70 protein-coding genes and 2 other annotated features (2 of these 72 running past the window's edge) are annotated in these 55570 nt (G+C 43.0%); of the genes, 1 reads left to right on the forward strand and 69 read right to left on the reverse strand.

Going from position 1 to position 55570, the window contains the following annotated elements:
* Positions 1-563, reverse strand: partial view of a KinB-signaling pathway activation protein gene (locus ACSQ2E_RS22075; RefSeq protein ID WP_435994177.1) — the 5' portion only. 73 nt of this gene lie to the left of the window's left edge; only the first 563 of its 636 coding nucleotides appear in the window; its start codon is at positions 561-563; its stop codon lies beyond the left edge, outside the window.
* A 148-nt stretch (positions 564-711) separates the two neighbouring features.
* On the opposite strand from ACSQ2E_RS22075, the gene gerD reads away from it, so the two are divergent.
* Positions 712-1356, forward strand: a complete 645-nt coding sequence (gene gerD / locus ACSQ2E_RS22080; protein ID WP_435994179.1) for a spore germination lipoprotein GerD — start codon at positions 712-714, stop codon at positions 1354-1356.
* 79 nt (positions 1357-1435) lie between these two features.
* Here gerD and ACSQ2E_RS22085 read toward each other — a convergent pair whose 3' ends face one another.
* The 68 genes from ACSQ2E_RS22085 to clpC all read right to left on the reverse strand — a co-directional run.
* Entirely contained in the window at positions 1436-2485 is a 1050-nt protein-coding gene (locus ACSQ2E_RS22085; protein WP_435994181.1) for a P-loop NTPase, read from the reverse strand.
* A gap of 123 nt (positions 2486-2608) precedes the next feature.
* Positions 2609-3331 carry an N-acetylmuramoyl-L-alanine amidase CwlD gene (cwlD, locus tag ACSQ2E_RS22090; RefSeq protein WP_435994183.1) on the reverse strand — a complete coding sequence of 241 codons (723 nt, stop codon included), beginning with the start codon at positions 3329-3331 and terminating at the stop codon, positions 2609-2611.
* A gap of 91 nt (positions 3332-3422) precedes the next feature.
* Positions 3423-3869: a DUF2521 family protein gene (locus tag ACSQ2E_RS22095; protein WP_435994185.1), complete on the reverse strand. Its 447-nt coding sequence runs from the start codon at positions 3867-3869 to the stop codon at positions 3423-3425.
* 236 nt (positions 3870-4105) lie between these two features.
* Positions 4106-4498: a 30S ribosomal protein S9 gene (gene rpsI, locus ACSQ2E_RS22100; RefSeq protein ID WP_060674087.1), complete on the reverse strand. Its 393-nt coding sequence runs from the start codon at positions 4496-4498 to the stop codon at positions 4106-4108.
* Between the two features lie 22 nt (positions 4499-4520).
* Positions 4521-4958 (reverse strand): 50S ribosomal protein L13, encoded by a 438-nt coding sequence (rplM, locus tag ACSQ2E_RS22105; RefSeq protein WP_098438503.1) that lies wholly within the window; start codon positions 4956-4958, stop codon positions 4521-4523.
* Positions 4959-5408: 450 nt separating this feature from the next.
* The gene (gene truA / locus ACSQ2E_RS22110; RefSeq protein WP_435994188.1) at positions 5409-6161 is read right to left on the reverse strand and encodes a tRNA pseudouridine(38-40) synthase TruA; all 753 of its coding nucleotides are present in this window, start codon (positions 6159-6161) and stop codon (positions 5409-5411) included.
* Between the two features lie 14 nt (positions 6162-6175).
* Entirely contained in the window at positions 6176-6973 is a 798-nt protein-coding gene (locus tag ACSQ2E_RS22115; protein ID WP_435994190.1) for an energy-coupling factor transporter transmembrane component T family protein, read from the reverse strand.
* Positions 6970-7839 carry an energy-coupling factor ABC transporter ATP-binding protein gene (locus ACSQ2E_RS22120; protein WP_435994192.1) on the reverse strand — a complete coding sequence of 290 codons (870 nt, stop codon included), beginning with the start codon at positions 7837-7839 and terminating at the stop codon, positions 6970-6972. Before ACSQ2E_RS22120 ends, ACSQ2E_RS22115 begins: the two co-directional genes overlap by 4 nt.
* Entirely contained in the window at positions 7815-8651 is an 837-nt protein-coding gene (locus tag ACSQ2E_RS22125) for an energy-coupling factor ABC transporter ATP-binding protein (RefSeq protein WP_435994194.1), read from the reverse strand. The genes ACSQ2E_RS22120 and ACSQ2E_RS22125 overlap by 25 nt, the downstream gene beginning before the upstream one ends.
* A gap of 280 nt (positions 8652-8931) precedes the next feature.
* A complete protein-coding gene (gene rplQ / locus ACSQ2E_RS22130) occupies positions 8932-9294 on the reverse strand; it encodes a 50S ribosomal protein L17 (protein ID WP_064091234.1) in 363 nt (120 codons plus the stop codon).
* A gap of 46 nt (positions 9295-9340) precedes the next feature.
* Positions 9341-10285: a DNA-directed RNA polymerase subunit alpha gene (locus ACSQ2E_RS22135; protein ID WP_034765941.1), complete on the reverse strand. Its 945-nt coding sequence runs from the start codon at positions 10283-10285 to the stop codon at positions 9341-9343.
* Between the two features lie 170 nt (positions 10286-10455).
* The gene (gene rpsK, locus ACSQ2E_RS22140; RefSeq protein ID WP_032085294.1) at positions 10456-10845 is read right to left on the reverse strand and encodes a 30S ribosomal protein S11; all 390 of its coding nucleotides are present in this window, start codon (positions 10843-10845) and stop codon (positions 10456-10458) included.
* Between the two features lie 25 nt (positions 10846-10870).
* Positions 10871-11236 carry a 30S ribosomal protein S13 gene (gene rpsM, locus ACSQ2E_RS22145; protein ID WP_034765943.1) on the reverse strand — a complete coding sequence of 122 codons (366 nt, stop codon included), beginning with the start codon at positions 11234-11236 and terminating at the stop codon, positions 10871-10873.
* Positions 11237-11260: 24 nt separating this feature from the next.
* Complete coding sequence (gene rpmJ / locus ACSQ2E_RS22150) at positions 11261-11374, reverse strand: 50S ribosomal protein L36 (protein WP_435994197.1); 114 nt, start codon at positions 11372-11374, stop codon at positions 11261-11263.
* A 38-nt stretch (positions 11375-11412) separates the two neighbouring features.
* Positions 11413-11631 (reverse strand): translation initiation factor IF-1, encoded by a 219-nt coding sequence (gene infA / locus ACSQ2E_RS22155; protein WP_034765945.1) that lies wholly within the window; start codon positions 11629-11631, stop codon positions 11413-11415.
* Entirely contained in the window at positions 11624-11947 is a 324-nt protein-coding gene (locus tag ACSQ2E_RS22160; RefSeq protein ID WP_034765947.1) for a KOW domain-containing RNA-binding protein, read from the reverse strand. The genes infA and ACSQ2E_RS22160 overlap by 8 nt, the downstream gene beginning before the upstream one ends.
* A 15-nt stretch (positions 11948-11962) precedes the next feature.
* A complete protein-coding gene (map, locus tag ACSQ2E_RS22165) occupies positions 11963-12709 on the reverse strand; it encodes a type I methionyl aminopeptidase (protein ID WP_034765949.1) in 747 nt (248 codons plus the stop codon).
* Entirely contained in the window at positions 12706-13359 is a 654-nt protein-coding gene (locus ACSQ2E_RS22170) for an adenylate kinase (protein ID WP_435994200.1), read from the reverse strand. Before ACSQ2E_RS22170 ends, map begins: the two co-directional genes overlap by 4 nt.
* A gap of 61 nt (positions 13360-13420) precedes the next feature.
* Positions 13421-14713, reverse strand: a complete 1293-nt coding sequence (secY, locus tag ACSQ2E_RS22175) for a preprotein translocase subunit SecY (RefSeq protein ID WP_435994202.1) — start codon at positions 14711-14713, stop codon at positions 13421-13423.
* Positions 14713-15153, reverse strand: coding sequence for a 50S ribosomal protein L15 (gene rplO, locus ACSQ2E_RS22180; RefSeq protein ID WP_060674101.1), 441 nt, complete (start codon positions 15151-15153; stop codon positions 14713-14715). Before rplO ends, secY begins: the two co-directional genes overlap by 1 nt.
* 32 nt (positions 15154-15185) lie before the next feature.
* Positions 15186-15368 carry a 50S ribosomal protein L30 gene (rpmD, locus tag ACSQ2E_RS22185; RefSeq protein WP_044340532.1) on the reverse strand — a complete coding sequence of 61 codons (183 nt, stop codon included), beginning with the start codon at positions 15366-15368 and terminating at the stop codon, positions 15186-15188.
* A 13-nt stretch (positions 15369-15381) separates the two neighbouring features.
* Positions 15382-15882, reverse strand: a complete 501-nt coding sequence (rpsE, locus tag ACSQ2E_RS22190; RefSeq protein WP_060674103.1) for a 30S ribosomal protein S5 — start codon at positions 15880-15882, stop codon at positions 15382-15384.
* A 23-nt stretch (positions 15883-15905) separates the two neighbouring features.
* Positions 15906-16268 (reverse strand): 50S ribosomal protein L18, encoded by a 363-nt coding sequence (rplR, locus tag ACSQ2E_RS22195; protein ID WP_201716422.1) that lies wholly within the window; start codon positions 16266-16268, stop codon positions 15906-15908.
* A 33-nt stretch (positions 16269-16301) separates the two neighbouring features.
* Positions 16302-16841, reverse strand: a complete 540-nt coding sequence (gene rplF, locus ACSQ2E_RS22200; RefSeq protein WP_435994206.1) for a 50S ribosomal protein L6 — start codon at positions 16839-16841, stop codon at positions 16302-16304.
* Between the two features lie 30 nt (positions 16842-16871).
* Positions 16872-17270, reverse strand: coding sequence for a 30S ribosomal protein S8 (gene rpsH / locus ACSQ2E_RS22205; RefSeq protein WP_060674108.1), 399 nt, complete (start codon positions 17268-17270; stop codon positions 16872-16874).
* Between the two features lie 30 nt (positions 17271-17300).
* The gene (locus ACSQ2E_RS22210) at positions 17301-17486 is read right to left on the reverse strand and encodes a type Z 30S ribosomal protein S14 (protein WP_010191505.1); all 186 of its coding nucleotides are present in this window, start codon (positions 17484-17486) and stop codon (positions 17301-17303) included.
* Positions 17487-17510: 24 nt separating this feature from the next.
* Complete coding sequence (gene rplE / locus ACSQ2E_RS22215) at positions 17511-18050, reverse strand: 50S ribosomal protein L5 (protein ID WP_060674110.1); 540 nt, start codon at positions 18048-18050, stop codon at positions 17511-17513.
* 26 nt (positions 18051-18076) lie between these two features.
* Positions 18077-18388, reverse strand: a complete 312-nt coding sequence (rplX, locus tag ACSQ2E_RS22220; RefSeq protein WP_034765969.1) for a 50S ribosomal protein L24 — start codon at positions 18386-18388, stop codon at positions 18077-18079.
* Between the two features lie 39 nt (positions 18389-18427).
* Positions 18428-18796, reverse strand: a complete 369-nt coding sequence (rplN, locus tag ACSQ2E_RS22225) for a 50S ribosomal protein L14 (RefSeq protein ID WP_060674112.1) — start codon at positions 18794-18796, stop codon at positions 18428-18430.
* Between the two features lie 44 nt (positions 18797-18840).
* On the reverse strand, positions 18841-19104 hold the full coding sequence (gene rpsQ / locus ACSQ2E_RS22230; RefSeq protein ID WP_032085279.1) for a 30S ribosomal protein S17: 264 nt from the start codon (positions 19102-19104) through the stop codon (positions 18841-18843).
* 20 nt (positions 19105-19124) lie between these two features.
* The gene (gene rpmC, locus ACSQ2E_RS22235) at positions 19125-19328 is read right to left on the reverse strand and encodes a 50S ribosomal protein L29 (RefSeq protein WP_060674114.1); all 204 of its coding nucleotides are present in this window, start codon (positions 19326-19328) and stop codon (positions 19125-19127) included.
* Positions 19318-19752, reverse strand: a complete 435-nt coding sequence (gene rplP, locus ACSQ2E_RS22240) for a 50S ribosomal protein L16 (protein WP_060674116.1) — start codon at positions 19750-19752, stop codon at positions 19318-19320. Before rplP ends, rpmC begins: the two co-directional genes overlap by 11 nt.
* Positions 19753-19754: 2 nt before the next feature.
* Positions 19755-20411: a 30S ribosomal protein S3 gene (gene rpsC / locus ACSQ2E_RS22245; protein ID WP_060674118.1), complete on the reverse strand. Its 657-nt coding sequence runs from the start codon at positions 20409-20411 to the stop codon at positions 19755-19757.
* Positions 20412-20414: 3 nt separating this feature from the next.
* A complete protein-coding gene (gene rplV, locus ACSQ2E_RS22250) occupies positions 20415-20756 on the reverse strand; it encodes a 50S ribosomal protein L22 (RefSeq protein WP_034765976.1) in 342 nt (113 codons plus the stop codon).
* Between the two features lie 19 nt (positions 20757-20775).
* Complete coding sequence (rpsS, locus tag ACSQ2E_RS22255) at positions 20776-21054, reverse strand: 30S ribosomal protein S19 (RefSeq protein ID WP_060674120.1); 279 nt, start codon at positions 21052-21054, stop codon at positions 20776-20778.
* 60 nt (positions 21055-21114) lie between these two features.
* Entirely contained in the window at positions 21115-21945 is an 831-nt protein-coding gene (rplB, locus tag ACSQ2E_RS22260; RefSeq protein ID WP_060674122.1) for a 50S ribosomal protein L2, read from the reverse strand.
* Positions 21946-21976: 31 nt separating this feature from the next.
* On the reverse strand, positions 21977-22261 hold the full coding sequence (rplW, locus tag ACSQ2E_RS22265; protein ID WP_034765982.1) for a 50S ribosomal protein L23: 285 nt from the start codon (positions 22259-22261) through the stop codon (positions 21977-21979).
* Positions 22261-22884 carry a 50S ribosomal protein L4 gene (rplD, locus tag ACSQ2E_RS22270; RefSeq protein WP_034765984.1) on the reverse strand — a complete coding sequence of 208 codons (624 nt, stop codon included), beginning with the start codon at positions 22882-22884 and terminating at the stop codon, positions 22261-22263. Before rplD ends, rplW begins: the two co-directional genes overlap by 1 nt.
* A gap of 30 nt (positions 22885-22914) precedes the next feature.
* The gene (gene rplC / locus ACSQ2E_RS22275) at positions 22915-23544 is read right to left on the reverse strand and encodes a 50S ribosomal protein L3 (RefSeq protein WP_060674124.1); all 630 of its coding nucleotides are present in this window, start codon (positions 23542-23544) and stop codon (positions 22915-22917) included.
* Positions 23545-23579: 35 nt separating this feature from the next.
* Positions 23580-23888, reverse strand: coding sequence for a 30S ribosomal protein S10 (gene rpsJ, locus ACSQ2E_RS22280; RefSeq protein WP_034676072.1), 309 nt, complete (start codon positions 23886-23888; stop codon positions 23580-23582).
* 1097 nt (positions 23889-24985) lie between these two features.
* Positions 24986-26176, reverse strand: a complete 1191-nt coding sequence (gene tuf / locus ACSQ2E_RS22285) for an elongation factor Tu (protein WP_034765989.1) — start codon at positions 26174-26176, stop codon at positions 24986-24988.
* Between the two features lie 127 nt (positions 26177-26303).
* Positions 26304-28382, reverse strand: a complete 2079-nt coding sequence (fusA, locus tag ACSQ2E_RS22290; protein WP_435994213.1) for an elongation factor G — start codon at positions 28380-28382, stop codon at positions 26304-26306.
* A gap of 51 nt (positions 28383-28433) precedes the next feature.
* A complete protein-coding gene (rpsG, locus tag ACSQ2E_RS22295; RefSeq protein ID WP_034765993.1) occupies positions 28434-28904 on the reverse strand; it encodes a 30S ribosomal protein S7 in 471 nt (156 codons plus the stop codon).
* A gap of 44 nt (positions 28905-28948) precedes the next feature.
* Positions 28949-29371, reverse strand: a complete 423-nt coding sequence (gene rpsL / locus ACSQ2E_RS22300; RefSeq protein ID WP_034765995.1) for a 30S ribosomal protein S12 — start codon at positions 29369-29371, stop codon at positions 28949-28951.
* Between the two features lie 98 nt (positions 29372-29469).
* Entirely contained in the window at positions 29470-29718 is a 249-nt protein-coding gene (locus ACSQ2E_RS22305; protein ID WP_034765997.1) for a 50S ribosomal protein L7ae-like protein, read from the reverse strand.
* A 160-nt stretch (positions 29719-29878) separates the two neighbouring features.
* Positions 29879-33478, reverse strand: a complete 3600-nt coding sequence (rpoC, locus tag ACSQ2E_RS22310; RefSeq protein ID WP_435994216.1) for a DNA-directed RNA polymerase subunit beta' — start codon at positions 33476-33478, stop codon at positions 29879-29881.
* Between the two features lie 51 nt (positions 33479-33529).
* Positions 33530-37087, reverse strand: a complete 3558-nt coding sequence (gene rpoB, locus ACSQ2E_RS22315; RefSeq protein WP_435994218.1) for a DNA-directed RNA polymerase subunit beta — start codon at positions 37085-37087, stop codon at positions 33530-33532.
* A gap of 232 nt (positions 37088-37319) precedes the next feature.
* Complete coding sequence (locus ACSQ2E_RS22320; protein ID WP_435994220.1) at positions 37320-37928, reverse strand: class I SAM-dependent methyltransferase; 609 nt, start codon at positions 37926-37928, stop codon at positions 37320-37322.
* Between the two features lie 122 nt (positions 37929-38050).
* Positions 38051-38410 (reverse strand): 50S ribosomal protein L7/L12, encoded by a 360-nt coding sequence (rplL, locus tag ACSQ2E_RS22325; RefSeq protein WP_060674138.1) that lies wholly within the window; start codon positions 38408-38410, stop codon positions 38051-38053.
* Positions 38411-38469: 59 nt separating this feature from the next.
* Positions 38470-38970, reverse strand: coding sequence for a 50S ribosomal protein L10 (gene rplJ, locus ACSQ2E_RS22330; RefSeq protein WP_060674140.1), 501 nt, complete (start codon positions 38968-38970; stop codon positions 38470-38472).
* Between the two features lie 42 nt (positions 38971-39012).
* Positions 39013-39157 (reverse strand) — a sequence feature (ribosomal protein L10 leader region).
* 50 nt (positions 39158-39207) lie between these two features.
* Complete coding sequence (rplA, locus tag ACSQ2E_RS22335; protein WP_435994222.1) at positions 39208-39909, reverse strand: 50S ribosomal protein L1; 702 nt, start codon at positions 39907-39909, stop codon at positions 39208-39210.
* A gap of 125 nt (positions 39910-40034) precedes the next feature.
* The gene (gene rplK, locus ACSQ2E_RS22340) at positions 40035-40460 is read right to left on the reverse strand and encodes a 50S ribosomal protein L11 (RefSeq protein WP_032085258.1); all 426 of its coding nucleotides are present in this window, start codon (positions 40458-40460) and stop codon (positions 40035-40037) included.
* A 177-nt stretch (positions 40461-40637) separates the two neighbouring features.
* Complete coding sequence (nusG, locus tag ACSQ2E_RS22345) at positions 40638-41171, reverse strand: transcription termination/antitermination protein NusG (protein ID WP_435994225.1); 534 nt, start codon at positions 41169-41171, stop codon at positions 40638-40640.
* Between the two features lie 170 nt (positions 41172-41341).
* Positions 41342-41521 (reverse strand): preprotein translocase subunit SecE, encoded by a 180-nt coding sequence (secE, locus tag ACSQ2E_RS22350; protein ID WP_044340513.1) that lies wholly within the window; start codon positions 41519-41521, stop codon positions 41342-41344.
* Positions 41522-41565: 44 nt separating this feature from the next.
* The gene (gene rpmG, locus ACSQ2E_RS22355) at positions 41566-41712 is read right to left on the reverse strand and encodes a 50S ribosomal protein L33 (protein WP_079534455.1); all 147 of its coding nucleotides are present in this window, start codon (positions 41710-41712) and stop codon (positions 41566-41568) included.
* Between the two features lie 72 nt (positions 41713-41784).
* A complete protein-coding gene (sigH, locus tag ACSQ2E_RS22360) occupies positions 41785-42444 on the reverse strand; it encodes an RNA polymerase sporulation sigma factor SigH (RefSeq protein ID WP_397545354.1) in 660 nt (219 codons plus the stop codon).
* A 62-nt stretch (positions 42445-42506) separates the two neighbouring features.
* Positions 42507-43016: an NYN domain-containing protein gene (locus ACSQ2E_RS22365; RefSeq protein ID WP_435994228.1), complete on the reverse strand. Its 510-nt coding sequence runs from the start codon at positions 43014-43016 to the stop codon at positions 42507-42509.
* Between the two features lie 5 nt (positions 43017-43021).
* Complete coding sequence (gene rlmB, locus ACSQ2E_RS22370; RefSeq protein ID WP_435994230.1) at positions 43022-43765, reverse strand: 23S rRNA (guanosine(2251)-2'-O)-methyltransferase RlmB; 744 nt, start codon at positions 43763-43765, stop codon at positions 43022-43024.
* Positions 43762-44187, reverse strand: coding sequence for a Mini-ribonuclease 3 (locus ACSQ2E_RS22375; protein WP_435994232.1), 426 nt, complete (start codon positions 44185-44187; stop codon positions 43762-43764). Before ACSQ2E_RS22375 ends, rlmB begins: the two co-directional genes overlap by 4 nt.
* Complete coding sequence (gene cysS, locus ACSQ2E_RS22380; protein WP_435994233.1) at positions 44187-45587, reverse strand: cysteine--tRNA ligase; 1401 nt, start codon at positions 45585-45587, stop codon at positions 44187-44189. Before cysS ends, ACSQ2E_RS22375 begins: the two co-directional genes overlap by 1 nt.
* Positions 45584-46234 (reverse strand): serine O-acetyltransferase, encoded by a 651-nt coding sequence (cysE, locus tag ACSQ2E_RS22385; RefSeq protein WP_435994235.1) that lies wholly within the window; start codon positions 46232-46234, stop codon positions 45584-45586. Before cysE ends, cysS begins: the two co-directional genes overlap by 4 nt.
* 71 nt (positions 46235-46305) lie before the next feature.
* Positions 46306-46525: a binding site (T-box leader), on the reverse strand.
* Positions 46526-46568: 43 nt separating this feature from the next.
* Positions 46569-48026 carry a glutamate--tRNA ligase gene (gene gltX, locus ACSQ2E_RS22390; RefSeq protein ID WP_435994237.1) on the reverse strand — a complete coding sequence of 486 codons (1458 nt, stop codon included), beginning with the start codon at positions 48024-48026 and terminating at the stop codon, positions 46569-46571.
* Between the two features lie 85 nt (positions 48027-48111).
* The gene (gene ispF, locus ACSQ2E_RS22395; protein WP_435994239.1) at positions 48112-48588 is read right to left on the reverse strand and encodes a 2-C-methyl-D-erythritol 2,4-cyclodiphosphate synthase; all 477 of its coding nucleotides are present in this window, start codon (positions 48586-48588) and stop codon (positions 48112-48114) included.
* Positions 48581-49285 carry a 2-C-methyl-D-erythritol 4-phosphate cytidylyltransferase gene (ispD, locus tag ACSQ2E_RS22400; RefSeq protein WP_435994241.1) on the reverse strand — a complete coding sequence of 235 codons (705 nt, stop codon included), beginning with the start codon at positions 49283-49285 and terminating at the stop codon, positions 48581-48583. The genes ispF and ispD overlap by 8 nt, the downstream gene beginning before the upstream one ends.
* 80 nt (positions 49286-49365) lie before the next feature.
* On the reverse strand, positions 49366-50457 hold the full coding sequence (locus tag ACSQ2E_RS22405) for a PIN/TRAM domain-containing protein (protein WP_435994243.1): 1092 nt from the start codon (positions 50455-50457) through the stop codon (positions 49366-49368).
* 213 nt (positions 50458-50670) lie between these two features.
* Complete coding sequence (disA, locus tag ACSQ2E_RS22410) at positions 50671-51744, reverse strand: DNA integrity scanning diadenylate cyclase DisA (RefSeq protein WP_435994245.1); 1074 nt, start codon at positions 51742-51744, stop codon at positions 50671-50673.
* A gap of 3 nt (positions 51745-51747) precedes the next feature.
* A complete protein-coding gene (gene radA, locus ACSQ2E_RS22415) occupies positions 51748-53124 on the reverse strand; it encodes a DNA repair protein RadA (RefSeq protein ID WP_435994247.1) in 1377 nt (458 codons plus the stop codon).
* 194 nt (positions 53125-53318) lie between these two features.
* A protein-coding gene (gene clpC / locus ACSQ2E_RS22420) for an ATP-dependent protease ATP-binding subunit ClpC (protein ID WP_435994249.1) crosses the window boundary here: on the reverse strand, positions 53319-55570 show its 3' portion. 196 nt of this gene lie beyond the right edge of the window; the window shows 2252 of its 2448 coding nt (coding positions 197-2448); its start codon lies off the right edge, out of view; it ends in the stop codon at positions 53319-53321.

Genomic DNA, 55570 nt, shown 5'->3' on the forward strand with positions numbered 1-55570 from the left:
TGGAATGCGTTACAGGCAAGAAGGGCGAGCAGCATAAGATACAGCCATTTCACTGAATTCACCAGTAATACTGGAAGCCATTCAAGTGTCGTCACGACGATCATAAAGAATAGGGCTGATACAAATGTGTTGGTTTTTGCTTCTGATTGTTGATTCTTGATATAAGCAACCACAAGACCCACCACAAAGATCCCGATCCCGAGTAGTATATAAGGCGTATACGACTCTCCTTCTACAGCGAAGGCTCTGAATCGGAAGTAAATCAAATCGAACAGGACTAGGGCGATCAGCACCAGTTGAACTGGGTTCCATAAGCTCTTGAACATACCCATCCCGAATTGATGGATGGTTAAGTAAGCGAAATAGCCCATTTGACTGATGACACTAAAAGTAAACCCTACAAATATGAACCAAAGTAAACTCGATAATATCCCAATCACGTTACCGTCCTGAAAGTATGGTCCGAACTGATCCCATCTTATGATAAGGGCGGCCACACCTGTTACGGCTCCACCAATTACTAACGTATGAATAAATAAACGAATCCAATTTCGGATGGTCACTTCTATTTTCCTCCAAATAAAAAATATACACTCACTTGATTGTACCAACGCATGTTTAAAAAATCCAGGTTCCAATTTTACCTGTGCATATTTTTTTCGATATTTCTCATATTAAGGGTAAGGGAATTTGTATGGAAGGAGCCTACCCATGAAAAGATATTCCTTTCTTTTTCTATTGCCCCTTCTTCTTCTATCCGCTTGTGGCGGTGGCGGGGATACAGGCAGTGGCAAAATGGATTATGAAGAAACCAAGAAGATGGTTGTTGATATATTAAAGACTGATGATGGTAAAAAAGCCATCCAACAAGTCATGTCTGATGAAAAAATGAAGGCTGAGCTTATTATGGATCAGGGTGTTGTAACCGATACGATATCCAAAACCCTCACATCCGAAAAGGGAACAGAATTCTGGAAGAAATCCTTTGAAGATCCGAAGTTTGCTGAAGCCATGGCAAAAAGCATGAAGGATGGCAATGAAAAACTGCTCAAGGACCTCATGAAGGACCCTGAGTACCAAGGAATGATGATGGACCTCTTAAAGGATCCGGAATTTAAGAAAGAGCTCACAGAAGTATTAAAGAGCCAGGAATACAAAGAGCATCTGCAAAAGGTGATTACGGAGACCTTCCAAAGCCCATTATTCAAGGCGAAGCTGCAGGACGTTTTATTGAAGGCTGCAGGGGAAATCAAAGATGGCGGAAAAAGTGAAGGCAACAGCAGTGAATCCTCCGGTGGTAACCAGGGTGGTTCCGGTGACTCGGGTGGTACAGGCAGCGGAGGCGGAGGCCAATAGTTCTGTTTTTAAAGTTAGTCTTGCCTAATGATATCAAAATGGACCAATGCATATTTCAGCATTGGTCCATTTTGTTTATTTAAGATAACTTCTCAATTACTTTGTGAGCGATCTCTCCATATATCTGACCCAGTCGATGATCCTCTGCATAAATGGAAGGGGCAAAATCCGCTTCATTCCAGTCCGGTTGCTGAAGTGGAAGCTTGCCAAGTAAATCGGTACGGAGCTCTTCTGTAAGCTTCTCTCCACCGCCCTGACCGAATACGAATTCCTTTTCACCTGTCAGTTTGCTTTCAAAGTAAGACATGTTTTCTACCACACCAAGGATGTCATGGTCAGTTTGAAGGGCCATGGCTCCTGCACGGGCTGCTACGAAAGCTGCTGTCGGATGAGGTGTCGTCACGATGATTTCTTTACAATGCGGAAGCATCGTATGAAGATCAAGAGCAACGTCCCCTGTCCCCGGCGGCAGGTCCAGCAGTAAATAATCCAATTCGCCCCACTCGACTTCTGAGAAGAAGTTATTCAGCATCTTACCAAGCATCGGCCCTCTCCAAATAACAGGGGCATTATCCTCTACGAAGAATCCCATGGAGATGACCTTCACGCCGAATCGTTCTACTGGAATAATTCTTTCCCCGCGTACGACCGGCCTCTTCACGATCCCCATCATATCGGGAACGCTGAATCCGTAAATATCGGCATCCACAAGCCCCACCTTTTTGCCTTGTCGGGCAAGTGAGACGGCAAGGTTAACCGAAACCGTTGACTTTCCTACGCCGCCTTTTCCGCTGGCAATTGCAATAAAGGTCGTCTTACTTGCAGGGGATAACAGGTCCGTTCCTTCTCCACCTGCACCTCTATGCTTTTCAAGCTCCTCTTCCGGAAGCTCTGTGAAACGGATCCCGACAGATTCCGCTCCATTCTCCTTTAATACTTGTACAATCTGCTGTTGAAATTGCATTTGCTCCCCTGTACCCGTTTTGGCGATGGCAATTTTCACACTGACATGGTTTTTTTCTTCTTTAACGGAGATCTCTACAACACCATTTGTTTCTTGTAAGGTTTTATTTAAAAAAGGATCTTTTAATCCAAATAAAAGTTCGCGTGTTTGTTGTTCCGATAACATGAATAACCACCCTTTTCTATGTATTCGTTTTCAATCATCTGTTTTCAGTATAACATATTCTCAGTTGAATGAATGCTCTAAAGGTTTTGAATGCTTTTGTTGAATAATAAAAAAGCTGAGAGGTTATTCCTCGTCAGCTTTTTCTTTGTCATCCATGGTCAGATAGTTCAGTACCCCCTGGTAGACGGAAGCAGCAATCTTTTGCTGGTAATCCTCTTTAAGGAGGTTGGCACGTTCTCCAGGGTTTGAGAGGAAACCGATTTCCACGAGGGCTCCGGACTTTTTAGCATGTTTCAGGATATAGACATTTTGCAGACCCTTTGCTTCCCGGGTCGTGTTTTCCAAGTTTCGTGTCAGTTCTGCTTGGATCGCTTTGGCGAGTGCTTTGTTTTCTTCATACTTTGGATTGTAGAAGGTTTGGGCACCGCTCCATTTCGCAGATGGAATGGAATTCAAGTGGATGCTAAGAAACATGTCCACTTGGGATTCATTGATCAAGCTGAGTCTTTTCTTAAGATCTTCCACTTTTCTTCGGCTGTATCCTCTCGTGTCTTCATCGGCAAGATCTTCATCCTTCTCACGCGTCAGAATCACTAGGGCACCTTGTTCCTGAAGATAATCCCTTATCATCAGCGAGACATTTAATGCGATGTCCTTCTCAAGTGCATTCTGATCTCCCGCCCCGCCGTCCGGTCCACCATGTCCCGGATCTATATAGATGATTTTTCCTGATAAGGGGAGATTCCACGAATCCCATGTATCTTTGTCTAATATTTTATATTGGATGATGAATAATAAAATAGCCAGTGCAGAAATTATCCCGATAACCTTCAGTTTCTGAACCATCCCAGTCCTCCTATTTCAAGTCTTGGCGACGGAAGAAGCCCCGCTGCCTTTACTAAAAAATATGGGACAAGAATGGGTTTTAGAACTGAAATTAATGCAACCGTAATTTGTGACGCTTAATGCCTTTTTCGTATCCTTCTGACCACCATGTTTCCACAAAGTGTTCACAGCAGAAATAAAAGGACTCATCTACTTCATTCGACACACCCATCTCAGACCAGTACAGCCAAAAATTATATAGGGTATCAATAAAATGCTTCAATTCTTCCTCACAACGCTTTTTCACTAATTCGGTATCTTCACCTGAGTACCCGAATTTGCTGATCTTCCCCCCAAGGAGATAAGCTTCTATGGCTACATCAAAACAAGCTTCATCAAATCCCTGTTGCATAAATACGCCGCCTTGAATCTTTATATATCCAAAATGCCGCCGGACACTCTCCTGCAGCATCTTAATTGAAATTTCTTTCAGTAACGTTCTTTCCGTCTTGATCTGCTTCTCTCTTCTCTTTGTATTGAAAGTTGTAATAACGTTCAACAATCATTCACCCCTTTGAACGTATTTTCCTACTTAACCCACCACTTCATTCGAGTAACTGTTACCAATTTTCTTTGAGGGACGGACCTCCATATCCACTCTATAACAAAGAGAAATTCCTTGGTATAAAGGGATTCAGTTTGAAAATTGAAGTGAAATTGGAGGTCCGTCCCTAAAAACCCAAATAAAAAAAGCCCAGCCGACAGAATCGGCTGGGCTTTTGTGTGAAATAATAATTAACGCTTAGAGAATTGTGGCGCGCGACGTGCACCTTTAAGACCGTATTTTTTACGCTCTTTCATACGAGAGTCACGAGTTAATAATCCAGCGCGTTTTAGAGATCCACGGTATTCAGGGTCTGCTTGTAGTAAAGCACGAGCGATTCCGTGACGGATCGCACCAGCTTGACCAGCATAGCCTCCACCATTAACGTTTACTAAAACGTCATAGTTACCAAGAGTTTCAGTTGCAACTAGTGGTTGCTTAATTACTTCTCTTAGTGCTGCGAATGGGATATAAACTTCTACTTCACGATCATTGATAACAATGTTTCCGTTACCTGGTACTAAACGTACACGAGCTACTGAGCTCTTACGACGACCAGTTCCGTAATATTGAACTTGAGCCAAGATAATAACCTCCTCTTATTAATTATCCACGAAGTTCGTAAACTTCAGGTTGTTGTGCTTGATGCTTATGCTCTGCTCCAGCATATACATGTAATTTCTTGAACATTTGACGACCTAGAGAACCTTTTGGAAGCATACCTTTGATAGTAAGCTCAAGCATTTTCTCTGAGTAGTTTGTACGCATTTCTAATGCTGTACGTTGTTTTAAACCACCAGGGTGATTAGTGTGACGGTAGTAGATCTTGTCCGTTAACTTCTTCCCAGTAAGTTCAATTTTTGAAGCATTAAGAATGATTACATGATCACCAGTGTCAACATGTGGTGTGAATGTTGGTTTGTGTTTTCCGCGTAGAATTGAAGCAACTTCACTGGATAGACGTCCAAGAGTTTTACCTTCAGCATCTACAACGAACCATTTACGATCGATTTGATTGGCTTTTGCCATATACGTTGTACGCATGATTTAACCTCCTATTTAATGAATCCGTAGTATTTATTTTCTAATCACAATAAGTTTCCGGGGCTTATCGTGGGGTTAATAACATACCATATGCTATATTATCTTGTTCCCAGTCTATTGTCAAGAGAATGTTACACCAGGATTAGTTGTTTTAGTATTTTTTTTGAATCATGATTATCATTTATAATACATGTTCAAGCTTTTCATTGGAAAAACTGTTATTCCTCAGGTAGATAGTCGTCGTTGATTTCCGCTGCAGGTGCTCGCTTTCCGCGGGGCTGGCGGTGATCCTCCTCGGGCTAAAGCCCTGTGGGGTCTCACCTGTCCAGCTACGGCGGCAAGCCCCTCGAGGTCGTACTGTCCAGCGTTTCCCGCAGGAGTCGAGCACCTTCCGCTCCAATCAACAAAAGGGTGCTTTACTATACCCTCTTTCAAAATGCTAAACGCCCTCTAAATTTCATCAGATCCATAATACACTTTCCACAGATATAACCCATGGGGCGGGGCGGTCTTTCCTGCACGGTTACGATCCCGCGCTTCCAGTATTCCAGGTATCTCATCCACAGGAACATCCCCAGTACCCACCTCTAACAAAGTACCGACCAATATCCTCACCATATTGTATAGAAATCCGTTCCCCACAAAAGAGAAAATGATTTCTTCTTCGTGTTCCTGAATTTCAATACGGTGAATGGTTCTTACTTTGTCTTCGACTTCCGTTTTCGCTGAGCAAAAGCTTGTGAAGTCGTGCTCCCCGATCAGGTGCCGGGCAGCACGCTCCATATCAAGTACAGAAAGCGTATGGGGATAGTGAAGGGCAAAATGTCGGTTGAACGGACTTCTGGATTCCCCTGTATAGATTCTGTAACGGTATTCTTTCTGCTCCACGGAAAACCGCGAATGAAAGTCTGTTGATACAAACACGGCTTCTTTCACGGTCACTTCATCCGGTAACCTTGTATTCAACACGATCGGCCATTTCTCTTCTGGAATGGTTAAAGGGGTGTCAAAATGAAAGACCTGACCGTTTGCATGGACGCCTGCGTCGGTCCGGCCAGACCCGCTGATCCGGACAGAACCACCTTTATGGATAGTGGACAAGATGCTTTCTATCAGTCCCTGGACAGTACGTTGATTCGGTTGGACCTGGTAACCATGAAAATACGTTCCATCATAGGCGATGGTACACTTCACTCTCTGCATACGTGACACTCCCGTTATCCTCTGAAAATAATTAATACCGTTGTGAGGAGGGCTAGAACGATTAACGCTCCCGTATCCTTCTTATGCCAGGATAACAGGCGGTATTTCGTCCTGCCCTCCCCTCCTTGATACCCTCTTGCTTCCATGGCTGTTGCCAGGTCTTCGGCACGTTTAAATGCACTGACGAAGAGAGGGATCAACAGTGGGATGATGGCTTTGATCCGATCTTTGATAGGACCTGATGAAAACTCTGCCCCCCTTGCAATCTGTGCCTTCATGATTTTATCGGTTTCCTCCATCAGGGTTGGAATAAACCGCAGGGAAATCGACATCATGAGTGCCAGTTCATGTACAGGGAATTTAACTTTCTTCAATGGGTTCAAAAGTGTTTCAAGCCCGTCCGTGATCGTTATGGGAGAGGTCGTGAGCGTTAATAATGAAGTAACAAGGATTAGATAAAAGAATCGTAATGATATAAAAATCCCCTGTCTTAGCCCTTCTTCGTGAACCGACAAGATACCCAGGTCCAAAATGACGGTACCTTCCTTTGTAAAAAACACATGTAAGAAAAACGTAAACAAAATCAGCCATAGAATCGGCTTCAATCCTCCGATGATAAAACGGATGGAAAGGTTGGATAGTATGAGTGCGCTAAACGTAAAAAGACCGAGCAGTGCGTATGTTATAGCATTATTGGCCAGAAAGACGACACATATAAATCCGAAAATAAATAAAAGTTTTGCCCTGGGGTCCATTTGGTGGAGAATGGATTTGGCCGGTACATAGCGGCCGAAGATCATTTTTTCCATCATAGTCCTTCACCTCCGTCTCGGATTGCACGGATGGCTGAAGCCAATTCGTCTATTGTCAGACACGTCTTCGGAAGTTTCTTTCCGGTCTTTTTTTCAAATTGATATTGGAACCGGACCACATCCGGTACGTCCAATCCCATCTCAAACAGTTCGTCCGTCTGTGAGAAGATTTCTGCAGGGGTTCCTTTTTGTTTTAAACGGCCCTTTTGCATGATGACGATCTCTTCTGCATAGTGAGCAGCGTCTTCCATGCTATGAGTGACGAGAATGGTGGTCAATCCTTTTTCCTTATGAAGGGCATAGAACATGTCCATGATCTCCCTCTGCCCTCTTGGGTCGAGTCCTGCTGTAGGCTCGTCCAGGACAATGACCTCTGGATTCATCGCCAACACACCCGCAATGGCGACACGTCTCATTTGTCCGCCTGAAAGATCAAATGGGGATTTCTGCAGTACATCCAGAGGCAAACCAACCTTTACAATCAACTCTTTCGCTCTTTGTATCGCCTCTTCCTCGGATACACCAAAGTTCATCGGACCATAACAAATATCTTTAAGGACGGTTTCTTCAAACAGTTGATGCTCAGGAAATTGAAAGACGATCCCTACCTTCTGTCTGACAGGCTTTAAATTCTTTGCCTTTTCCTTTGCCTTGATTTCGTGCTCGCCTACTTGCACAAGTCCTTCTGTAGGCTTCAATAATCCATTGAGATGCTGCAACAATGTAGACTTGCCTGAACCGGTGTGACCGATCACCGCGAGAAACTGACCCGTTGGAATCGAAAGGTTAATATCTTGAAGGGCAAGTTTTTCGAATGGAGTGTTGAATGAATATCGGTATTCTACCTGTTGAAATGTGATCTGCATAATTCATCCACCAACTCTTCTTCTGTAAAGTATGTTTTAGACAGGGGAATCCCTGCTTCCTTCAGTGCCCCGGCAAGCTTGATGGTAAAAGGGGAATCCAAGCCAAGCTTTATGAGTTCATCCTCTAATAGGAAAATATCTTCCGGCATCCCTTCCTTAAAGACACTGCCTTGATTCAAGACAATCATACGATCTGCCTTCGTTGCTTCTTCCAGGTCATGGGTGATGGAGATCACCGTCAGGTTCTCTTCTTCTTTTAGCTTTCTGACTGTTTCAAGAACTTCCTGTCTTCCCTTTGGGTCAAGCATGGATGTCGCCTCATCCAAGATGATGATAGATGGCTGCAGGGCTACAACCCCTGCAATCGCTACACGCTGCTTTTGACCCCCTGATAAATGGTGCGGCTCTTGATCAAGAAAATCTTCCATATGGACACTTTTTAAAGCATCATTGACTCTCTGTACCATCGATTCATAAGGTACCCCATGGTTTTCTAACCCAAAAGCCACATCATCCTCTACTGTAGCACCAACAAATTGATTATCGGGATTCTGAAAAACCATACCCAGCTTTGAACGGATGTCCCAGATGGACCTTTCCTCAAGAGTGATCCCATCCACCGTCACTAGTCCCTTCTCGGGGAAATGAAGCCCATTCAACATCTTGGCAAGGGTGGATTTACCGGATCCGTTATGTCCGACGATCGCGAGCCATTCACCTTGATTGACCGTCAGGCTGATGCCTTTAAGGGCATAAGTATTCTGATCAGGGTATCTGAAGTGCACATCGTCCACTTTAATGATTTCCTTCAATGCTGTAACCTCCTCTACGCTATCCTTACTAAAGCTCTGCTAAAACCTTTACATATAAAAAAAAGCCTGCACCCCGACCAAAGAAAAGAACATCTTTTCTTGTTCATCCATTGAACAGCTTCTATGAACATAGAAGTTGGAAGGGGTGCACGAGCTAGACGAGTCAGACAGCGCTGCTCATCGTAACGCTCTGCTTTTCATCACATGCACTTATACAAAAAGGGCAAAGAAGCAGTTAAGGATTAACTGTCCCGCCCTTAATGTTAGAAGTCACGAATTATTAAACTAATTCGATGATTGCCATTGGAGCACCGTCACCACGGCGAGGACCAACCTTCATAATGCGAGTATATCCGCCTTGACGCTCTGTGTAACGAGGAGCGATGTCAGAGAATAACTTTTGTAAAGCATCTTGGTTGTTTTCAGCGTTTGCAATTTCTTTACGAATGAATGCACCAGCTTGACGACGCGCGTGAATGTCACCACGTTTACCTAGTGTGATCATTTTTTCCACAACTGAACGAAGCTCTTTCGCACGAGTTTCAGTTGTTTCGATGCGCTCGTTAATGATTAGGTCTGTAGCTAAATCACGTAGCATTGCTTTACGTTGAGCACTGGTACGTCCTAACTTTCTGTAAGCCATTAAGGGTTCCCTCCTTTGTTGAATCTATATATGAAAGAAGATGTTATCAGTCGTCTTTACGTAATCCAAGTCCAAGGTCTTCAAGTTTAACTTTAACCTCTTCAAGGGATTTACGTCCTAGGTTACGCACTTTCATCATATCTTCTTCAGTCTTGTTAGCAAGCTCTTGAACAGTATTGATTCCAGCACGCTTCAGGCAGTTATAAGAACGAACAGAAAGATCCAATTCTTCGATAGTCATCTCAAGAACTTTTTCTTTTTGGTCTTCTTCTTTTTCTACCATGATTTCAGCATTCTGCGCTTCATCTGTAAGGCCAACGAAAATATTTAAGTGTTCTGTCAGAATCTTAGCACCTAAAGAAATCGCTTCTTTCGGTCCAATACTTCCATCAGTCCATACATCAAGAGAAAGTTTATCGTAATTCGTCATTTGACCAACACGAGTATTTTCTATTTGATAGTTAACGCGTGAAACTGGAGTGTAAATAGAATCGATTGGGATCACGCCAATAGGAAGATCCTCACGTTTGTTTTGGTCTGCTGGTCTGTACCCACGACCACGGGATGCACTTAAACGTACTCGGAAGTGACCACTCTTGGATAACGTTGCGATGTGTAAATCAGGATTTAACACTTCAACATCACTATCATGAGTAATATCTGCAGCCGTTACGACTCCTTCGCCCTGTACATCAATTTCTAGCGTCTTTTCTTCATCAGAGTAGATCTTCAACGCTAATTTTTTGATATTCAAAATGATGGATGTGACATCCTCTACGACGCCTTCAATTGTTGAAAACTCATGCAGTACTCCATCTATTTGAATAGATGTGACAGCAGCACCTGGGAGTGACGATAGTAGGATACGACGTAAGGAGTTACCCAAAGTTGTACCATATCCACGCTCAAGTGGTTCTACGACGAACTTTCCATATGTGGCATCATCGCTGATCTCAACCGTTTCAATTTTTGGCTTTTCAATTTCGATCATTAATATTTACCCTCCTTCAAAACGTCGAAACTCCGGGCTAAATAATATAAAGTCCGAAATTCCCCATGTTTACGTTCCCTATTGTGCACCAACAACTGGTTACTTTTCTGAATGAACATATCTTGTATCATATCCCATTATAGACAACGATACAAAATTTATACAGAAAATTAAACGCGGCGACGTTTTGGTGGACGGCATCCATTATGTGGAACTGGAGTAACGTCTCTGATTGCAGTAACTTCTAGACCTGCTGCTTGAAGAGCACGGATAGCTGCTTCACGACCAGCACCAGGACCTTTAACTGTTACTTCAAGAGTTTTTAAACCGTGTTCCTGAGAAGCTTTAGCTGCAGTTTCAGCTGCCATTTGAGCTGCGAATGGAGTGGATTTACGAGAACCTCTGAATCCTAGTGAACCAGCACTTGACCATGCAACAGCATTTCCGTGAACATCAGTAATAGTTACGATTGTGTTATTGAATGTAGAACGAATGTGTGCAATACCAGCTTCGATATTCTTTTTCACACGACGTTTACGAGTATTTGTTTTACGTGCCATACTAAGAAGTAACCTCCTTTACCTATTATTTTTTCTTGTTAGCTACAGTCTTACGAGGACCTTTACGTGTACGAGCATTGTTCTTCGTATGTTGTCCACGAACAGGTAGTCCACGACGGTGACGAAGACCGCGGTATGAACCGATTTCCATAAGACGTTTGATGTTTAGTGATACTTCACGACGAAGATCACCTTCTACTTTTAATTTATCAACGATATCACGAATCTTTCCTAGTTCGTCGTCAGTTAGATCGCGAACGCGAGTATCCTCAGATACACCAGCTTCAGATAAGATTTTCGCAGCAGTATTTTTACCAATACCGTAGATGTATGTTAATGAAATGACAACACGTTTGTCACGTGGAATGTCTACACCAGCAATACGTGCCATAGTGATAGCGCACCTCCTTTAAGATTAGCCTTGTTTTTGTTTGTGTTTAGGGTTTTCACAGATAACCATGACTTTACCTTTTCTACGAATAACTTTACATTTTTCGCAGATTGCTTTAACAGATGGTCTAACTTTCATCTTATTCTAACCTCCTTAATAGTACGGAGTGCAATAGATTATTTATAACGATAAGTGATTCTACCACGAGTTAAGTCATACGGTGATAATTCCACTGTTACCTTGTCTCCAGGTAGGATACGAATGAAATGCATACGGATCTTTCCTGAAACATGTGCCAGTACTGTATGACCATTTTCTAATTCTACCTTAAACATCGCATTGGGCAAAGTCTCGGCGACCTTACCTTCAACTTCAATTACATCATCCTTAGCCATCGAACATGTCTCCCTTCTTCTCATCATTTAATACTTCGTTAACAAACTTTGAAACAGCATAACGCAGTTTACCGTTCGTTACTCTGCCTGATTCTATAATACTGTTTTGAACTTCTGGAGAAACATAGTCACACAAGTGAAGATGAGCGATGTTCTTTCGCTTGGCGCGATCGAACTTTCGTCTATCCCCATCTGCTATCAGTACAAAACGTTCATCCAACTGCTGAATAACGACCGAGTAGCTTCCAGTCTCTCTCCCTTTTAGGGTTTGAACAATCTGGCCTATCCTCGGAACCGTTGATTCTGACTCGATCAATCCAATCACCTTCACTTAGGCTTTCGTCAATATCTCATAGCCGTCTTCAGTAATTGCTATGGTGTGTTCAAAGTGCGCACACATTTTATCATCTACTGTGACGACTGTCCAGTTATCTGATAACGTTCTAACATATCGACTTCCTGCATTAACCATTGGTTCAATAGCCAGTACCATGCCAGGCTTTAAACGCGGACCTTTGTTGGGTGGTCCATAATGAGGGATTTGCGGGTCCTCATGTAAGTCTTGACCAACTCCGTGTCCTACATACTCCCGAACGATTGAAAAGCCGTTAGCCTCAACAAAAGTTTGTATACTATGAGAGATATTCGACAGACGCTCGCCTGGTTTCGCTTCTTTAAGTCCCAGAAATAACGATTCTTCTGTTACATCAAGAAGCTTCCGGGTTTCATCATCTATTGTTCCAACTGGATATGTCCAAGCTGAGTCACCGTGATAACCATTATATTTAGCACCGATATCGATGCTGATAATATCGCCATCTTTCAATACCCGATCGCCTGGAATTCCATGTACCAACTCATTGTTGACTGAAGCACAGATGCTGCCACGAAACCCATTATACCCTTTAAAAGATGGAATTGCATCATGTTTACGAATGAATTTTTCAGCAATTGCATCCAATTCCTTCGTCGATATTCCCGGAGAAATATACTTTTGCAATTCCGCATGAGTCAATGCAACAATCTTACCAGCATGCCGCATAATCTCAATCTCTCTCGGAGTTTTAGAAATGATCATTTTGAAAGGCCTCCAAGTAGTTCATCAATGTCATCAAACACTCTATGGATGTCTTGTTGACCGTCAATGTTTTTCAGATAGCCTTTATCTTCGTAGTAAGCCAATAGTGGTTGGGTTTGTTTGATGTTTACGTCCAAACGGTTTTGAACCGTTTCTTCGTTATCATCTGCGCGTTGATATAACTCGCCACTGCAGCGATCACAAACACCCTCTTCTGTTGGCGGATTAAAGACAAGATGATAAGTAGCGCCGCACTCTTTACAGATCCTGCGACCTGTCAAGCGCTCCATCAGGATGTCCTTATCTACATTTATATTAATGACATAATTCATTTTCTTACCAAGATCAGCTAGGATGTTTTCAAGTGCTTCTGCCTGAGCAACCGTTCTTGGAAACCCATCCAGTAAGAAGCCTTTTTCACAGTCCTCTTTGCTTAACCGTTCACGGACGATACCGATTGTCACTTCATCAGGAACAAGATCGCCATTATCCATGAATGATTTAGCCTTCAAGCCTAGTTCAGTACCTTCTTTGATAGCTGCACGGAACATATCGCCTGTAGAGATATGGGGGATACCATATTTATCTACGATTTTTTCAGCTTGAGTGCCTTTTCCTGCGCCTGGTAAGCCCATAAGAACTATATTCACTCGTACTCCCCCTAATTGTCTATAAAATGGTTTCAGGAACAAGTTGTTCCCGAAAACCCTCTTATTTAATAAATCCTTTGTAGTGACGTTTCACTAACTGTGCCTCTAGTTGCTTCATAGTCTCAAGTGCAACCCCTACTACGATCAGTAGGCTTGTTCCACCAATTTGAGCTGCAGGAGGTAATCCTGCAAAGTTAATGAAGAAAACCGGTAGGACTGAAATAACAGCTAAGAAAATGGCCCCGACAAATGTTAGACGATACAGAACGCGAGTGAGATACTCTTGTGTGGTTTTACCTGGACGAATACCAGGGATATATCCACCTTGCTTCTTCAAGTTTTCAGCCATTTGTTCTGGATTCACTTGAATGAAAGCATAGAAATACGTAAAGGCAACGATCAGAGCTACATAGATGATCATACCAACTGGTTTGGTGTAATCAAAGATGTACTGGATAGTACTGGTCACATCATTATCTCCAAAAAAGGATGAAATGGTCTGTGGAGTGATGATAAAAGAAATCGCAAAGATAACTGGAATAACACCCGCAGCATTCACCTTTAATGGTAGATGTGTTGATTGTCCACCAACCGGACTACGCCCCACTAAACGTTTTGCATATTGAATCGGAATCTTACGAAGTGCTTGTTGGATAAACACGACACCAACCACGATTGCAATAACTGCTAAAACAAGAAGTGCAAGAACCACAATACGAAGGAAGAGCTGTTCGCCTGCTCCCTCAATTTGTTGAGCATAGATTTGGTTTACAGTGTTAGGGATCGCAGCAACGATACCTGCAAAGATCAGGATCGAAATGCCATTCCCAACACCTTTAGCCGTGATTTGTTCACCCAGCCACATAAGAAAAGCCGTACCAGCTGTTAGAACTAAAGCAATTAGTAGGTACGTACTGACTCCGGGGTTTTGGATAAGCATTCCACCGTAAATTCTATTAAAGCCGTAGGACATTCCCAAAGCCTGGATGAATCCAAGAATGATAGTGAAATAACGTGTGAACTGAGCTAATTTACGGCGCCCGACTTCACCTTGCTTAGACCACTCAGTAAACTTCGGTACAACATCCATTTGCAGGAGCTGCACGATGATCGAAGCCGTGATATAAGGCATGATTCCCATCGCAAAAATGGAGAAGTTCTTTAACGCACCGCCACCAAATGTATTCAGGAATCCAAGGATCCCTGCCTGGTCTTGCATTTTCAATACATTAGCGTCTACGCTTGGTACAGGAATAAAGGTACCAAGACGAAAGACTATTAACATTAGAAGGGTGAAGATAATTTTGTTTCTTATATCACCCACGCGCATAAAATTGGAGACAGCTTGAAACATTAGATCACCTCGGATGTACCGCCAGCAGCTTCGATAGCTTCTTTAGCAGTGGTTGAGAATTTGTGTGCTTTTACTGTAAGCTTTTTCTCGATTGAACCTTTACCAAGAATCTTAATTCCTGCTTTTTCGTTACTCACTACACCAGATTCTACAAGTAGAGCTGGAGTAACTTCTGTACCATCTTCGAAGCGATTCAATACGTCAAGATTGACGATTGCATATTCTTTACGATTGATGTTCGTGAATCCACGTTTAGGTAGACGTTGGAACAATGGTGTTTGACCACCCTCAAAGCCAGGACGAGTTCCGCCACCTGAACGGGCGTTTTGTCCTTTATGACCTTTACCAGAAGTCTTTCCATTACCTGAACCAATACCACGTCCTACACGATTGCGGACTTTACGTGAACCTTCTGTAGGCTTTAACTCATGTAATTTCATGTCGGCACCTCCTTTTTTTTAAGCGTTAAAAATTATTTTTCAGTTACTGTAACAAGGTGAGCCACTTTGTTGATCATACCGCGGATAGCAGCATTATCTTGTTGCTCAACTGTTTGGTGCATTTTGCGAAGCCCTAAAGCTTCAACCGTTTTGCGTTGATCTTGAGGACGACCAATTGTACTGCGAGTGAGGGTAATTTCTAGTTTGTTAGCCATCGTTATCCCTCCCTTATCCTAAAATCTCTTCTACTGATTTACCACGTAATTTTGCAACGTCTTCAGCGGTCTTTAATTGTTTTAAACCTTCGATTGTTGCGCGAACCATGTTAATTGGAGTGTTAGATCCTAAAGACTTAGATAGGATATCTTGAACACCAGCTAATTCAAGTACGGCACGAACAGGTCCACCAGCAATAATTCCTGTACCCGCAGAAGCAGGTTTGATCAGAATTTGACCAGCACCAAATCGTCCAGTTACTAGGTGAGGTGTTGTACCTTCAACCATAGGAACTTCAATTAGATTTTTCTTCGCATCTTCAATCGCTTTACGGATTGCTTCAGGTACCTCTTGAGCTTTACCCGTTCCGAAACCAACGTGGCCGTTTTTGTCGCCCACTACTACAAGAGCAGCGAAACGGAAACGACGTCCACCTTTAACAACTTTCGCAACACGATTGATTGTAACTACGCGTTCTTCAAATTCTAGTTTGCTTGGATCAATACGACGCATCTGGATTGTCCCTCCTTTTTTTATTAAAATTCTAAGCCGTTTTCACGAGCTGCTTCAGCTAAAGCTTTGATACGGCCATGATATAAATATCCACCACGGTCAAATACTACGGATTTTAATCCTTTTTCTACTGCACGTTTCGCAACTAGTTCTCCAACTTTAGCTGCTGCATCAGCAGTAGCAGATGAGTCTAGATTGAAATCTTTATCTTGAGAAGATGCACTAACTAGAGTAACACCATTCATATCATCGATAAGTTGAGCGTAGATATTTTTGTTAGAACGGAAAACGTTCAAACGAGGACGAGTTTCAGTTCCAGTAATCTTTGAACGGACACGAGCATGTCTCTTCTTACGTGTTTTGTTCTTATCTGGCTTAGTAATCACCTACGGTCACTCCTTTCTGTTGCCTACGCGGCATTATTTACCTGTTTTACCTTCTTTACGACGAACATATTCACCTTCGTAGCGAATACCTTTTCCTTTGTAAGGCTCAGGAGAGCGTACAGCACGAATGTTAGCAGCTAATGCTCCAACACGTTCTTTGTCGATACCTTTGATAGATATCTTTGTATTAGCCGGTACTTCGATCTCGATACCTTGTTCTGGTTCAATCTCAACTGGGTGAGAGTAACCAACATTAAGGATAAGCTTAGTACCTTGTTTTTGAGCACGGTAACCTACACCGACTAGCTCAAGATTTCTTTGGAATCCTTTAGATACACCTTCAACCATGTTCGCGATTAGGGCACGAGTTGTACCGTGTAACGCGCGGTGTTCTTTTGCATCAGAAGGACGAGTAACTGTTGCTACATTTCCTTCTAATTCAACTTTAATATCAGAATTGAATGTACGAGAAAGTTCCCCTTTAGGTCCTTTTACAGTTACTGTGTTATCTTCAGCAATTGTTAGAGTAACGTCAGATGGAATTTCTACTGGTAGTTTTCCTACACGTGACATCCTGTTGCACCTCCATTCATATAAAAAATATTACCAAACGTAAGCTAGTACTTCTCCGCCTACTTGTTGAGCACGAGCTTCTTTATCAGTTAACACACCTGTAGAAGTAGAAACAAGCGCGATACCTAAACCGTTTAGCACTCTAGGTACCTCTGTAGATTTAGCATATACACGTAAACCAGGTTTAGAGATACGCTTTAATCCAGTAATTACACGTTCGTTGTTTGCTCCATATTTCAAGAAAATGCGGATAACACCTTGCTTGTTATCTTCTACATATTCTACGTCACGTACGAAACCTTCACGTTTGAGGATTTCTGCAATTTCTTTCTTGATGTTAGAAGCAGGAACTTCTAATCTTTCGTGACGAACCATGTTCGCATTACGGATGCGAGTTAGCAAATCTGCAATTGGATCTGTCATTGTCATAATAATTTACCTCCTTCCCAATATGGGGTATTACCAACTAGCTTTCTTAACGCCAGGAATCTGACCCTTGTATGCAAGTTCACGGAAACAAATACGGCAAAGCTTGAATTTACGGATAACTGAATGAGGACGTCCGCAACGTTCGCAACGAGTATACGCTTGAACATTATGCTTTGGCGTGCGTTTTTGTTTCGCAATCATAGATTTTTTAGCCACATTTTCGCCTCCCTTATATAGCGATTACTTTTGGAATGGCATTCCGATTTGTGTCAACAATTCACGAGCTTCTTCGTCTGTGTTCGCAGTTGTTACGATTACGATATCCATACCGCGTGCTTTAGACACTTTATCATAATCAATCTCAGGGAAAATCAATTGCTCTTTTACTCCTAATGTATAGTTACCGCGACCGTCGAATGCTTTTTTAGAAACACCGCGGAAGTCACGTACACGTGGAAGTGAAACAGAAATTAATTTATCTAAGAATTGGTACATACGCTCTCCGCGAAGAGTAACTTTTGCACCGATTGGCATACCTTCACGAAGACGGAAGCCTGCGATAGATTTTTTAGCTTTTGTTACAACTGGCTTTTGACCAGTAATTTGAGTTAATTCATCAACAGCTACATCAAGAGCTTTTGAGTTTGAAACAGCATCGCCAACACCCATGTTGACAACGATCTTTTCAACTTTAGGTACTTCCATTACTGATTTGTAATTGAATTTGCTAACTAGAGCTGGACTGATTTCTTGTTGGAATTTTTCTTTTAGGCGGTTCATTCAGAATACCTCCCTTCTTAATCGTACTATTTATCTAGAACTTCACCTGATTTTTTTGCTACACGTACTTTTTTGCCGTCTTCTGTCTTATAACCTACACGAGTTGGCTCGTTAGATTTCGGATCTAGAAGCATAACATTTGATACATGGATAGATGCTTCCTGGCTGATGATTCCGCCTTGCGGATTCATCTGTGAAGGTTTAGCGTGTTTTTTTACAACGTTGATTCCTTCAACTAGCACTCGGTCTTTCTTTGGGAATGAAGCAAGAACAACACCTGTCTTACCTTTGTCTTTCCCAGTAATGACCATTACTTTATCGCCTTTTTTTACATGCATTTCATCGCACCTCCTTGAATGGCCCAATGCTAATATCTATTAAAGAACTTCTGGAGCTAAAGATACAATTTTCATAAAGTTGCTGTCACGCAGTTCACGGGCAACAGGTCCGAAGATACGAGTTCCACGTGGTCCCTTATCGTCACGGATAATGACACAAGCGTTCTCGTCGAACTTAATGTAAGTACCGTCTTGACGACGTACACCAGATTTAGTACGTACAACAACTGCTCTGACTACGTCACCTTTTTTAACAACGCCACCTGGTGTTGCTTGTTTTACTGTACACACGATAACATCACCGATGTTAGCCGTCTTGCGTCCAGAACCACCAAGCACTTTAATAGTTAATACTTCACGAGCACCAGAGTTGTCAGCAACTTTTAAACGTGATTCTTGTTGAATCATGTAGGTAACCTCCCTTCGGAATATAAAATATCCGAACAAATATATTAGATAATAACTGCTTTTTCAACAACTTCTACTAAACGGAAACGTTTTGTAGCAGATAGTGGACGAGTCTCCATGATACGTACGATATCGCCTACTTTTGCTTCGTTGTTCTCATCATGAGTTTTAAACTTCTTAGAGTACTTAACGCGCTTGCCGTATAGAGAATGCTTTTTATAAGTTTCTACCATAACCGTTACTGTTTTATCCATTTTGTCGGAAACAACACGGCCAGTGTATACCTTACGTTGGTTGCGGTCACTCATTTAAGCAAACCTCCTCTCATTTATCGATTGTTAACCCCGATCTCTCTTTCACGGATTACAGTTTTCATACGAGCGATCCCTTTGCGGACTTCACGGATGCGAGCTGTATTTTCTAATTGTCCAGTCGCAAGTTGGAAGCGAAGGTTAAATAACTCTTCTTTCAGAGTCTTTACTTTTTGTTCAATTTCAGCAGTGGTTAGGTCACGAATTTCATTACTTTTCATTTGATTCACCACCAATTTCCTCACGTTTTACAAACTTCGTTTTGATTGGAAGTTTATGTGATGCTAGACGAAGCGCTTCACGAGCTACCTCTTCAGAAACACCAGCGATTTCAAACATGATTTTTCCAGGCTTAACTACTGCTACCCAACCTTCTGGAGCACCTTTACCTGAACCCATACGTACTTCTAAAGGTTTTGCAGTGTAAGGTTTATGAGGGAAGATTTTAATCCATACTTTACCGCCACGTTTCATGTAACGAGTCATAGCGATACGAGATGCTTCGATTTGACGGTTTGTGATCCAAGAAGCTTCAACTGCTTGTAAACCGTATTCACCGAACGCTACTTCTTGACCGCCTTTAGCACGTCCACGCATTTTTCCGCGGTGTTCGCGACGATGTTTAACGCGTTTAGGTAATAACATAATTATTTGCCTCCTTCCTCAGATTTCTTTCTTGTAGGAAGAACTTCTCCACGATAGATCCATACTTTAACGCCAAGCTTACCATAAGTTGTATCAGCTTCTGCATGAGCATAGTCAATGTCAGCGCGTAGAGTATGAAGTGGAACAGTACCTTCACTGTAATGTTCTGAACGAGCGATATCTGCTCCGCCTAAACGACCAGATACTTGTGTTTTGATTCCTTTTGCACCGGCACGCATCGCACGTTGTAGCGATTGTTTCTGAGCACGACGGAAAGAAACACGATTTTCTAATTGGCGAGCGATGTTTTCAGCTACTAGTTTAGCATCAACGTCAGCTCTTTTGATTTCAACGATGTTGATGTGTACACGTTTTGAAGTAAGTTCGTTTAATGCTTTACGAAGTGCTTCAACTTCTGTACCACCTTTACCGATAACCATACCAGGTTTAGCTGTATGAACAGTAATGTTAATACGATTTGCTGCGCGTTCGATTTCTACTTTAGAAACAGAAGCGTCAACTAAACGTTTTGCAATATATTCACGTACTTTAATGTCTTCGTGTAATAGATTAGCGTAATCTTTATCTGCGTACCATTTAGATTCCCAATCACGGATTATTCCGACACGAAGTCCGACCGGATGTACTTTTTGACCCACAGCTTATCCCTCCTTCTTTTCTGATACGACAAGTGTAATGTGACTTGTACGTTTGTTAATTTGACTTGCACGTCCCATCGCACGAGGACGGAAACGTTTAAGTGTTGGTCCTTCATTTACATAAGCCTCAGTTACCACTAGGCTATTAATATCCATGTCAAAGTTGTGCTCTGCGTTCGCAATAGCAGACTTAAGTACTTTTTCGATTACTGGTGAAGCAGCTTTAGGTGTATGCTTTAAAATAGCAACCGCTTCTCCAACTTGCTTACCTCGGATTAGATCAACGACTAAACGTACTTTACGAGGAGCAATACGTACTGTTCTTGCAACAGCTTTTGCTTGCATTAGGATACCCTCCTCTCAATTAGCGTCTTGTTTTCTTATCATCACTTGCATGACCTTTGTAAGTACGAGATGGCGCGAATTCACCAAGCTTGTGTCCTACCATGTCTTCAGTGACGTATACAGGTACATGTTTACGACCATCGTAAACTGCGATAGTGTGACCGATGAATGCTGGGAAGATTGTTGAGCGACGAGACCAAGTTTTAACAACTTGTTTGCCTTCAGTTTCGTTCAATTTCTCAACCTTATTCATTAAATGATCATCAACAAAAGGTCCTTTTTTTAAGCTGCGACCCATGTTTGAACCTCCCTTCGTGACTGATCTACGGCTCTTTTCAGGAACCGTAGTACAATCCCGTTATTTTTTGCGACGACGCACAATAAATTTATCAGATTTGTTGTTTTTCTTACGTGTCTTGTATCCAAGAGTAGGTTTACCCCATGGAGACATTGGTGATTTACGTCCGATTGGAGCGCGACCTTCACCACCACCGTGTGGGTGATCGTTAGGGTTCATGACAGAACCACGAACTGTTGGGCGTTTACCTAACCAACGAGAACGACCGGCTTTACCAATGTTGATAAGTTCGTGTTGTTCATTTCCAACTTGACCTATAGTAGCACGACAAGCAGAAAGAATCATACGAGTTTCACCAGAGTTCAAACGTACAAGTACATATTTACCTTCTTTACCAAGTACTTGAGCAGATGTACCAGCAGAACGAACTAACTGACCACCCTTACCTGGTTTAAGTTCAATATTGTGTACGATTGTACCAACTGGGATGTTGATAAGTGGTAATGCATTACCTACTTTGATATCTGCTTCTGGTCCAGACATTACTTCCATACCTACAACAAGTGTTTTAGGTGCTAGAATGTAACGTTTTTCTCCATCAGCGTAGTTGATTAGTGCAATATTAGCTGAGCGGTTTGGATCGTATTCGATCGTAGCAACGCGTCCAGGTATACCATCTTTTTCACGTTTGAAATCGATGATACGGTATTGGCGCTTATGACCGCCACCTTGATGACGAACTGTTAACTTACCTTGGTTGTTACGGCCACCCTTTTTGTGTAGGGGTGCTAAAAGTGACTTTTCCGGAGAATCAGTCGTGATTTCAGCGAAATCAGAACTAGTCATGCCGCGACGACCATTAGAGGTAGGTTTATACTTTTTAATCGCCATGTTTTTCCCTCCTCTTCTTAATTAAAGAATTTTATACTTCAAAGAATTCGATTTCTTTACTGTCAGCAGTAAGCTTAACGATAGCTTTACGACGCTTGTTAGTGTAACCAGCGTGTTTACCCATGCGTTTGAACTTACCTTTGTAGTTCATGATGTTTACTTTATCTACTTTCACGTCAAAGATTGCTTGAACGGCGTCTTTTACTTGAGTTTTGTTGGCTCTAGTATCAACTTCGAAAGTATACTTTTTCTCAGACATAAGATCAGTTGAAGCCTCTGTAATTACGGGGCGCTTAATGATTTCACGTACATCCATTATGCGAGCACCTCCTCTACTTTTTCAACAGCTGATTTAGTCATCACTAGTTTGTCATGTCCTAATACATCCAGAACACTAATTCCTTCTGCAGTGACAACCGTTACACCAGGGATGTTACGAGCTGAAAGTGCTACGTTTTCGTCAAGACCGTCAGTGATTACTAATGTTTTAGAATCAACAGAAAGACCCTTTAGGACGCTAGCAAATTCTTTTGTTTTAGGAGCATCGAATGATAATGCTTCTAATACTAAGATGTTTTCTTCTACTACTTTAGAAGATAGTGCAGATTTAATCGCTAAGCGACGAACTTTCTTAGGAAGTTTGTAGCTGTAGCTGCGTGGAACCGGTCCAAATACAGTACCACCACCGCGCCATTGTGGAGAACGGATTGACCCTTGACGAGCACGACCTGTTCCTTTTTGACGCCAAGGCTTACGCCCACCGCCACGTACTTCAGAACGATTTTTTACTTTGTGATTACCTTGACGTAAAGACGCTCTTTGCATCAATACTGCTTCAGTCATCACATGTGTGTTTGGTTCAATACCAAAAACAGTGTCATTAAGTTCAATATCACCAACTTTAGAACCGCTTTGGTTAAATAATGCTACTTTCGGCATTCTTGTTTCCTCCTTTCTTGAAAAGTTCTATTAGTTTGCTTTAATAGCTGACTTTACTTTGATCAGTTGTTTCTTAGGTCCAGGTACATTACCTTTGACTAAGATCAGGTTACGTTCAGCATCAACTTTTACAATTTCAAGGTTTTGAATTGTAATTTGCTCTCCGCCCATACGTCCAGGTAGTAATTTACCTTTGAATACACGGTTTGGATCAACAGGACCCATTGAACCGGGACGACGGTGGTAACGAGAACCATGGGACATAGGTCCGCGTGATTGGTTATGACGCTTGATAGCACCTTGGAAACCTTTACCTTTTGAAACTCCTGTTACATCTACGATTTCGCCTGCAGCGAAAATATCAACTTTGACTTCTTGACCAACTTCGTACTCTTCTACGTTTACACCGCGGATTTCACGGATGAAGCGCTTAGGAGCAGTTTCAGCTTTAGCAACGTGGCCTCTCTCTGGTTTGTTAGAAAGCTTTTCACGTTTGTCTTCAAAACCTACTTGGATAGCTTCGTAGCCATCAACGTCTGTAGATTTCTTTTGAAGTACCACGTTTTGAGCAGCTTCGATAACAGTTACAGGGATAAGATCACCGTTTTCAGCAAAAACTTGAGTCATACCAATCTTTCTTCCTAAGATTCCTTTGGTCATAAGTCACACCTCCTAATTATTATGGTTTTTATGAATTAAAGTTTGATTTCGATATCTACACCTGATGGTAAGTCTAAACGCATAAGCGCATCAACTGTTTGAGGTGTTGGGTTTACAATGTCGATTAAGCGTTTGTGAGTACGCATTTCGAATTGCTCACGAGAATCTTTGTATTTGTGCACAGCACGTAAAATTGTATAAATAGACTTTTCAGTCGGTAGTGGGATCGGTCCTGAAACCGCCGCACCAGAACGTTTTGCTGTTTCAACAATTTTCTCAGCTGATTGATCAAGAATCCTGTGATCATAAGCCTTTAAACGGATACGAATCTTTTGTTTTGCCATTATTTTCCCTCCTTTATCGCCTATTTTTGAATAGACATTCTCCACAGAAATTTCCCACACACTCGCCATGGCAAAGCGGCCGTGTGTGTCAGCAACCTTCTGTTTCATCGCAGTCAAAGACCAACATTGTCTATTATAACTAAAACACCTAGAAGAAGCAAGGGTTTCTTGCAATTTCTTTATGTTTTGCACACTTTCTCTATTATACAAACGAACGGGGATATTTTCAAGGTTATGTGGTATTTTCACAATATTTAATATAACGACCAATACATAACTTTTTGCTGCAATAATACCTTGCAATTTGGATTTACCTATATACATGTTCATGAGTGTGTGCCTGTTGATTTCCACTGCAGGCTCGCTTTCCGCGGGGCTGGCGGTGAGCCTCCTCGGGCTTCGCCCTGCGGGGTCTCAAGATCCAGCTCCGGCGGCTAGTCCCTCGAGGTCATAAGTCAAATCAACCAAAAAGGCAAAGAACGCCTTTCCGGTTGATTCGCCTTATGCTTGTCGGGCCTGACCAAGCCGCCTCCGCTTTTCGTACCTATCCCACATTTCCCGCAGGAGTCGAGCTGCCTTCCGTTGCAATCAACAATGGGTTTTGTTTATATTGGTGTAGAGGTTAAAGGTCCTAAGAATGTATATTAAAAAATCGAGTTATTAAAGCGCTAAGACCTTTTATAAAATAATAGTAGCCATGTGTGCAGTAGAATACAGTATATATAGAAGAAAGTCGAAAATATATTCATTGATCTTTGATCAAATTCAAGTTAGTTCGGTCTTTTATTATTAACTATAATGAAGATAATTAATATTTTGTAGTCTCTAGCTGTTGATTGGAGGGCAAGACGGAGACTCCTTCGGGAAAAGCGAAATAGGTGAGACCCCGCAGGAGCGTCAGCGACGAGGAGGCTCGCCTTTCGCCCGAGGAAAGCGGAGTCTTGCACGGAAATCAACAGCGGCATTAAACAATGATTCTTTTTAGTCTTGTGGAACAGATCTAAATCATTTTGTCAGAGGCGGTATCTTCCCATTCCAAAAATGAACACAAAAAAAAACAGATGGACAAGATGTCCATCTGTTTTTGATATCAAAGATTACTCAGTGATTGTAGCTACTACTCCAGCACCTACAGTACGTCCACCCTCACGGATAGAGAACTTAGTACCTTCTTCGATAGCGATTGGAGCGATAAGCTCAACAGTCATTTCGATGTTATCGCCAGGCATAACCATTTCTACACCTTCAGGAAGGTTACAGATACCAGTTACGTCAGTTGTACGGAAGTAGAACTGTGGGCGGTAGTTAGTGAAGAATGGAGTGTGACGTCCACCTTCTTCTTTAGAAAGAACATAAACTTCTGCTTTGAACTTTGTGTGTGGAGTGATTGTACCTGGCTTAGCAAGTACTTGTCCACGTTGGATATCTTCACGAGCTACACCACGAAGTAGTGCACCGATGTTGTCTCCAGCTTCAGCATAGTCAAGAAGCTTACGGAACATTTCTACACCTGTTACAGTAGTAGATTTTGGTTCTTCAGAAAGACCGATGATGTCGATAGTGTCTCCAACTTTAACTTGTCCACGCTCAACACGACCAGTAGCAACTGTACCACGACCTGTGATTGAGAATACATCCTCAACAGGCATCATGAATGGCTTATCAGTGTCACGCTCTGGAGTTGGGATGTAGCTATCTACAGCTTCCATAAGTTCGAAGATTTTCGCTTCCCACTCAGCATCTCCTTCAAGAGCTTTAAGAGCAGAACCTTTGATTACTGGTACGTCATCGCCAGGGAAATCGTACTCAGAAAGAAGGTCACGAACTTCCATTTCTACTAATTCAAGTAGTTCTTCGTCGTCTACCATGTCACATTTGTTCATGAATACAACTAGGTATGGAACACCTACTTGACGAGAAAGAAGGATGTGTTCACGAGTTTGTGGCATTGGGCCGTCAGCAGCAGAAACTACTAGGATCCCACCATCCATTTGTGCAGCACCAGTGATCATGTTCTTAACATAGTCAGCATGTCCTGGGCAGTCAACGTGTGCATAGTGACGAGTATCAGTTTCGTACTCAACGTGCGCAGTAGAGATTGTGATTCCACGTTCTCTTTCTTCTGGAGCACCGTCGATTTGGTCATATGCCATTGCAGTTCCACGACCATACTTCTTGTGAAGTGTAGTTGTGATTGCAGCTGTTAGAGTTGTTTTACCATGGTCAACGTGACCGATTGTACCGATATTCGCATGTTGCTTGGAACGATCAAATTTTTCCTTACCCATTTGAAAATCCTCCTTTGATTTTAAAGAAAATAAGTATATGTTGGGTGTCTCAGAGACAGTGAAAACCATCTCTGACACAACAATTGCTTACATTAGTATTTATACTTTATAAAAGCGAATAAATCAATTATTCACCTTTATTTTTTTTGATGATTTCTTCTGAAATCGATTTAGGTACTTCTTCGTAGTGATCGAAGTGCATGGAGTATGTTCCGCGCCCTTGTGTATTAGAACGAAGGGAAGTTGCATATCCAAACATTTCTGATAGAGGTACGAACGCTTTAACGACTTGAGCGTTACCGCGTGCTTCCATACCTTCTACGCGTCCACGACGGGAAGTAACGTCACCCATGATATCTCCAAGGTATTCCTCAGGGATAACAACCTCAACTTTCATCATCGGCTCAAGGATGACCGGCTTACATTTAGAAGCAGCATTCTTAAGGGCCATTGATGCAGCGATTTTGAACGCCATCTCAGAGGAGTCGACGTCATGGTATGAACCATCGAATAATCTTGCTTTAACATCAACAAGTGGGAAACCAGCTAAGACACCATTTTCTAAAGCGTCAGTTAGACCGGCTTGTACAGCAGGGATGTATTCACGAGGAACTACACCACCGACGATACCGTTCTCGAATTCGAATCCTTTACCTTCTTCGTTAGGTGAGAATTCGATCCAAACGTGTCCGAATTGTCCACGTCCACCAGATTGACGGGCGAACTTACCTTCAACTTTAGCCGTATCACGGAAAGTCTCACGGTAAGATACTTGAGGAGCACCTACGTTTGCTTCTACTTTGAATTCACGTCTCATACGGTCAACGATGATATCTAAGTGAAGCTCACCCATACCCGCGATGATAACCTGTCCAGTTTCCTGGTCAGTGTGAGCGCGGAATGTTGGATCTTCCTCTTGAAGTTTTTGAAGAGCAGTCGTCATTTTATCTTGGTCAGCCTTTGATTTAGGCTCAACAGATAGAGAGATAACCGGCTCTGGGAATACCATGGATTCTAAGATAACAAGGCTCTTTTCATCACATAGTGTATCTCCAGTACTTGTATCCTTCAGACCAACTGCTGCTGCAATGTCCCCAGCGTAAACAGTGGAGATCTCTTCACGGGAGTTAGCGTGCATTTGCAGGATACGTCCTACGCGTTCACGTTTACCTTTAGAAGAGTTTCTTACATATGAACCAGAATCTAATGTTCCTGAGTACACACGGAAGAATGTTAATTTACCAACATAAGGGTCAGTTGCAACCTTGAACGCTAAAGCAGAGAATGGTGCATCGTCTGTTGAAGGACGAGTAACTTCTTCTTCTGAATCAGGAACAAAACCTTTGATATCTTCAACATCTGTTGGTGCTGGAAGATAATCGATAACTGAGTCAATTAGTAATTGAACCCCTTTGTTTTTGAAGGCAGACCCACAGACTACTGGATAGAACTCTACAGTTAGAGTTGCTGTACGGATAGCTGCTTTAAGCTCATCGTTTGTAAGCTCTTCACCTTCTAAGTACTTCATCATAAGCTCTTCATCAAGTTCAGATACCGCTTCAATTAGTTTTCCGCGGTATTCTTCAGCTTGATCTTTGTACTCTTCAGGAATGTCACGAGCTTCTGCGCGAGTTCCAAGGTCATCTTCATAGAAGTAAGCTTTCATTTCTACTAAGTCGATGATTCCTTCGAAGTCATCCTCAGCACCGATTGGAAGCTGAACAGGATGTGCATTAGCTTGTAGACGCTCATGTAGTGTACCTACAGAGTAAAGGAAGTCAGCACCGATTTTGTCCATTTTGTTAACGAACACAACACGGGGAACCCCGTAAGTTGTTGCTTGGCGCCATACAGTTTCAGTTTGAGGCTCAACACCAGATTGAGCATCAAGTACTGCTACTGCACCATCAAGTACACGCAGGGAACGTTCAACTTCAACAGTGAAGTCTACGTGACCCGGTGTATCGATGATGTTGATACGATGGCCTTTCCATTGGGCTGTTGTCGCAGCAGAAGTGATAGTGATACCACGTTCCTGCTCTTGCTCCATCCAGTCCATTTGAGAAGCACCTTCGTGAGTTTCTCCGATTTTATGGATACGACCTGTATAAAATAGGATACGCTCAGTTGCAGTTGTTTTACCGGCATCGATGTGAGCCATGATACCGATATTACGAGTGTTTTCTAAGGAGAACTCTCTAGGCATGCGGTCTTTCTCCTTCCTTATAAAAGAATGATTTGTTTGATTAAGGTCAGATTACCAACGATAGTGAGCAAACGCTTTGTTCGCTTCAGCCATCTTGTGTGTATCTTCACGCTTCTTGACAGAAGCTCCAGTGTTGTTAGCTGCATCAAGGATTTCGTTAGCTAAACGCTCTTCCATTGTCTTCTCACCGCGAAGACGAGAGTAGTTTACTAACCAACGAAGACCTAATGTAGTACGACGCTCTGGACGCACCTCTACAGGTACTTGATAGTTTGAACCACCTACACGACGAGCTTTTACTTCCAATACCGGCATGATATTTTTTAAAGCTGCATCGAATACTTCCATTGCATCTTTACCTGAACGCTCGCTAATGATATCAAACGCTGCGTATAATTTCTTTTGAGCTTTACCTCTTTTACCGTCAATCATGATTTTATTGATTAAACGAGTAACTAGTTTAGAATTGTACATTGGATCAGGTAAAACGTCTCTTTTTGCTACAGGACCTTTACGTGGCATGTGATTTCCTCCTTTCAACGAGAAATGAATTTATAGTAGTTTGATTATTTTTTAGCTGCTTTAGGGCGCTTAGTTCCGTATTTAGAACGTCCTTGCATACGGCCGTCAACTCCAGCTGTATCAAGCGCACCACGTACGATGTGATAACGTACTCCCGGTAAATCCTTTACACGTCCTCCACGGATAAGAACAACACTGTGCTCTTGAAGGTTGTGCCCGATACCAGGAATGTAAGCAGTAACCTCGATTCCATTCGTTAAACGAACACGTGCATATTTACGTAGCGCCGAGTTCGGTTTCTTTGGAGTCATTGTACCAACACGAGTACATACACCACGTTTTTGTGGAGAAGACAAGTTCGTGTGCACCTTCTTAAAGCTGTTATAACCTTTGTTAAGAGCTGGTGACTTTGATTTAGTTGATTTTGACTGACGAGGCTTGCGAACTAATTGGTTAATAGTTGGCATTTTGTTTTCCTCCCTTCTTATTTGGTAAGCCCACACATCCAGGTGGTTCTTTTTTGGGTAAAAGTAAAGTTTTTGTAGATCCTTCTACAAAAACTATTTTACTGTATAATCGCAACAGCTGCTGCTCCAACATCTATTCCGCACGATTTTCCAAGTTTCTTCATCGAATCCACTTTGTTAACCGGTACATTAAGATCAATCGCGGCCTGAACTACTTTTGCTGTAACCTTGGGATCAGCATCCTCCGCAATTACAACTTCGAGTACATGACCTGTTTTTAGAGCTTTCACTGCTTGCTTTGTTCCTACAATAATTTCTTTAGCCTGCGCTACTTTTTCATAAGACATTTCATATCCTCCAAAGTAACAGGTTATTAATAGGAGCAACCTTGAATATATTATCATCTTAAAAACTCTATGTCAACATAGATTTGAAAGATTTATAAAAGCTAACTCTTAAGACTGATGTTTGAGCAATCAAACCTGCCTAAGAGTTAGCCTAAATAGATTACTCTACTGTTACTGTTTCTTCACTAGTATCTTCTGCTAATACCGGTTCTGCCTTGCGGTAACGTTCCATACCTGTTCCAGCTGGAACCAGTTTACCAATGATTACATTTTCTTTCAATCCAAGTAACTCATCACGTTTTCCTTTAATCGCAGCATCCGTCAACACACGAGTTGTCTCCTGGAATGATGCTGCGGACAAGAAGGAATCCGTTTCAAGCGAAGCTTTCGTAATTCCAAGCAGTACAGGGCGTCCTGTTGCCGGAAGTTTGCCGCCGAACAATGCTTTCTCATTCGCATCTCTGAATTGGTGGATATCCATAAGAGTACCTGGTAGTACTTCGGATTCACCAGCGTCGATAACACGAACTTTACGCATCATTTGACGAACCATGACTTCAACGTGTTTGTCGCCGATTTCAACCCCTTGCATACGGTATACCTTTTGTACTTCGCGCAGCAAATATTCTTGAACGGCTGATACATCACGAACTTTAAGAAGTTCTTTAGGATCAATTGAACCTTCAGTGATTTCCTGACCGCGTATGACTTTATCGTTCACAGCGAACTTCAGGCGCGCTGTGTAAGGAGCTGTGTAACTTCTCGTTTCCACGTCACCTTGTACGGTAATTTCATACTGGCGATCTTTTCCTTCACTGATGGACGTGATTACACCATCGATTTCAGAAATGACCGCTTGACCTTTAGGGTTACGCGCTTCGAATATCTCTTGGATACGAGGCAAACCTTGAGTGATATCGTCTCCTGCAACCCCACCAGTATGGAACGTACGCATCGTTAACTGAGTGCCCGGTTCCCCGATGGATTGTGCAGCGATGATACCAACAGCTTCCCCGACTTCGACTTTTTGACCTGTTGCAAGGTTCGTTCCGTAACATTTTTCACATACACCGTGTCTTGTGTTACATGTGAAGGCAGAACGGATCGAAACATGTTCGACACCAGCATCAATGATAGTCTTAGCCAAGTCTTCTGTGATCAGCTGATTTTCTATAATGATGATTTCATCTGTCTCAGGGTGACGTAACGTCTTACGTGAGTAACGACCGAGTAAACGTTCTTCAAGAGGTTCGATGATTTCCGTACCCTCTTTAATGGAGCCTACGAGTAGGCCTCTGTCCGTTCCGCAGTCTTCTTCACGAACGATCACATCCTGGGCCACATCAACAAGTCGACGTGTCAGATATCCTGAGTCAGCTGTTTTCAGTGCCGTATCGGCAAGACCTTTACGGGCACCATGGGTAGAGATGAAGTACTCAAGAACCGTCAGACCTTCACGGAAACTTGATTTGATCGGTAACTCAATGATACGACCAGCCGGGTTGGCCATCAGTCCACGCATACCTGCAAGCTGAGTGAAGTTGGATGCATTACCACGGGCACCTGAGTCACTCATCATGAAGATCGGGTTACGTTTATCCAGTGTCGCCATTAACTTACCTTGAATCGTATCTTTCGCAGCACTCCAGATGGAAATAACGCGATCGTATCTTTCATCCTCTGTAATGAGACCACGTTTGAATTGTTTCAATACGTTGTCTACTTTACTTTGCGCTTCGATCAAGATCTTTTCTTTTTCCGCTAGTACGACGATATCTGCGATACCAACCGTAATACCGGCTTTTGTAGAATATTTGAATCCAAGGTCCTTCATCTTATCAAGCATACGAGACGTTTCCGTGATGGCAAACTTCTTGAACACTTCCGCGATGATATTTCCTAAGAAACCTTTTTTGAACGGATTGATTAACTCACGGCTTTGGAATACTTCCTTAACGTTTGTTGACGGATCAACAAAGTAGTTCTCAGGAGTCGCAACTTCCAAGTTCGTTCTTGTTGGTTCGTTAATGAACGGGAATGTATCCGGCAAGATTTCGTTGAAGATTACTTTACCAACCGTTGTTAATAATAGTTGTTTGTTTTGCTTCTCGGTGAACGTTTGATTGTTGATGGTGCTTGCATGAATCGCAATACGGGTATGCAAGTGTACATAACCATTTTGATAAGCAAGGATGACTTCATTTGCATCATTGAAGATCATACCTTCACCAACAGCATTTTCACGTTCAAGTGTCAGGTAATAGTTACCTAATACCATATCCTGGGACGGAGTAACAACCGGTTTACCGTCTTTCGGATTTAGAATGTTTTGGGCAGCAAGCATCAGCATGCGCGCTTCAGCTTGAGCTTCAGAAGATAGTGGTACGTGAACCGCCATTTGGTCACCATCAAAATCCGCATTGTATGCTGTACATACAAGTGGGTGAAGACGGATCGCTCTACCTTCGACAAGTGTAGGTTCAAATGCTTGAATCCCTAGTCTGTGAAGAGTAGGTGCACGGTTTAACAGTACCGGATGTTCTTTGATGACGCCTTCTAATACATCCCAGACTTCCGGCTGGACGCGTTCAATCTTGCGTTTGGCACTCTTGATGTTGTGAGCCAATCCTTTTTCGACGAGTTCTTTCATGACGAATGGTTTGAATAACTCAAGAGCCATTTCCTTAGGAAGACCACATTGGTACATCTTAAGGTTAGGTCCAACTACGATTACAGAACGGCCGGAATAGTCAACACGTTTACCAAGAAGGTTCTGACGGAAACGACCTTGCTTCCCTTTAAGCATATGTGAAAGGGATTTTAATGGACGGTTACCCGGTCCAGTAACTGGACGGCCGCGACGACCATTATCAATTAAAGCATCCACCGCTTCTTGTAGCATACGCTTCTCATTTTGAACGATGATGCTTGGAGCACCAAGGTCCAATAAACGCTTAAGACGGTTATTACGATTAATAACACGACGATAAAGATCATTTAAGTCAGAAGTCGCAAAGCGTCCACCGTCAAGTTGAACCATCGGGCGAAGCTCCGGAGGAATGACAGGAAGGACATCAAGGATCATCCAGTCCGGATCATTCCCTGAGTTTCTGAAAGATTCCACAACTTCCAAACGCTTGATTGCACGGGTACGGCGTTGACCTTGAGCTGTTTTCAGTTCTTCCTTCAAGAAATCAGCTTCTTTATCCAGGTCAATGTCCTGCAGAAGCTTTTTAATTGCTTCCGCTCCCATTGCAGCTTGGAATTTCACTCCGTACTTCTCACGGTATGCACGGTATTCTTTTTCAGAAAGAAGTTGCTTTCTTTCAAGAGCCGTGTCACCTGGCTCTGTTACAACATAGGAAGCGAAGTAAATGACTTCTTCCAAAGCACGCGGAGACATGTCTAAAACAAGACCCATACGGCTTGGGATTCCTTTGAAGTACCAGATGTGAGATACAGGGGCAGCAAGTTCAATGTGACCCATACGTTCACGACGAACTTTAGCCTTTGTTACTTCGACACCACAGCGGTCACAAACGACGCCTTTATAGCGGACACGCTTGTATTTACCACAGTGACATTCCCAGTCCTTCGTAGGACCGAAGATACGTTCACAGAACAAACCATCTTTTTCTGGTTTTAACGTACGATAGTTAATGGTTTCGGGCTTTTTAACTTCCCCGAAAGACCACGAACGGATCTTATCGGGGGAAGCTAAACCAATTTTCATATACTCAAAATTATTTACATCTAGCAAGGGGCCTACCTCCCTTTTAATCTACAGGCTCTAACCCTAATTGCTCTAAATTTATTCTTTAGACCCTACTGTCTCGGATTCCTGTGCTTTAGATTCAGAGATATTTAGCGTGTCTGCTTGTTGTACTTCTTCTTCATCCTCTAAGTCGCGCATTTCGATTTCTTCTTCGTTACTAGAGAGGATCTTAACATCCATACCTAAACTTTGAAGCTCTTTGATCAGAACTTTGAATGATTCCGGAACGCCAGGTTCAGGAACGTTTTCACCCTTGACGATGGCTTCGTATGTTTTCACACGACCCACTACGTCATCGGACTTAACTGTTAGAATTTCTTGTAGAGTGTAAGCAGCACCGTAAGCTTCAAGTGCCCATACCTCCATCTCACCGAAACGCTGTCCACCGAATTGAGCTTTACCACCGAGTGGCTGTTGCGTAACAAGTGAGTAAGGACCGGTTGAACGTGCGTGAAGTTTGTCATCAACCATGTGTGCAAGTTTGATCATATACATGATACCAACTGATACACGGTTATCAAACGGTTCACCCGTTCTACCATCGTAAAGAACGGTTTTGGCATCGCGTGCCATACCTGCTTCTTCAATTGTTGCCCATACATCTTCCTCACGCGCTCCATCAAATACTGGTGAAGCGACATGAATACCGAGGTATCTTGCTGCCATTCCCAAGTGAAGCTCCAGCACCTGACCGATATTCATACGTGATGGTACCCCTAGTGGGTTAAGCATGATATCAATCGGTGTGCCGTCTGGTAAGAACGGCATGTCTTCTTCAGGAAGGATTCTTGAGATAACACCTTTGTTACCGTGACGACCAGCCATTTTGTCACCTTCAGAAATCTTACGTTTCTGAACGATGTATACACGTACAAGCTGGTTTACACCTGGTGGTAATTCATCCCCATCTTCACGGTTGAAGACTTTCACATCAAGGATGATTCCGCCGCCGCCGTGTGGCACGCGAAGGGATGTATCCCGGACTTCACGGGCCTTCTCACCGAAGATTGCATGAAGTAGACGCTCTTCAGCAGTCAGCTCTGTTACACCCTTAGGCGTTACTTTACCAACAAGCAGGTCGCCATCTTTAACTTCAGCACCTATGCGGATGATTCCACGTTCATCAAGATTGCGAAGTGCATCTTCACCAACGTTAGGAATATCACGAGTGATTTCTTCAGGTCCCAATTTCGTATCACGGGACTCAGACTCATATTCTTCAATATGAATAGAAGTATAGACATCGTCTTTTACAAGACGCTCACTCATGATGATCGCATCTTCATAGTTGTAACCGTCCCAAGTCATGAATCCAACCATGACGTTACGTCCTAAGGCGAGTTCACCTTTCTCCATGGAAGGACCATCAGCAAGGATCTCGCCTTTCACTACACGGTCACCTTCACTTACGATCGGACGCTGGTTGTAACATGTACCCTGGTTGGAACGGATGAATTTCTGCATACGATACTTATCGAGGTCACCTCTTACTTCCTGACCATCGATTTCTTTCACACGACGCACCCAAACTTGTTTCGCTTCAACTTTTTCCACGATACCTTCGTATTTACAGATCACGGCTGCACCGGAGTCTTTCGCAGATACGTGTTCCATACCTGTTCCGACGATCGGTGATTCCGGATTCATCAAAGGTACTGCTTGACGCTGCATGTTCGCTCCCATTAGAGCACGGTTGGAGTCATCGTTTTCTAAGAATGGAATACATGCTGTCGCAGCTGATACTACTTGTTTAGGAGATACATCCATGTAGTCGAGACGTTCACGCTTGATGACCGTGTTCTCACCGCGGAAACGGGAGATGACTTCTTCATCAAGAAATGCGCCGTCATCTCCAAGACGTGCGTTCGCCTGTGCCACTACATAGTTATCTTCTTCGTCTGCTGTCAAGTAATCGATACGATCGGTTACTTTTCCGGTATCGGGATCGACGCGACGATACGGCGTTTCAATAAAGCCGAATTTATTCACTTTCGCAAAGGAGGAAAGTGAGTTGATCAGTCCGATGTTCGGACCCTCAGGTGTTTCAATCGGACACATACGACCATAGTGGGAATAATGGACGTCACGTACTTCGAATCCAGCACGTTCACGCGTTAATCCACCAGGCCCTAAAGCAGAAAGACGACGTTTGTGCGTTAATTCTGCAAGGGGATTCGTTTGATCCATGAATTGAGACAATTGAGAGCTTCCAAAGAACTCTTTAATGGATGCAATAACAGGACGGATGTTGATCAGTTGTTGAGGCGTGATCGTGTTCGTGTCCTGAATCGACATTCTTTCACGGACCACACGTTCCATACGTGATAAACCGATACGGAATTGGTTCTGAAGCAATTCACCAACCGAACGTAAACGACGGTTACCTAAATGGTCAATATCATCTGTCAGTCCTACTCCATGTAATAAGTTAAAGAAGTAAGAAATGGAAGAGATGATATCTGCAGGTGTAATGTACTTAACCTCTTCTTCAACATACGCATTGCTGATTACGTTGATTTCAAAATCTCCCTCTTCGGTAGGAGAATAGATTTTGATAGATTGAAGAACTACGTCTTCTTCTAATACGCCGCCGGACTGTTGGTAGTTTTTGAAACCAATGCCGTTTTCTAAATAAGGGATGACCTTATCCAGGGCGCGACGGTCAAGAATCGTGCCTTTCTCTGCAAGAATCTCGCCCGTTTCCGGATCTGCTAGAGTTTCTGCTAGAGTCTGACCGAATAAACGATTCTTAATGTGTAGCTTTTTGTTCATTTTGTAACGTCCAACGTTTGCTAAGTCATAACGCTTAGGATCAAAGAAACGAGAAACGAGTAAACTTTTAGCATTTTCTACTGTAGGAGGCTCTCCTGGACGCAGACGCTCATAAATCTCAAGCAATGCCTTGTCGATACCTTCCGTGTTGTCTTTCTCGAGCGTGTTACGAATGTACTCATTATCACCGATCAAATCGATGATTTCTTGATCAGAGCCAAACCCAAGGGCACGTAAAAGAACCGTTACCGGTAGTTTGCGAGTTCGATCAATTCGCACATATACAACATCTTTTGCATCTGTTTCATACTCAAGCCAAGCTCCGCGGTTTGGTATAACGGTAGCAGTAAACCCTTTCTTTCCGTTTTTATCTACTTTTCCGCTAAAGTAAACACTAGGTGAACGTACTAGCTGAGATACGATAACGCGCTCAGCACCATTGATGACAAAAGTACCTGTCTCTGTCATTAATGGGAAATCACCCATAAATACGTCTTGATCTTTTACTTCTCCTGTTTCCTTGTTCACAAGACGGACTTTTACTCTAAGCGGTGCAGAGTAAGTAACATCTCTTTCCTTTGATTCTTCCACCGAGTACTTTGGCTCTCCCAGACTATAATCAATAAATTCCAAAGAGAGATTACCAGTGAAGTCCTCAATCGGAGAAATGTCACGGAACATTTCTCTTAACCCCTCATCAAGAAACCATTGATACGAGGAAGTTTGAATTTCGATTAAATTCGGTAATTCTAAAACTTCACTGATACGCGCAAAACTTCTGCGTTGGCGGTGTCGTCCATACTGAACTAGTTGACCTGTCAACTGATTCACCCCTCAAATCAAGCGTTTTGGTTGTGTCTATATGCCTTAAAGTAGGATTACTACTCTACACAAGACAAAAAGAAAAAGGGTTTTAATGATAAAACCTCATTTTCAAATGACGAACTATTATTTTATAATCTTTTCCAATTTATCCAATGTGTATACATATGGACATAATACCGGAAATTAATATTTTTGCATTTTATAATGTTATCATAGCAGATAAGCTACGTCAACGGATTTCTTTTACAGATTTCAATACATAGTATCCCTTTTTTCTCACGACGACTTCTACGTTTGAAAAGATTTTTTCCATTTTATCCATGGCAGAGGGAGCACCTTGCTTCTTTTGAATAACGACCCACAATTCTCCACGTTCCACCAGATGTTCGTAACTGTTCTCGAGAATCGAATGAACCGTTTCTTTTCCTGCTCGTATCGGAGGGTTCGTTAAAATAGCGGCAAATCCCTTTTCAACGACATTTGTATATCGGTCACTTTGATAGACTTTAACGTTTTGAACTTTATTTTCCCCAGCATTTTCTTTCGCTAAAGATAGAGCCCTCTCGTTTACATCGATCATATGGACCGTCCGATCACTAAGATCTTTAGCCAAGGATAATCCAACCGGGCCATAACCGCAGCCGACATCAAGTAAAGGTCCCTTAACATCAGGTACTTCAAACGTTTCAATCAAGGCTCTTGAACCAAAGTCGACTTCCTTTTTTGAGAAGACGCCCTGGTCTGTCTTAAAACGGAATGTCTGTCCCCTTAATTCAAAGGCAATCATCCCTGGGTTACTTTCCACATCCGGGTTACGGGAATAATAGTGATTGGTCATTATATCATCTCCATCCATTGATAGATCCCGCCTGGTACCATCTTTTCCAAAATAGAGCAGAGATAGATGCCAGACAAGAAAAAAGCCCGCCAAATATAGCGAGCTTTTCATCTATACAATCATTACTTAACTTCTACGCCAGCTCCAACTTCTTCAAGTTTAGCTTTAAGTTCTTCAGCTTCCTCTTTAGCAATACCTTCTTTAAGAGCTTTAGGAGTGTTATCAACCATTTCTTTCGCTTCTTTAAGGCCAAGACCTGTGATTTCACGAACAACTTTGATAACCTTGATTTTTTGAGCTCCAGCGCTCTCAAGAATTAGGTCGAATTCAGTTTGTTCTGCAGCAGCGTCAGCGCCACCAGCAGCAGCAGCTACAGGTGCAGCAGCAGTTACTCCGAATTCTTCTTCGATTGCTTTAACTAGATCATTTAATTCAAGAACTGACATTTCTTTAATCGCGTCAATGATTTGCTCTTTACTCATTTTAAATTTCCTCCTTGTGATGTTTGCTTAATTTTTTTATTTAAACGACTTGCTTTAGCTTACGCGCCTTGCTCTTCTTTTTGATCTGCAACGGCTTTTGTTGCCAACGCAAAGTTGCGCATTGGTGCTTGAAGCACGCTGAGTAGCATAGAAAGAAGTCCTTCGCGGTTTGGAAGTTCAGCGATTGCTTTAACATCCTCAACTGAAGTGATTGTTCCTTCGATGACACCCGTCTTGATTTCAAGTGCTTCGTGTTCTTTAGCAAAGCTGTTAAGAATCTTTGCAGGTGCAACTACTTCTTCTGTACTGAACGCAATTGCGTTAGGACCAGTTAAGAATTCGTTTAACCCTTCAAGACCAGCTTCTTCTGCCGCACGACGTACCATAGTGTTTTTGTACACTTTGAACTCGATGCCAGCTTCACGAAGTTGTTTACGAAGCTCAGTTAGTTCCGAAACGTCTAGGCCACGGTAATCTACAACGATTGTAGATACACTGTTTTTTAGCTTGTCAGAGATTTCTCCAACGATGTGTTTCTTTTGATCTAGAATGCTGCTCATCATTACACCTCCTGTAGATTGACTGATGAACATTTATACCGTCATCCAATAAAAAATGCCCTTATATCAAGGTAGACATAAGGGCATTGCAAACACGCTATAAGCGGTTATTTTATCGCAATTACCTCGGCAGGATATTAAGCTCACAGTGAGCCCCTACTGTCTACGGTACAAATGTATTCGTTTTTTACAACAGAACTAATTATAATCACTAGTCCTCAGTAAGTCAATACCAAATTATGCCTTAACTGCGAAAGTTGAAGGGTCGACTTTAACGCCAGGTCCCATTGTAGAAGTTACAGAAACATTTTTCATGTAAGTTCCTTTTGCAGCAGCAGGTTTAACTTTAAGCATTGTTTCATACATTGTAGCAAAGTTTTCAACAAGCTTTTCATTGTCGAATGAAACCTTTCCAACAGGAACGTGAACGTTACCTGATTTGTCAGCACGGTATTCAACTTTACCGGCTTTGATTTCATTAACAGCTTTCGTTACGTCGAATGTTACTGTTCCAGTTTTAGGGTTTGGCATTAAACCTTTAGGTCCTAATACGCGACCAAGTTTACCAACTTCACCCATCATGTCTGGAGTTGCAACGATTACGTCGAACTCGAACCAACCTTGGTTGATCTTGTTGATAAGTTCAGCATCACCTACGAAATCAGCGCCAGCAGCTTCTGCTTCTTTTGCTTTTTCGCCTTTAGCGAATACAAGAACTTTTTGAGTTTTACCAGTTCCGTGTGGAAGTACAACTGCTCCACGGATTTGCTGGTCGTTTTTACGTGTATCTACACCTAAGCGGAACGCTACTTCGATCGTTGCGTCAAACTTAGCGAAGTTTGTTTTCTTAACTAGTTCGATTGCTTCTTCCACTGAATAAGCTGTAGTACGATCTACAAGCTTTTGAGCATCAAGAAACTTTTTACCTTTTTTAGCCATTTTAAATTTCCTCCTATATGTGGTTTTAGCGGAATAACCTCCCACGAAATAAGGTTGCGAGTGAAACGTACATTTCATCATCGCAACCTCGTTCAACAGGAACCTCTACTTTAACGAAGCAGGGATTAGTCTTCGATGACGATACCCATGCTGCGCGCAGTTCCTTCTACCATGCGCATAGCTGATTCAACACTAGCTGCATTTAAGTCAGGCATTTTTGTTTCAGCAATTTCACGTACTTTATCGCGTTTAAGTGTTGCCACTTTCTTGCTGTTTGGTTCGCCTGAACCAGACTCGATACCTGCAGCTTTCTTAAGAAGAACAGCAGCGGGTGGAGTTTTTGTGATGAATGTAAATGAACGGTCTTCAAATACCGTGATTTCAACAGGAATGATTAAGCCAGCTTGATCTGCTGTACGAGCATTGAATTCCTTACAGAATCCCATGATGTTAACACCTGCTTGACCTAGTGCAGGACCAACTGGTGGAGCTGGATTAGCTTTACCGGCAGGAATCTGCAATTTAACCATTTTGATAACTTTTTTAGCCACGAGACACACCTCCTTAAGTCCGTGATGTGGTTATTGGGTTTTTCACCCTCCCACTCAAATGTAAAAAATGTCTTTATCAACATAAAGAACGTCTATTAGTTTCAGTATCTCTTTGTGGAGACGCACTGACTTATGAAATAGTACCATTTTTTCAGAATGATTTCAAGTTCTTTTCCATTATAATTTATCTATTTGGGAGAAATCCAGTTCTACCGGGGTATCTCTACCAAACATATTGACGTGTACCTTTACTTTTGCTTTCGCATTATCAATCTCTTCGATCGAGCCTGTAAAGTTCGCAAATGGACCTTCGTTTACTTTTACTGTTTCTCCTAATTCGAAGTCGAACTCTACCTTTTTCTCTGTCATACCCATTTGTTTCAGAAGATTTGTCACTTCTTCCGGCAATAATGGTGTAGGCTTTGAACCGTGTCCTGATGAACCGACGAAACCGGTCACTCCAGGTGTATTTCGGACGACATACCACGAATCATCGGTCATGACGATTTCCACAATCACATAACCGGGAAATACCTTCTTTTTAATTACTTTCTTCTTGCCATTCTTATAATCCGTCTCTTCTTCTTCAGGTACGATCACGCGGAAGATCTTATCTTGCATCCCCATCGTTTCAACACGCTTCTCAAGGTTCGCTTTCACCTTGTTCTCATATCCTGAATAAGTATGGACTACATACCAATTCTTCTCCATCTCATAGGACTAAACGTCCGTCCCTCCTCGCTATTTAAGAATACTCATTCGCCTTTTTTCTCCAAATGAAAAAACCCGTAAAAAGATAACGGGCTCTAAGGTCATGTACTCTATTAACATTCATTATACCATGCTTTCATGGTATATATACAACTAATTCTATGTTTCTCTTACTTAGAACCAATGATCAATCGCATAAGTTCTGAGATGCCCAGGTCGATAACAGCAAAGAAAAGGGCAACAAATACCACTGTCGTAATAACGGTGATCGTATAGCGCGTTAACTCTTTACGTTTAGGCCAGCTGACCTTTCTCATTTCCGATGCAACATTGCGAAAGAATTTAAACATCCGTTAGTAACCTCCAACTAATATCAATACGCAAGACTTCTACACTATTTAGTCTCTTTGTGTAGGGTGTGAGCATTACATGTATTACAGAATTTCTTTAATTCTAATCGAACGGCCTGATTACGGTTTCCCGGCACGGAATAATTCCTGGAACCGCATACCGTACAAGCCAGTATTAGTTTAGTAGTCATATATTCCACCTATACTATACATAGTAAGTCCTATCAAAAATAACACGACCACCAAAATGTGTCAATATGACTTTACATCGTTATTTCGCGAACTTCCAAGTATCGTTCAAGCTTCCGTTTCACTCGCTGTAAGGCATTGTCGATGGATTTCACATGACGGTTCAGCTCTTCTGATATCTCCTGATAGGACTGCCCGTCCAAATAAAGGGCCAGTACTTTCCTCTCAAGATCGCTTAACAGCTGTGCCATCTTATCTTCCATATTATCGAATTCTTCGCGATTGATAATGAGCGCTTCCGGATCCATTACTTTCGCACCTGAAATGACATCTAATAGCGTTCGGTCAGATTCATCATCATAAATGGGTTTATCAAGTGAAACATACGAATTCAGTGGTATATGCTTCTGTCTCGTGGCTGTCTTGATGGCTGTAATGATTTGTCTTGTGATACAAAGCTCTGCAAACGCTTTAAAAGAGGTCAGCTTGTCCTCCTTATAATCACGGATTGCCTTGTATAATCCAATCATACCCTCCTGGACGATATCTTCCTTATCTGCCCCGATTAAAAAATACGAGCGGGCTTTCGCTCTAACGAAATTACGGTATTTCCTGATTAAAAAATCGAGTGCTTCGCTGTGACCCTGATGGACGGCTTCTATTATCTCTTCATCATCCATGCCTTCTAATCGATTATCAAATGCTTCTGTCCTGATGATATTGCTCACACGCATCCCCCCGAGCAAAACAATAGATAGAAATATTATACATTACAGAAAATTCAATCGTCAACCTATCATTGTTCCCCGCGGCGCCATTTTTCGAAAATTTCAGCAACTTCTTCTGATAATTGGATCTTAGAAGCCGGCCGTTTCTCACTTGAATTCCTTACTTTTCTTTCAATCTTTTTTTCGATGACTTCCACCTCGGTCAAGAGCTCCCTCGCTGATTTGCGAAGGGCTCCCTGCCCAAAGATGGCCCATTGCTCTGTAAAATCAGAAGTGGCTACATGAATCTGTGTTTTGATATTGCTTAATTCAATAGCCAATCTTTCAATTCGTTCATCTGCCGTTTCATTTTCTTTGGTGAAGAGCACTTCCACTTTATAATTTTGATATTTCCGGGCGATCCCCTGTACGTAGTATGCATCAAATATGACAATGACACGGTAGCCCGTATACCCTTGATATTCTGCCATTTGTTCGACCAGGCGGTCTCTTGCCGCTGCTAAATCCTTCTGCTTCAAATCATTCAATTCCGGCCAGGCACCGATTATGTTATAGCCATCCACAAGGAGGATATCCATCTTTCCTATTCTCCCAATGGGTGGCGTTTACGATAAACCTCATACATTAAAATACTAGCTGCCACCGAAGCGTTTAATGATGTAACATGACCGATCATAGGCAACTGAACAAGGAAATCACATTTATCCCGCAAAATGCGGCTCATCCCTTTTCCTTCACTTCCGATAATTAAACCGATAGGAAGCGTACCGTCCAGTTGGCGGAAATCCAGCTTACCCTTAGCATCCGTTCCTGCCACCCATACACCGCGTTCTTTCAATTCATCCACCGCTCTCGACAGATTCGTCACACGTGCCACGGGAATATGTTCAATCGCACCAGTGGAAGACTTCGCTACAGTAGAAGTAAGTCCCACCGCTCTTCGCTTCGGGATAATGATTCCATGGGCACCCGCTGCATCAGCCGTCCTCATGATGGATCCCAGGTTATGGGGATCTTCCAATTCATCCAGGATCAGAATAAAAGGATCCTCCCCTTTTTGTGCTGCCTTTTGAAATAAATCATCCAGTTCAGCATACTGATAAGCGGCCACAGAAGCGACGACCCCTTGGTGATTCTCCGATACCATCTGCTCAATTTTCTTCTTTGGTACATACTGGACCATGACATTGGATTCCTTGGCAAGTCCGACGATTTGCTGGATGGAACCTTTCTGTGAACCTTCCGCTATCCAAATCTTATTAATATCCCTTCCTGACTTTAACGCTTCAATGACGGGATTTCTTCCTCCGATAAAATCTTTACTCATTTCTGTTCCTCCTTTCCTGCCTGGGCTTGTTCAAAAATGATCTTCAACAGTTCCTCTAACCGCTCCGTCCGATTAAGTAAAAACAAATATCCAATAAGAGCCTCAAAAGCAGTGCTGTGTTTATACGTCTGTACATCCGTGTTTTTAGGCGTTGTCCCCGATTTTGCATTCCGGCCGCGCTTGACAATCGATATCTCTTCTTCCGTTAAGAGGTCCTGATCGAACAATGTTCTGAGAATGGCCGCCTGCGCTTTAGCAGACACATACTTCGTCGCAGCCCTGTGAAGTTGATTCGGTTTGATCTTACCCTTGGTTAACAGGAGCTGCCGTACATATGTTTCATATACAGCATCCCCCATATAAGCCAGTGCAAGTGCATTGATTTGTTTCGCGTCGATTTTTTCGTTTGTCTCGTATAGCATTAAGATCCCCTTTTCCAGCGGGTGCCTTGAGGAGTATCTTCCAGGATGATATCCATGTCTTTCAGTGTGTCACGAATCTCATCTGCCAGTTGGAAGTTCCGGTCTTTACGCGCCTGAATACGCTTTTCGATCATTTCTTCCACTTCTTCGTCCAACATACCCGCTTCCTGCAACGTCAGTCCAAGTACAGAGAAGAAATCTTCAAACCGGTGCAGGAACCCGTCAATGACTTCTGTTGATGTATTTTTCTCCATCAAATAATAATTCGCCTGTCTTGATAGTTCGAATAGAATGGAAATCCCATTGGCAGTATTAAAATCATCATCCATGTCCGTAATGAATTGAGCTTTAAGCGCATGGATTTTGTCCAGCCATTCCTGATTGTTATCTGTTAAGTTTGTACTTGATTCCTTGCGATGCTTCAAATTTTCATACGCTGTCTTGATTCGATCTAAAGATGTCTCTGCATTCTGCAGAAGTTCTAGATTGTAGTTGATCGGATGACGGTAATGAACGGATAGCATGAAGAAACGAAGTACCTGTGGATCTTGTTCTTTAATAATGTCGTGAACCAACACGAAATTGCCGAGTGATTTCGACATCTTCTCGTTATCAATATTAATATACCCATTGTGCATCCAGTAATTGGCGAATGACTTGCCTGTAAGGGCCTCTGACTGGGCTATTTCATTCTCGTGATGAGGGAAGGTCAGATCCTGTCCCCCTGCGTGAATATCGATGGTATCCCCCAAATAGCGCTTAGCCATAGCTGAACATTCGATATGCCAGCCCGGGCGTCCTTCACCCCACGGGCTCCCCCAGGAGATCTCCCCTTCTTTCGCCGCTTTCCATAAAACGAAATCCAGGGCATCTTCTTTTTTGTCCCCTACATCGATGCGGGCTCCTGCTTTTAGTTCATCAATAGGCTGATGAGACAGCTTACCGTATCCATCAAACTTTCTTGTACGATAGTAAACATCTCCCTGGGATTCATAGGCATACCCTTTTTCTACAAGGGCTGTGATGAATTCAACAATGGTGTCAATATTATCTGTTACAGTCGGATGTACATCGGCTTTCCGGCAACCGAGGGCTCCCGTATCTTCGAAGTAAGCATCGATAAAGCGCTTGGCAATCGTCGGGACATCTTCTCCCAGTTCCTTTGCCGCTCTTATTAATTTATCGTCCACATCCGTGAAGTTAGAGACGAACTGAACATCGTATCCCCTGTATTCCAGATAACGTCTCACTGTGTCAAATACAATCGCAGGACGGGCATTTCCTATATGAATATAGTTATAAACCGTCGGACCGCACACATACATTTTGACTTTACCCTCTTCCATGGGTTTGAATTCCTCTTTCTGCCTTGTCAGTGTGTTATATAAACGAATCGTCATGATGATCGACTCCTTCCCTCATATTCCCTTAATAATGATTTCAATTCATTCACTTCTTTTTCAAGTTGTTTCATTCGGTCGTTCATCGGATCGGGCAGATCACAGTGATTCAGATCCTTCTGTATCTTCACTCCGTCCTGAATGACTACCTTCCCGGGAATACCGACCACGGTTGAATTGGGCGGAACATCTTTCAAGACAACGGATCCTGCCCCTACCTTAGAATTTTCCCCAACAACGATCGAGCCTAATACTTTTGCTCCTGTCGCAATCAATGCATTATCCTGGATCGTCGGGTGACGTTTCCCTTTTTCCTTCCCGGTTCCACCGAGGGTGACCCCTTGGAAGAGCGTGACATTGTCTCCGATTTCACACGTCTCGCCAATTACCACACCCATTCCATGATCGATGAAGAAGCGACGACCGATCTTAGCTCCGGGGTGGATCTCCACTCCGGTGAAGAAGCGGCTGACCTGTGAAATGACCCGAGCAATAAAAAAGAATTTACGTTTGAAAAATGCATGGGCAACGCGATGAGCCCAAATGGCATGAAGACCCGAATACGTGAGGATGACCTCCACATAATTCCTCGCAGCCGGATCCTGATCAAACACCACATCCATATCTTCCCTAAGCGACTTAAACATTTGGATCCATCCCCTTTCTTCTTTAAAAATATAAGCTGTTAACGATAAAAAAACGCCTCTGTCAATAAACTGACAGAGACGCTTTTAAAGGCGCGGTTCCACTCTGATTGAGAAGACAAACCTTCTCCAACTCGAATCCTGTTAACGGTAGGAAACCGCCTTTACCTACTCTATTTCAGTAACGGGCTCAGAGGTGCATTTCAGAAATTGAGGGGCTTAAACCACTTTCAGCCGGTGATGGTTCTCTCTACTAAGCATCCTTTTCTTACTTCTCCTCATCAACGCGATATCATTTGACTTGATACTCTTACTATATTACATATCCTCCAAAATGTTAACCTAAAAGACTTTGAAGACGATGTTTAACCGTATCTTTCCCTAAAAGCTCAATGGCATTCGGCAATTCAGGGCCATGTGTCTGGCCTGTAACGGCTACACGGATCGGCATGAACAGCTTCTTCCCTTTATGGCCAGTCGATTTTTGGACAGCTTTGATAGAAGATTTGATTTCTGCCGCTTCGTACTTTTCAAGTGCCGCGATCTCGTTCAAGAAAGCTTGAAGGACTTCTGGTACTTGCTCTTCTTCGAGTACCGCTTTCGCCTCTTCATTATATTCAAGATCTGTCTTGAAGAACATTTCAGACAGCTCCACGATTTCAGCACCGAAGCTCATTTGCTCCTGGTATAAAGAAATGACGCGGCTCGCCCACTCGCGCTGTTCATCGGACATGTTCTCATCCAATTTACCCGCACTGATTAAATGAGGAAGGGATAACTCCACCACTTGAGCCAATTCCAAGTTCTTCATGTACTGATTGTTCATCCATGTAAGCTTCTGATTATCGAACAGGGCAGAAGAAGTGGATAAACGTTCAGGATCAAAGATTTCAATGAACTCATCTTTCGAAAACAGCTCTTCTTCTCCTTTAGGAGACCAGCCGAGTAGGGCGATGAAGTTAAACAAAGCTTCTGGTAAATACCCTAATGCTTCGTATTGCTCGATAAACTGAATGATGCTTTCATCCCGCTTACTCAATTTTTTACGGCTTTCATTGACGATCAATGTCATATGCCCGTAAACAGGTGCTTCCCAACCAAATGCTTCAAAGATCATCAACTGCTTCGGTGTATTCGAAATATGATCTTCTCCGCGAAGAACATGTGAAATTTTCATCAGATAATCATCGACTGCAACAGCAAAGTTATACGTTGGTGTACCGTCCTTTTTCGCGATGACAAAGTCACCGATACCGTCTGATTCAAATGAGACATCCTCTTTCACGATATCATTGAAGGAATATACTTTGCCTGCGGGTACTCGGAAACGAATGCTCGGCTTGCGGCCTTCTGCTGCTAATTTCTCCTGATCCTCTTTCGTCAGGTTACGACATTTTCCGGAGTAGCGGGGCATTTGACCTGATGCTGATTGTGCTTCCCGTTCCGCTTCCAGCTCTTCCTCCGTACAGTAACACTTATAAGCCTGTCCGCTTTCTAACAGCTCATTTAAATACTGCTCATATATATGATTACGCTCGGATTGGCGATAAGGTCCGTATTCACCCGGCTTATCGGTACTTTCATCCCAATCGACCCCAAGCCACTGAAGGTACTTAAGCTGACTTTCTTCTCCACCTTCGATATTACGTTTCTTATCCGTGTCTTCAATACGGATGATGAACTTTCCACCTGTGCTGCGGGCGTATAGGTAATTAAATAAAGCGGTTCTTGCATTTCCAATATGTAAATGACCCGTTGGACTCGGGGCATAACGGACGCGTACTTCCTGTGTCATGTATGTTCCTCCTATAATCATTACTGTTTAAAGTCTATGACCTATTTTAACACCGTTAAGTATGGGAATAAAGCGAATTTATCCCCTACTTCTTTTTGATCAATATCGTGGTTTGTGCGGCAATCCCTTCGCCTCTTCCGGTAAAGCCAAGCTTCTCAGAAGTCGTGGCCTTAACGTTCACTTCTGCCATATCCGCTTCCAGTAACGTGGCGATGCTTTGTCTCATTTCGTCAATATAAGGAGCCATCTTAGGTTTCTGGGCAATGATCGTGCAATCGATATTCCCTAATTCATAGCCTTCCTTTTTCACAAGGGCCCATACATGCTCTAGAAGCTTTGCAGAATCTGCATCCTTGAACTCGGGATCTGTATCAGGAAAATGCTTCCCGATATCCCCTGCCGCAATGGCACCTAAACACGCATCCGCTACAGCATGCAACAGGACATCTGCATCTGAATGCCCCATTAACCCCTTTTCATATGGAATCGTAATGCCTCCCATGATAAGAGGTCTCTCTTCCACTAACTGATGAACATCAAATCCTTGTCCGATCCTAAACATGTTTCTCTCCTCCACTCATTTCCTCTCGCTTCTTCAAAATCGCCTCGGCAAAATATAGATCTTCAGGTGTTGTCAGTTTAATATTGTCATAATCACTTTCAACGACAGCGACCTCAATGTCCGACCTTTCCACCAGTGAAGCATCATCTGTACCAAGGAAACCATCTTGATCGGCTTCTTTATGTGCCTTTGTTAAAACGGAAACGCGAAAAGCTTGTGGGGTTTGGACCATCCACAAGCTTGAGCGTTCAATCGTTTCCTCGACTTCGCCATCCAGTACTTTTTTGATCGTATCTTTAACAGGAACCGCCGCAATGGCAGCCCCTGTTGAATATGTCTTTTCGACTAATTGGTGAATCGTGGATTCTTTAATAAATGGTCTTGCTCCGTCATGTACGAGAACAATCTCATGTTCAACCTCAAGCAACGCATTGTATACACTATGTTGTCTTTCTTCTCCACCATCCACAAGCTTCACGACCTTCTTGATGCCGTAGCGTTCCAACAGGGACTCGAACACCTGTCGCTCTGATGGATGTATGGCTAGATAGATTCCCTTACAACGGGTGTCATGCTCGAAAACACGCAATGTATGAATGATGACAGGACAGCTATTCAACTCAAGGAGCAGTTTGTTTTTGCCTGCTTTCATCCTTTTCCCTTGCCCTGCAGCCGGAATGACCACTTCATATTCCATAATATAACTCCTTTAACACACAAGTAATACTATTCATTATACCTTACTGCATCAATGGAGTCAGGCTGCAACCCGTTTTCTTACAGAGCTTTTTCCAGTTGCTTCGGTTTCGCAAAGATCATCCTGCCCGCAGATGTCTGAAGAACGGATGTTACAAGGACATCGATATACTTACCGATGTAATTACGCCCTTCTTCTACGACGATCATCGTGCCATCATCCAGATAAGCAATTCCCTGGTTATGCTCCTTACCATCTTTGATGACCTGTACCTTTAATTCTTCTCCAGGCAGTACTACCGGCTTGACGGCGTTGGCTAGATCATTGATGTTTAACACTTGTACACCCTGAAGGTCACACACCTTATTCAGGTTAAAATCATTCGTTACAACGATTCCATTTGTAAGTTTCGCTAATTTCACCAGCTTCGAATCCACTTCCTGAATTTCTTCGAAGTCCCCTTCATAAATCTGGACCTCAACAGGAAGCTCCTTTTGAATGCGATTTAAAATATCCAGCCCCCGGCGTCCGCGATTTCGCTTCAATACATCGGAAGAATCGGCAATATGCTGGAGCTCTTCCAGTACGAATTGTGGAATCACCACGATTCCTTCTAAAAAGCCTGTTTGACAGATATCCGCGATACGTCCGTCAATGATTACGCTCGTATCCAGTATCTTAAGGGTCTTCACACCCTCTTCATCCAAATCCTCATCTGTCCCTTTTTTCTTACCTCGATTTGCCGTGCCGAATAGATTGACCAATTCATCCCTTTTCTTAAATCCAACCTGGAATCCTAAATATCCAAGAAGCAATGTTAATAGAATGGGAACCACCGTGTTGACGATGGGAATCTGCATTTGATTGAATGGGATCCCAAACAAATACGCAACAAATAAACCGATAATCAGGCCTAAACTGCCAAATAACAAATCCGTTACCGGTGCCTTTACCAAGCTATCTTCAAACCACTTGACGAAATTGACGACATACTCGACTGCCCAAAACGTAAGAATATAAAAAATGATGGCACCAAATATAGCAGTCATATAAGGGTTATTAATTAAAGGAATGTCCGATAAATTTATGACGGTAAATAATTCGGGAAGTAGAAATATCCCCAGTGTTCCCCCGACAATGAGGAAGCACGCTTGAACGATTCTTTTTAACATTCCCTCACCTCCTCCTACTCATTATAAACAATTTACTATTTTTGAAACGTCTAAGCCTTGAAAATTTGAAATTTAATCCAACGGAAACGATTTTGATACACTTATCCTATTTTACTAGCTTCCTTAAATGAAGGCTAACACGTCTAATTCAAGCTGTCAATTTTTTGGAAATGATACAATCATACCATTTCCTGCAGATATAGGCCTCGATACCTACAGCTGTCGATCTGCAAACGTCTGTTCCTTAATCAGTTTTAGACCCTCTTTGATTTTCCTTGCCCTCACTTCACCGATCCCTTCGACTTCATCCAAATCATCGACTGATGCCCTCACTACATGGGGGAGGGTCTCAAATCTCGTGATAAGATTTTCAATGATCACAATAGGCAGACGGGGGATCTTATTCAACACGCGGTATCCTCGTGGATAGATGGCATCATCGTGATGGACATATCCGTGGTATCCGAGTAATTTTAATAGGACATTATCCTCTAACACTTCAGAGTGAACAAGTTCCTGGAACTTATAGAGAAGCTCGAACGGTTTGATATTTCTTTCCAGGGAATAGTCCCTGATGATGAGCATAGCCTCATCTTCAATATCCGCCAACAGTTCATTCATCTGAAGGCGGATCAATCTGCCCTCGACACCCAGCTCGCTGAGATAGGTCAATAACTCATTCTTGATCCTGAGAACCATCTCGAAACGGTGAAGAACCTGCAGTAAATCGCTTTGGGTGACAAGCTCCTCAAACTCAAGTACGGACAGATTAGAAATGCTTTGATCGAGAACCACCTTATATTTCTCCAAGGTTTGGATCGCCTGGTTGGCTTTCGTCAAGATGACAGAGATGTCCTTTAGAGCATATCGGAAATTCCCTTGATACAGGGTGATGACGTTTCTCCGTTGAGAGATGGCAATGACAAGGGCATTTGTTTGTCTCGCGACCCGCTCTGCCGTCCGATGTCTCATACCCGTTTCCGTGGAGGGTACGTACACATCGGGAGCCAACTGTGCGTTTGCCAAAATAATCTTCGTTCCCGCTTCATTCAGAATGATGGCCCCATCCATCTTGGCCAGTTCATACAGGTAGCTGGGAGAGAATGCACAATTGATATGAAAGCCCCCGTCCAGAACAGATTTCACCTTATCATTGTACCCAACAACAATAAGTCCCCCCGTATTGGCTCTCAGCACATTATCAATGCCGTCCCTGATCGGGGCACCCGGAGCAACGAATTGCAGTATATCCGACATGGACTTATCTCTTGCCTTCTTATCTTCCATTTCTTATCCTCCTAAAATAATTGACAGTGCTTCATTGATGTTCGATACCCCCGTGATCTCTATATCAGAAGGAGGCTGCCACCCGCTTAAGTTATTCTGGGGAATAATCACTCTCTTAAAACCCAACTTGGCTGCTTCCTGCACGCGTTGTTCAATTCTTGATACCCTTCTGATTTCACCTGTTAAACCGACTTCACCTATGATGCAATCATGGGCACTGGACGCCCTATCACGAAAACTTGAAGCGATACTTGCAGCGACCGCCAAATCAATCGCCGGTTCATCCAGTTTCACCCCTCCAGCCACTTTCAGATAGGCATCCTGCTGTTGCAAAAGCATCCCTGCCCGCTTCTCCAATACAGCCATGATCAGTGAAACCCGGCTATGATCAATCCCTGTTGCCATCCTTCGGGGGTTGTTAAAACTAGTTGGGGTCACAAGAGCTTGAATCTCCACAAGAACCGGTCTCGTTCCTTCCATCGAGGCAACGACCGTGGAACCTGCCGCACCTTGTGAACGCTCTTCAAGGAATATCTCAGAGGGATTGGCCACTTCCTCAAGTCCCAGTTCCTTCATTTCAAAAATCCCCATCTCATTCGTAGATCCGAAACGGTTCTTCACCGCTCTTAAAATACGATAGGAGTGATGACGTTCCCCTTCAAAATACAGTACGGTATCCACCATATGCTCCAACAAACGAGGTCCTGCAATTGAGCCTTCCTTAGTAACATGCCCTACAATAAAGATGGCAATGCCCTTTGTTTTCCCGATTCTCATCAGTTCAGCCGTACACTCCCTTACCTGGGATACACTACCGGGGGCAGAGGTCACGTCAGGATGAAAGACCGTTTGAATCGAGTCGATGATGACGAAATCCGGTGAGATTTGCTCAATCGTTTGATGAATCAGCTCAAGATTTGTTTCCGCAAATATATATAAATCATCTGATTTCACATGCAGTCGATCTGCCCGGAGCTTGGTTTGCTTGATGGATTCCTCTCCGGAGATGTATAACACCTTCTGCTTCTGATCAGCAAGCTGAGCCGAAACTTGAAGCAGTAAAGTGGATTTTCCGATCCCCGGGTCTCCACCAATCAATATAAGTGAACCTGGTACCACGCCTCCCCCAAGCACACGGTTCAACTCTTTCGACTCGGTCAATACCCTGGGCTCCTGCTTGGTTTCGATGGAGATCAGCTTCTCTGCTTTAGAAGGTCCGGTATTTTCTGAGTGCATAAACGACGTCCTGGGTTTTTTCCCGGTCATCTCAACCTCTTCCACCATCGTATTCCACTCGTTACACCCCGGACATTTCCCCATCCATTTAGCAGACTCATACCCACAAGATGAACACACAAATTTAGTCTTTTTCTTTGCCAATCTATTCTTCCCCTCTTTTACTCTATTTGTACTCCTACCCATTCAGGATAATACCATTTGGAATGATTGTATCCGTTTTATGTATCAGATTCAATCGAAAAGCGGAGCCGGCTTGATCACGTCCGACAAGCATCCATTATGATAAAAGAGGTACACGAAAAACATATACGTGTACCTCTTCATCACCCTTGCTATTATGTCGGAGTATTGGCTGCTTCCTCTTCTTTAACTTTTACAACAAACTCACTGTCTTCTACGTCGATTAAAATATTCTGCCCTGTCAGCACTTTTCCTCTTAATAATTCTTCTGACAGTTTATCCTCTACATGTTTCTGAATGGCCCGACGAAGAGGTCGTGCACCATATTCGGGATCGAACCCTTCATCTGCTATTTTCTCTTTGGCAGCAAGTGAAAGTTCTAAATGAATATCCTGCTCTTTCAAGCGGGTTGTCAATTGGTTGGACATCAATGTCACAATCTCTTTCAAGTGATCTTTTTCAAGGGAATGGAACACGATGATTTCATCGATACGGTTAAGGAACTCAGGTCGGAAAGCACGTTTCAGCTCTTCCATGACCTTTCCTTTCATATCTTTATAATCCTGTTTCCCGTCCTGAATATTGAACCCTACGTATTTATTGCTCTTAAGGGACTGGGCACCAACGTTTGAAGTCATGATCAATACCGTATTCCTAAAGTCTACGGTTCTACCTTTTGAATCTGTCAAACGGCCATCCTCCAGTACTTGAAGGAGAATGTTGAATACATCTGGATGTGCTTTTTCGATTTCATCTAAAAGAACGACCGAATATGGCTTGCGGCGAACCTTTTCCGTTAACTGTCCGCCTTCTTCATATCCTACATACCCTGGGGGTGAACCAACCAAGCGGGAGGTCGAATGCTTTTCCATGTACTCGGACATATCAATACGGATCATCGCATCCTCATCACCGAACATAGACTCGGCAAGCGCCCGTGCCAATTCCGTTTTCCCGACTCCTGTAGGTCCTAAGAAAATGAAGGAACCAATCGGACGCTTCGGATCTTTCAGGCCGGCCCTTGCACGGCGCACGGCTTTTGATACCGCAACGACTGCTTCTGATTGCCCGATGACTCTGGAATGAAGGATTTCCTCTAATTTGAGTAAACGATCCGTTTCCGTTTGGGCCAATTTCGATACCGGTACTCCCGTCCAGTTTGAAACAACCTTCGCAATATCTTCAACAGTCACTTCTGTATTTTCCTGCCCTTGCTTTTCTTTCCATGTGTTCTTTGTTTCTTCCAGCTCTTCACGAAGCTTTTGTTCTGAATCTCTTAGAGAAGCTGCTTTTTCAAATTCCTGGCTTTGAACCGCTGCATCCTTCTCTTTGCGGATTTCTTCCAGCTTTGCTTCGAGCTCTTTCAAGTTTGGCGGCGTCGTATAAGAACGTAAGCGCACCTTAGAACCTGCTTCATCAATTAAATCGATTGCCTTATCCGGTAAGAAGCGGTCTGAAATATAGCGATCAGAAAGCTTCACTGCCGCGTCAATCGCTTCATCCGTAATCGACACGCGGTGATGCGCTTCATACCGATCACGTAACCCTTTAAGGATCTGGACGGACTCTGCTGCCGTCGGCTCATTGACTTGGATTGGTTGGAAACGGCGCTCAAGCGCTGCATCCTTTTCAATATATTTGCGATACTCATCTAATGTTGTGGCACCGATACATTGTAATTCCCCTCGTGCAAGGGATGGTTTTAAGATGTTGGAAGCATCAATGGCTCCCTCAGCCCCACCTGCTCCGATTAAAGTATGGAGCTCATCGATGAAGAGGATGATATTACCCGCCTGACGGATTTCATCCATGACCTTCTTCAGTCGGTCCTCGAATTCCCCGCGGTATTTCGTACCTGCTACAACCGTACCCATATCAAGGGTCATAACGCGTTTGTCGCGCAGGATTTCAGGAACTTCATTGGCGATGATCTGTTGCGCGAGGCCTTCTGCGATCGCTGTCTTACCTACCCCAGGCTCACCAATTAACACCGGGTTATTCTTCGTACGACGACTCAGTACTTCAATTACACGCTGAATTTCCTTGCTTCGGCCAATGACCGGATCCAAGCTGCCTTCACGGGCAATGGCTGTCAAATCACGGGCTAAACTGTCAAGTGTGGGCGTATTGGCATTGGCGTTGCCTCCACCCTGGTGATTGCCTGCATCATTACTGCCAAGCAACTGCAATACCTGCTGTCTTGCTTTATTCAAGCTGACACCCAGATTACCGAGTACCCGGGCGGCCACTCCTTCACCCTCGCGGATCAATCCCAGTAAAATATGTTCCGTTCCTACATATGAGTGACCCAGCTTACGGGCCTCATCCATGGAAAGTTCAATCACTTTCTTCGCACGAGGTGTGTAATGGATCGTTTGAGATTTCTCGCTTCCTTTTCCGATCAACC

The sequence above is a fragment of the Rossellomorea sp. LjRoot5 genome, from assembly GCF_964253455.1.
Taxonomy (GTDB): Bacteria; Bacillota; Bacilli; order Bacillales; family Bacillaceae_B; genus Rossellomorea.

Excerpts from the sequence above, each read along its gene's own strand:
- gerD (WP_435994179.1), top strand. The coding sequence starts at position 712 with ATGAAAAGATATTCCTTTCTTTTTCTATTGCCCCTTCTTCTTCTATCC.
- ACSQ2E_RS22085 (WP_435994181.1), bottom strand. The coding sequence starts at position 2,485 with ATGTTATCGGAACAACAAACACGCGAACTTTTATTTGGATTAAAAGAT.
- cwlD (WP_435994183.1), bottom strand. The coding sequence starts at position 3,331 with ATGGTTCAGAAACTGAAGGTTATCGGGATAATTTCTGCACTGGCTATT.
- rplM (WP_098438503.1), bottom strand. The coding sequence starts at position 4,958 with ATGCGTACAACGTATATGGCAAAAGCCAATCAAATCGATCGTAAATGG.
- truA (WP_435994188.1), bottom strand. The coding sequence starts at position 6,161 with ATGCAGAGAGTGAAGTGTACCATCGCCTATGATGGAACGTATTTTCAT.
- ACSQ2E_RS22115 (WP_435994190.1), bottom strand. The coding sequence starts at position 6,973 with ATGATGGAAAAAATGATCTTCGGCCGCTATGTACCGGCCAAATCCATT.
- ACSQ2E_RS22120 (WP_435994192.1), bottom strand. The coding sequence starts at position 7,839 with ATGCAGATCACATTTCAACAGGTAGAATACCGATATTCATTCAACACT.
- rplQ (WP_064091234.1), bottom strand. The coding sequence starts at position 9,294 with ATGGCTTACAGAAAGTTAGGACGTACCAGTGCTCAACGTAAAGCAATG.
- ACSQ2E_RS22135 (WP_034765941.1), bottom strand. The coding sequence starts at position 10,285 with ATGATCGAAATTGAAAAGCCAAAAATTGAAACGGTTGAGATCAGCGAT.
- rpsK (WP_032085294.1), bottom strand. The coding sequence starts at position 10,845 with ATGGCACGTAAAACAAATACTCGTAAACGTCGTGTGAAAAAGAATATC.
- rpsM (WP_034765943.1), bottom strand. The coding sequence starts at position 11,236 with ATGGCACGTATTGCTGGTGTAGACATTCCACGTGACAAACGTGTTGTC.
- rpmJ (WP_435994197.1), bottom strand. The coding sequence starts at position 11,374 with ATGAAAGTTAGACCATCTGTTAAAGCAATCTGCGAAAAATGTAAAGTT.
- infA (WP_034765945.1), bottom strand. The coding sequence starts at position 11,631 with ATGGCTAAGGATGATGTAATTGAAGTTGAAGGTAAGGTCGCCGAGACT.
- map (WP_034765949.1), bottom strand. The coding sequence starts at position 12,709 with ATGATCATTTCTAAAACTCCGAGAGAGATTGAGATTATGCGGCATGCT.
- secY (WP_435994202.1), bottom strand. The coding sequence starts at position 14,713 with ATGTTTCAAGCTGTCTCCAATTTTATGCGCGTGGGTGATATAAGAAAC.
- rplO (WP_060674101.1), bottom strand. The coding sequence starts at position 15,153 with ATGAAATTACATGAGTTAAAGCCTACAGAAGGTTCACGTAAAGTCCGC.
- rpmD (WP_044340532.1), bottom strand. The coding sequence starts at position 15,368 with ATGGCTAACAAACTAGAAATTACCCTCACTCGCAGTACAATTGGTCGT.
- rpsE (WP_060674103.1), bottom strand. The coding sequence starts at position 15,882 with ATGCGTCGTATTGATCCAAGCAAACTAGAATTTGAAGAACGCGTAGTT.
- rplF (WP_435994206.1), bottom strand. The coding sequence starts at position 16,841 with ATGTCACGTGTAGGAAAACTACCAGTAGAAATTCCATCTGACGTTACT.
- rpsH (WP_060674108.1), bottom strand. The coding sequence starts at position 17,270 with ATGACAATGACAGATCCAATTGCAGATTTGCTAACTCGCATCCGTAAT.
- rplE (WP_060674110.1), bottom strand. The coding sequence starts at position 18,050 with ATGAACCGCCTAAAAGAAAAATTCCAACAAGAAATCAGTCCAGCTCTA.
- rplX (WP_034765969.1), bottom strand. The coding sequence starts at position 18,388 with ATGCATGTAAAAAAAGGCGATAAAGTAATGGTCATTACTGGGAAAGAC.
- rplN (WP_060674112.1), bottom strand. The coding sequence starts at position 18,796 with ATGATTCAACAAGAATCACGTTTAAAAGTTGCTGACAACTCTGGTGCT.
- rpsQ (WP_032085279.1), bottom strand. The coding sequence starts at position 19,104 with ATGAGTGACCGCAACCAACGTAAGGTATACACTGGCCGTGTTGTTTCC.
- rpmC (WP_060674114.1), bottom strand. The coding sequence starts at position 19,328 with ATGAAAAGTAATGAAATTCGTGACCTAACCACTGCTGAAATTGAACAA.
- rplP (WP_060674116.1), bottom strand. The coding sequence starts at position 19,752 with ATGTTATTACCTAAACGCGTTAAACATCGTCGCGAACACCGCGGAAAA.
- rplV (WP_034765976.1), bottom strand. The coding sequence starts at position 20,756 with ATGCAAGCAAAAGCTGTTGCAAGAACAGTACGTATTGCTCCTCGTAAA.
- rpsS (WP_060674120.1), bottom strand. The coding sequence starts at position 21,054 with ATGGGTCGCAGCTTAAAAAAAGGACCTTTTGTTGATGATCATTTAATG.
- rplB (WP_060674122.1), bottom strand. The coding sequence starts at position 21,945 with ATGGCGATTAAAAAGTATAAACCTACCTCTAATGGTCGTCGCGGCATG.
- rplW (WP_034765982.1), bottom strand. The coding sequence starts at position 22,261 with ATGGATGTACGTGAAATCATTAAGCGCCCCGTAATTACAGAGGCTTCA.
- rplD (WP_034765984.1), bottom strand. The coding sequence starts at position 22,884 with ATGCCGAAAGTAGCATTATTTAACCAAAGCGGTTCTAAAGTTGGTGAT.
- rplC (WP_060674124.1), bottom strand. The coding sequence starts at position 23,544 with ATGACCAAAGGAATCTTAGGAAGAAAGATTGGTATGACTCAAGTTTTT.
- rpsJ (WP_034676072.1), bottom strand. The coding sequence starts at position 23,888 with ATGGCAAAACAAAAGATTCGTATCCGTTTAAAGGCTTATGATCACAGG.
- tuf (WP_034765989.1), bottom strand. The coding sequence starts at position 26,176 with ATGGGTAAGGAAAAATTTGATCGTTCCAAGCAACATGCGAATATCGGT.
- fusA (WP_435994213.1), bottom strand. The coding sequence starts at position 28,382 with ATGCCTAGAGAGTTCTCCTTAGAAAACACTCGTAATATCGGTATCATG.
- rpsG (WP_034765993.1), bottom strand. The coding sequence starts at position 28,904 with ATGCCACGTAAAGGTCCTGTAGCAAAAAGAGACGTTTTACCTGATCCA.
- rpsL (WP_034765995.1), bottom strand. The coding sequence starts at position 29,371 with ATGCCAACTATTAACCAATTAGTTCGCAAGCCTCGTCAGTCAAAATCA.
- ACSQ2E_RS22305 (WP_034765997.1), bottom strand. The coding sequence starts at position 29,718 with ATGTCTTATGAAAAAGTAGCGCAGGCTAAAGAAATTATTGTAGGAACA.
- ACSQ2E_RS22320 (WP_435994220.1), bottom strand. The coding sequence starts at position 37,928 with ATGACCAATCACTATTATTCCCGTAACCCGGATGTGGAAAGTAACCCA.
- rplL (WP_060674138.1), bottom strand. The coding sequence starts at position 38,410 with ATGAGTAAAGAGCAAATCATTGACGCGATTAAAGAAATGTCAGTTCTT.
- rplJ (WP_060674140.1), bottom strand. The coding sequence starts at position 38,970 with ATGAGCAGCATTCTAGATCAAAAGAAACACATCGTTGGAGAAATCTCT.
- rplA (WP_435994222.1), bottom strand. The coding sequence starts at position 39,909 with ATGGCTAAAAAAGGTAAAAAGTTTCTTGATGCTCAAAAGCTTGTAGAT.
- nusG (WP_435994225.1), bottom strand. The coding sequence starts at position 41,171 with ATGGAGAAGAATTGGTATGTAGTCCATACTTATTCAGGATATGAGAAC.
- secE (WP_044340513.1), bottom strand. The coding sequence starts at position 41,521 with ATGTTTAAATTCTTTCGCAATGTTGCATCGGAAATGAGAAAGGTCAGC.
- rpmG (WP_079534455.1), bottom strand. The coding sequence starts at position 41,712 with ATGACTACTAAACTAATACTGGCTTGTACGGTATGCGGTTCCAGGAAT.
- sigH (WP_397545354.1), bottom strand. The coding sequence starts at position 42,444 with ATGCGTGTGAGCAATATCATCAGGACAGAAGCATTTGATAATCGATTA.
- ACSQ2E_RS22365 (WP_435994228.1), bottom strand. The coding sequence starts at position 43,016 with ATGGATATCCTCCTTGTGGATGGCTATAACATAATCGGTGCCTGGCCG.
- rlmB (WP_435994230.1), bottom strand. The coding sequence starts at position 43,765 with ATGAGTAAAGATTTTATCGGAGGAAGAAATCCCGTCATTGAAGCGTTA.
- ACSQ2E_RS22375 (WP_435994232.1), bottom strand. The coding sequence starts at position 44,187 with ATGCTATACGAGACAAACGAAAAAATCGACGCGAAACAAATCAATGCA.
- cysS (WP_435994233.1), bottom strand. The coding sequence starts at position 45,587 with ATGACGATTCGTTTATATAACACACTGACAAGGCAGAAAGAGGAATTC.
- cysE (WP_435994235.1), bottom strand. The coding sequence starts at position 46,234 with ATGTTTAAGTCGCTTAGGGAAGATATGGATGTGGTGTTTGATCAGGAT.
- gltX (WP_435994237.1), bottom strand. The coding sequence starts at position 48,026 with ATGACACAGGAAGTACGCGTCCGTTATGCCCCGAGTCCAACGGGTCAT.
- ispF (WP_435994239.1), bottom strand. The coding sequence starts at position 48,588 with ATGTTTAGGATCGGACAAGGATTTGATGTTCATCAGTTAGTGGAAGAG.
- ispD (WP_435994241.1), bottom strand. The coding sequence starts at position 49,285 with ATGGAATATGAAGTGGTCATTCCGGCTGCAGGGCAAGGGAAAAGGATG.
- ACSQ2E_RS22405 (WP_435994243.1), bottom strand. The coding sequence starts at position 50,457 with ATGTTAAAAAGAATCGTTCAAGCGTGCTTCCTCATTGTCGGGGGAACA.
- disA (WP_435994245.1), bottom strand. The coding sequence starts at position 51,744 with ATGGAAGATAAGAAGGCAAGAGATAAGTCCATGTCGGATATACTGCAA.